The sequence below is a fragment of the Brachybacterium sp. B718/18 genome, from assembly GCF_055454375.1.
In genome coordinates, this window is sequence record NZ_JBVDDO010000007.1 from 5625 (window position 1) to 62778 (window position 57154).

Sequence of the window (57154 nt, forward strand, 5' to 3'; positions counted from 1 at the left end):
CTGTGGGGTGCTCCGCCCCCTTCGTCGTGCGGCACCCGAGCGCGAAGGGCTCAGGCGGCGCTGACCGCCGAACGGTCCTTGCGGGGACGCCCCCGGCCGCGCTTCACCGCGATGATGCGGCCCGACTCGAAGATGGAGCCGCCCCACACGCCCCACGGTTCCTCGCGCTCGAGGGCACCGCGACGGCAGTCCTCGATCAGCGGGCAGTCGGCGCACAGCATCTTGGCCTGCTCGAGGTCAGCGGGTCGTTCGGAGAAGAAGAGGTCCGCGGCCTCCGCGTCGTGGCAGGGCAGCAGATGCGCCGAGGCGGCGTCGGGGGACAGGAACGTGCTGAGGGAGGTGGTGATAGTCATCGTCTCGCTGCTTCGAAGATCGTCGGGGACGAGCCCTGTCAGGGGCGGGGTGCGGCGGCGGCGCCGCACCGGCAGCGAGGTGGACCTCGTCAGCTCAGGTGGGCACCTGCGGGGATACGACCCCGATACCGCTGCGGGAGAGCGGGCACTCCGAAGGAGTACGGCCCTGCTTCCGCGATATTCCTGATGATCATGAGGCCACCCCCTTTCTGTGCGCGCTCACCGGTGTCCCGGTTCGCGATGCGGACGATTGACGAGTTGAGTCTACACACCCGTCACAGATCGCACATCTATTTTTTGACCTGCGGCGATGCCTTCCGGGACGCGGTTCCTGCGACCTTCCGGCGATGGGCGCCGAGGAGCTCGAGCAGCTCCTCCCCCACGCGCTGCGCCGCGGCGGGGCCGAGCCCGGGGACGGCCAGCAGCTCCTCGGCCGTCGCGGGCATCCGCTCCGCGACGGCCTCGAGCGCGGCATCGGTCAGCACGGCGTAGGGAGGACTGCCCAGGGCCGCCGCGCGGTCCCTGCGCCAGCGGCGCAGGTCCTGCAGCAGGTCCCCGCTCGCGGGGGAGGGGCAGCCGGGGTGGCGGCCCAAACGCTGCTCGGCGGGGGCCACGAGGGCCTGCCCGCAGACCCGGCACTCGGTGTGCACGGTCGCGCTGCGACGCCCGGTGCGCCGCGCGGTCGGGCCGCCTCCCCCGGGCCGACGGTTCTCGGGATGGTCGAGGATCCCGTCGAGGAAGCGGGAGGGCTTGCGGCTGCCGCGTGCCCCGACGCTGCGGGCCGCGGCCCAGCTGACCGTGAGCAGGTCGCGGGCGCGCGTGAGGGCGACGTAGAAAAGGCGCCGCTCCTCCTCGACCTCGGCCGCCGAGGAGGCCATGGAGATCGGCAGCAGGCCGTCGCTCGCCCCGACCAGGAACACGACGGGCCATTCGAGGCCCTTCGCGGCATGGATGGAGGCGAGGGTGACGCCGTCCACGAGCGGGGCGGACTGCGCCTCGGCCCGCTCCTCGAGCTCGCGCACGAGGTCCGGGAGCGCGGCCCCGGGACGGGCGAGCACGGTGTCGGCGAGGCCGACGAGGGCCTGCAAGGAGTCCCAGCGATCGCGCACGGCTCCGGTCGACTCGGGTGCTTTCTCGGACCATCCCTGCTGGCCGAGGACGTCGCGCACGACCCGGGCGGGCTCCTCGTGCTCGAGCCGGGCCGCGGCGCGCAGCGCGACCATCGCCCGGCGGACCTCCTGACGCTCGAAGAACCGGTCCCCGCCGCGCACCAGATAGCCGATGCCGCGGCCCGTGAGCGCCTGCTCGAAGGCCTCGGACTGGCTGTTGGTGCGGAACAGGATCGCGATGTCGGCGGCGGGTCGGCCCTCGGCGACGAGGTCGGCGATTCGCTGGCCGACGCCCTCGGACTCGGCGACGTCGTCGGGATAGGACTCGATCGTCGGCGGTTCCCCCGCCTCCCGCTGCGCGACGAGCGTGAGGCGATGGTCGCGGGTGCGCCCCCGGGCGGCGTCCAGCGCCGTGTTCGCCAGGCGCACGATCTGCGGGGTCGAGCGGTAATTGCGTTCGAGCCGGATGGTGCGGGCGCGCTTGAACTCCTGGGAGAAGTCCAGCAGGTAGGAGGCGCGGGCGCCCGCGAAGGTGTAGATGGTCTGGGCCGCGTCCCCCACCACGCAGAGATCGTCGGAGCTGCCCAGCCACAGGCGCAGCAGCGCGTGCTGCAGCGCCGAGACGTCCTGGTACTCGTCCACCACGAAGTGCTTGTACTGGGAGCGCACCTCCCGGGCGACGTCGGCCCGCTCGGTGAGGAAGCCGACCATGTGCAGCAGCACGTCCTCGAAGTCGATGACGCCCTTCTCCTTCTTCACCTCCTCGTACTGGGTGAGGATGCGGGAGATGGTGCGGGCGTCGAAGCCGGCGGCCCCGGGCCGGCGTGCGGCCTCGGCCGCGGCGGGGTACGCCTCGGGGGTGAGCATCGAGACGCGGGACCACTCCACCTCGGCGACGATGTCGCGCAGCGCGGCGCGGTCCACCGAGAGGTGCAGGCGCTGGCAAGCCTCCCCCACGCCCGGGTACTTGCTCGCCATGATGTCCGGCATCGGCCCGCCCACCACCCGCGGCCAGAAATGCCGCAGCTGACGCAGCGCCGCCGAGTGGAAGGTGCGGGCCTGCACCGCCGGGACCCCCAGATCACGCAGGCGCGAGCGCATCTCCGCCGCGGCCTTCGCCGTGAAGGTGACGGCGAGGACGTGGCGCGGGTTGAGCTGACCGGTCGCGACGCCGTAGGCGATGCGGTGGGTGATCGCGCGGGTCTTGCCCGTCCCCGCGCCGGCGAGGACGCAGACGGGCGTGCCGAAACTGCGGGCGGCCTCGCGCTGCTCGGGGTCGAGCGCGGCGAGCAGCGCCTCGGGATCGGGGACGGGGAGCGGGGCGTCGGTCATCGCGGACCATCCTGCCAGCGGAGCCCGACGGACGAGCGGGCGGTGTGGACGCGGCGTCGCTCACGGCGCACGGATCACGCCGCGGGGATCAGCCCGCGAGGATCAGCCCGCCGGGCGCTCGCGGGACCAGTCGTCGATGAGGGCTCGGCCGAGGGAGGCGTTGGCGGGGATCTCGAGGCCCCCCGACTCGAGGGCCGCGTGGAACTCCTCCCGGGTGAACCAGCGGGCCTCGGCGATCTCCTCGTCCTGGAGGGTCAGCTCGGCGGAGCCCGAGATCCATGCGCGGTAGCCGAGCATGAGCGAGCGCGGGAAGGGCCAGGGCTGGCTGCCGACGTACTCGACCTCCGCGACGGTGAGGCCCACCTCCTCGGCCACCTCGCGGGCGACCGCGTTCTCGAGGCTCTCCCCCGGCTCGACGAATCCGGCGAGCACCGAGTGGAACCGACCGCGGAATCTCGCGTTGCGGGCCAGCAGCAGCCGGTCGCGGTCATCGCGCACGGCCATGATCACGGCCGGGTCGGTGCGGGGGAAGTGCTCGGAGCGGTCCTCGCGGCAGCGCAGCACCCAGCCGGCCATATCCGCCTCGAGCAGCTCGCCGCACAGCGGGCAGTGCTTCATCGAGCGGTGCCAGGCGCCCATCGCGACGGCGGTCAGGGCGAGATCGGCATCCTCCGGGGTGAGATCCCCCGCGATGCGGCGCAGGTCCCGCAGGTCCCGGCCGGGATCATCGATCTCGGGACTGGGCTCGGGCAGCTCCACGCCCAGGACCCGCACCCCGTCGCGGAACGAGAGCAGAACGAGGCTGTCGTGGCCGCCGCGCGGATCGGCCTCCTCGAGCAGCACGCGCAGGCCGGCGTCCGTCTCCTTCACGGCGACCGCCCCGGCGCGGGTCACGAGGTAGCGGGCGTCGGGACCGGGATCCAGCACGCCCTCCTCGCCGCGACGCAGGGCGTCACGATCGCTGCCGACGAGGGTCAGGGGGGTGTCCAGATGGGGTCCGCGCAACATCGCCATGGTCCTCAGCCTACGCGGGAGCGGAGGGGCGGCCGGGTACGGTGTGAGGGTGCATCGCAACTCCTACTCCCTGGCAGCCCTCGCCGCGGCGGCGGTCCCCGGTCTGGTTCCCGCGCAGACCACGCCGATCGCGACCCCGGTCGAGGACCTCGACGTCGCAGGAGTGGTGGGCGAGGACGGCCGCCGGGTCATGATCCTCTCCCCCGCCTCGGTGGCCGCCGGGGTGCACCTGGAGCGCGACCTGCGCGTCGCCGATGCGCTCACGGGCACGCCGTTGCGCGGCGTGATCCCTCCGGTGCTCGGAGTCGTCAAGCTCGCCGAGGGTGGCCGGGCCGCGGTGACCGAGGCGCCCGTCGGCCGCCCGCTGATGCTGCAGGACCTGCAGGACTCGCCCGCGCTCGCGCGCTCGCTGGGCCAGGTGCTCGCACGGATCCACACGGTGCCCCGCTACGCCGCCGAGGCCGCGGGGGTGGAGACCTTCACCCCCGCCGCACTGCTGGCGGAGCACCGGGACCGGGTCACCCGAGCGCAGGAGGGCGGGCATCTCCCCGCAGCGGTCGCCCAGCGCTGGGAGTCGCTGCTGGCCGACGAGGAGCTGTGGGACTTCACCCCGCAGTTCGTGCACGCGGACCTCTCCGAGGAGAGCCTCTTCGTCGCCGCCGACCAGATCAGCGCGATCCGCGACTGGTCCTCCTCCAAAGTCGCCGATCCCGCCGCCGATCTCGCCTGGCTGGTCTCGGCCCTCGACGCCGAGCGCTTCGACGAGCTGTACACGAGCTACCGGGAGGAACTGCCGACCTCGACGCATCCGCGGCTCATGGAGCGTGCGCAGGCGCTCGGCGAGTTCGCGGTGGTCGCCTGGCTGATCCACGGCCAGGACGCCGGCGACGCCGAGATCATCGCCGACGCCCGGGCGATGATCGCAGACCTCGACGCCGACCTCGCCAAGATCGCCCGCGAAGAGGCCGAGCGCGCCTACGAGGCGATGAGCGCGCAGCGGCCCGCGGAGGCCTGAGCCCCGCGCCCTCGCGACCGCCGAGCAACCCGGTCAGCCAGGTCACCCCGGCCACCCCGGTCAGCTCGGTCCGCCCGATCAGCTCGATCAGCTCGGTCAGCTTCCCAGGAGCATCGCCGCGATCCGTTCCCGGGAGGGATGGCGGCGCACCTCGTGCGTCGTGCCCTCGGCGACGAAGTGGAAGGCCGTACGGATCCTCGACAGCGGCATCCCGGTCTTCTCGTGCCAGGCCAGGCGGTACAGCGAGAGCTGGAGGGAGCGCTCGCGCAGCTGCGCGGGTCGCGGCATGCGCCCCGTCTTCCAGTCCACGATGATCACGCCCGCCGCATCGTCGGGACCGTCGGCGTCCCCGGCGTCCGGGTCGGGGAAGACGGCGTCGATCACGCCGCGCACCACCACCGCACCCACCCGGGTGTGGACCGGGGTCTCGACCGCGATCGGGGTGCGGCCGGACCACTCGGAGCGGGCGAAGGCCTCGCGGAGGGCGAGGTCGTCGAGGTGCGGCGCCTCGTCCTCGCCCAGATCCGGGAGGTCCTCGAGATCGAGCAGGGTCGCCCCGCCGAAGCGGTGCTCGAGCCACGCGTGGAAGGCGGTGCCCCGGGCCGCCGCGGCGGAGGGCCGCCGCGGCAGGGGCCGCACCAGGTCGAGGGCGGCGCCTTGCGGGTCGCGCGCCTGCTGCACGACCTGCGAGGCGGACAGCCGCGCCGGGGAGTGGACGGCGGGCGGCCCCTCCTGGCGCTCCAGGTCATCGAGCACCCGGCGCAGGGTCTCGGCGAGCTCGGGGTCCGCGGGCGGGAGGTCCTCGGCGGCGGCGAGCATCTCCTCGGCGAGATCCCGGCGGCGCTCGGGCTCTCCCTGTGCTGGCGGCCAGGTGGTGAACCGGCGCGCGGACTCGAGCGGGTTCTGCTCGGGCACGTCCTCCCGGCGGCGGAAGGGTTCGGGCACCAGCGGCTCCGCCTCGGCGAGATAGCGGGAGCGGGGCCGCGCGGTGGTCAGCCCCTGGCGCCAGGCGGCGGAGGTCAGCAGCAGGCGCCGACGGGCGCGGGTCACCGCGACGTACATCAGCCGACGGTCCTCGCGCAGGGATTCCTCCCCCTGAGCGAACCGGTACTCCTCGATCAGCGCCTCGGCGTCGACCTGGGTGTCCGCCTCCGCCCAGGCGAGCTCGGGCAGGGTGTCGGCGTCACCGCGCAGGGCGGTGGGGACGGAGGCCCCGGCGAGCTTCCCGAGCCACCCGTCGCCGGGCACCCGCACCCGCCCGGCCTCGTCGGTCTTCGCCCGGCGCAGGTCGTAGGAGGGCACCGATCCCTCGGTGAGGCCGGCGACGGCGACCAGGTCCCATTCGAGGCCCTTCGCGGAGTGCATGGTCACGATGGTGACCGCCTCCGGATCGCTCTCGGCCTCCGCCTCCCCCGCCGCGCCGACGGACAGCGCCGCCTCCTCGTCCTCGCTGATCTCGAGCAGGTCCAGGTATGCGGCGAGCCCGCCGCGCCGGGCGGTGCGGTCGAAGGCCGCGGCGTGCTCGCGCAGCGCCTCGAGATCGCCGAGGGCCCGCGTGGACGGATCCGCCTCGCGCAGCACCAGGTCCACCTCGAGCAGGCGCACGGCGGCCGTGACCAGATCGGGGAGCGGGAGCGGCAGCAGCCGCCGCATCTCGCGCAGCACCTGCTGGACGTGCTCGAGGCGCTCGCGACCGCGCTCGCTGAGGGAGCGCCCGGAGGGATCGGTCCAGCCCCTCGGCGGGAGGTCGTCCACGGCGTCGAGCAGCGACACCTCCTCGACCTCGTCGGGGGCGGCGGGCACGCCGTCGGTCGTCGTCGGACGTGCGGCCCGCAGACGCGACCCGAGCCGGTCCCGCCAGCGGCCGAGGACCGCGAGATCCCGCGCCCCGAGACGCACCCGGGGTCCGGTGAGGAGGCGCATGAGCGCATCACCCCGCCCCGGATCGTGGGAGGCCTCGAGGAGGGCGCGGACATCCGCCACCTCCGGCCGGTGCAGGAGCCCCCCGAGCCCCACCACGTGCACGGGCAGCCCCTCGGCCTCGAGGCCCTCGACGAGGGCGGGGATCTGACGCCGCGCGCGCACCAGGACCGCCGCCGACGGCACCTCCTCCTCGGGTGCCTCGGCGCGGCGGGCCCGGATCCAGCGGCCGATGGCACGGGCCTCGCCGGTCTCGTCGGCGGCCTCGTGGATCTCCGCGGCGCCCTCCCCCGCGCCGGGGCGGGGGTGGAGCTCGGGGATCTCCACCCCGGCCCCGGCCGCGCGCAGCGGTCCCGCGAGGCGGTTCGCGACGGCGAGGACCGCCTCGTCGTTCCGCCAGGAGGTGGACAGGGTGCGCTGCAGGACCGGCCGCTCCGGGGTCGCGAAGGCCTCCGCGAAGCCCGCGAGGGAGGCCGCCGAGGCACCGCGCCAGCCGTAGATCGCCTGCTGCGGATCGCCGACGGCGCACGCGGGGTGCCCGGGGCCGAAGAGGTCGGTGAGCATCCGCAGCTGGGCGACGGAGGTGTCCTGGAACTCGTCGAGCAGCACGACCCGGTGCAGGCGGCGGGCGAGGGCTCCGGCGGCGGGCACCTCGCGCGCGATGCGGGCGGCGAGGGAGACCTGATCGGCGAAGTCGAGAGCGGAGCTCTCGGCGCGGATCTCGGCGAAGCGCTCGACCAGCGGGATCAGGGCGAGGCGGTTCTCGAGGGCGGTGAGCACCCCGGCGACAGCCTTCGGGGTGGTGCGGCGCCGTCCCTCGACCTGCAGCGGGATCTGGGAGAGGTGCGTGTGGATCTCCCGCAGGTGCGCCTCGAGCCGCGCGGGATCCACCAGGTGGTCGGCGAGCGAGGACGTCAGCGAGAGCAGGGCGGCGGTGAGGGTCGCGGGGGACGCCTCGAGGTCGAGGCTGTCGTCCCAGGACTCCACGAGGGTGTGGGCGAGCTGCCAGGACGCCGAGGTGGACATCATCGTCAGCTCCGGATCGATGCCGACGGCGAGGGCGTGCTCGCGGACCAGGTCGAGGGCGAACCCGTTGTAGGTGCGGACCGCGGGGCGCTGGCCGACGAGCTCGTCCCCGCCCCGTTCGAGACCGGCCGGGAGGGGCAGGCCCTCGGCGCGCAGCGCGTGGGCGAGGGTCGCCAGACGCTGGGCGATGCGGGCGGAGAGCTCGTGCGCCGCCTTGCGGGTGAAGGTCAGACCCAGCACCTGCCGCGGCTCGACCACGGCGTTCGCGATCAGCCAGACCACGCGGGAGGCCATCGTCTCGGTCTTCCCGGAGCCGGCTCCGGCGACGACCAGCAGCGGCTGCAGCGGGGCCTCGATGACGGCGGTCTGCTCGGCGGTCGGCGGCGGCTGCTCGAGCAGGCCGGCGAGGCGGGCCGCGCTGAGCGTCGCGGCGGGGCGCTCGTCGTGCTCGTGGTGCTGGTGGTGCTCCAGGTGCTCGTCGTGCTCGTGGTGCTGGTCGTGCTGGTCGCGTGCAGGGCGGGTCACAGCTGCTCCCCCTCGGGTTGCAGGGCGCAGCTCGAGCGGACCGCACAGCGGCTGCAGTGGGAGGTGATCCGCGCGGCGACCTCGGCTCCGGAGACGTCCGCGGCGACGCGGCGCACGAGGTCGTCGAACCAGGCGGGATCCTCCGCGCGGGAGAGGGCGGTCTGGGTGCGGACGGCGGCGCTGCGCCCGCCGGTGCCGACGTAGACCAGCTGCGCGCCGTTGAGCCGCTCGGGGGCATCCTCCCCCAGCTGCTCGGCGAGCGCCCCGTCCCGCACCGCGGTCTGGTACGCGGCGAGCTGGAGGTCCTCCTCCGCGGCGGCCCGGGACTTCGCGGCGCGACCGGTCTTGAGGTCGACGACCCGCAGCCCGGTCTCGTCCCCCTCGAGGCGGTCGATCGAGCCACGCAGCCGCACCGGGCCCAGGAGCACCTCGAAGGGTGCCTCGACGGCGAGCGGCGGGGCCGCGGCGGCGAGGTGCTCGGCGAGCAGGCGAGCGGCGTCCTCCGCCCGGCGCACACGGCGCCTCCCCGACCAGGTGTCGGTGCCGGGGATGGTGCGGAGCTGGGCATGGAGGGCGTCGAGCAGGTCCTGGACGCCGTTCTCGGGTCCGCGCGGATGGGTCTGCGCGAGGTGGTGCAGGGCGGTGCCGATGCGCTGCGCCGGCCCTCCCGAGCGCGTGCCGCCGGAGCGCTCGAGCAGCCAGGCCTGCGGGCAGTCGGCGGCGCGCTCGAGGGCCGAGGGGGACAAGGGGATCTCCGTGCCCGGGTCGGCGAGCGGCGCGTCGCTGCTCGGGCGCTGGTGGTACCAGCGCTCCGGGGCGGTGCCGGGAGCTCCCGCCGCGGCGAGCGCGTGCAGGGCCCGGGCCGCGTCGGCCGCACGCGCCGGGTCCGGGTCGAGGAGCCGTCGTCGCAGGGCGGGGACCAGCTCGCGCACGTCAGGGGCGGGCCCCGGGTCCCGTCGGAGCGCGTCGAGATCGAGCCAGTCGGGCTCGTCCGGGGAGTCCGCGGCCGCGGCGGCGGCCCCCTGCTCGAGCGCCTCGAAGAGCGCGGAGGGGTCCGAGTCCGGGTCCTCGACGGCGGTGACGAGCACCCGTGAGCGGGCACGGGCGAGGGCGGAGACCGCGAGCCGCAGCTCATCGGCGAGGACCTGGGCGCGCTGGATCGCGCGGACGGACTCGGGGTCGGCGGGCAGCCCGCCGGGATCCCGGGAGTCGGTCAGCAGCGCCAGCTCCGCCGCACCGAAGAGGGTCGAGCGGAGGCGCAGGTCCGGCCAGGCACCCTCCTGCAGGCGGGCGAGGACCACGGTGTCCCGGTGCTCGCCGGCGATCTGCGCGGGGGTGAGCACGGCGACCCGGCCCCGGGGCGCGGCGGCCGGGGCGAGGGTGTCCTCGACGACGGCCTGGGCGCGGACCTGCTCGACGAGGTCGAGGGGCCCCGCGCCGGGACGCCGGTCGGTGAGCCGCTCGGCGGCCGCGAACAGCTCCAGCAGGGCGTCGAGCCGGGACCCGGCGAGCCGGGCGCGGGCGCCGTCCACGTCCCCCGGGGCGCCGAGGGCCGCCCGCCGCCAGCCCCCGGCGAGCCCCGCCGCGTCCCAGGCGTGCCACAGCACCTGCTGGGCGTCCTCCTCGCGGTGGGCGCGGACGGCGGCGATCATGTCCCGCAGCCGGTGCACGGGGGCCGCCGTGCGGTCCCGGTCCTCGGCGCCCGGCAGTCCGGGGGCCTCCTCCTCGAGCAGCGCCCGGGCGAGCAGCTGGTCGCTCGGGGTCTCGTCCTCGGGGCGGGCTCTGCGGTGGGCGGCGAGCAGGAGGCGGCGGATGCGGCGCAGTCGCAGCGAGTCGGCGTCCCCGTAGGGCCCCCGCAGCAGCGCGTCGGCGACCAGCGGGTCCACGGAGGAGCCCTCCGGTGCGAGAGCGATCTCGAGCACCGTCAGCAGGTCCGCGACCGCCGGCACCTCGCGCAGCGGCTGGGGCCGGTGCGGCACGCGCACCGGCAGCCCGGAGCGCGAGAGGAGGTCGGCGACGTCGGCCACCGCCGCCCCGGAGCGGCACACCACCGCCATGTCGTCGTACTCCACCTCCTCCCGATGATGGAGGTCGCGGAGCGCGCCGGCGATCAGCCGCGCCTCCTCGAGCGGGTCCCGGGCACGCACGGTCACGGGTCGCGGGCCGTCCGGGGTGTGCCGGGGACGACGCACCGCGGCCGGCGCCCCCGCGAGCGGGAGCCGGCCGCGGAGTTCGTCGAGCACGCGCAGCGCACCGCCCCGCGGCCCGTGGGCCCCGGGAAGGGCGATCTCCGACAGCGGCCGGCGGAGGAGCCCGCGGAGCCGGTCTGCCGCATCCGGCAGCGCCCCGCGGAAGGTGTCCACGGCCGCATCGGGGCAGGAGAGCACGAGCAGCCGCGCACCGGCCCCGGCGAGCGCCGCCACCAGGTCGACGCCGGCGCTGGTGAGGTCCTGGGCGTCGTCGACGACCACGAGGGAGTACGGCGCGGGCTGCGCGGTGTCCTCGAGCAGGCGCACCGCCCGTCGGACGAGGCCCCCCGAGTCCAGGCGCGGCCCCGCGTCGAGGGCGGCGGCCGCTTCGAGATCGAGCACGCCGAGGTAGTCGCGCAGCAGCGCGGCGGCATCGCGCCAAGCGGGACGGGCCCGCTCCTCCCCCAGCCGGTCGAGATCCGCCGGGGAGAGCCCCCGCTCCGTCGCCCGGGTGATCAGATCGCGCAGCTCCGCACGGAAGCCGGGCAGCGTGCGCGCCGCCGCGTCGACCTCGAGATGCCAGGTGCCGCGCTCGGCGATGAGCTCGGCGAGGAGGGCGTCCTGCTCGGCCCCGGTGACCAGCGTCGGCTCGCCGCGCCCCGCGCGGACCGACTCGGCGCGCACGATCGCGTGGCCGAGGGCGGGGGGCGTCATGGCGTGGACCCCGGCGGCGCCGTGCGCCGCGAGGGCGTCCCGCAGCCGCCCGGCAGCGGCGCGCCGGGGGGCGAGCAGCAGCGTCCCCTCGCCCGCCCGGGCGGCCGCCGCGAGCGCGAGCGCGGTGCGCCCGGCGCCCGGTCCGGCGTGGACCAGGACGTCCCCGCCGCCCTCGACGAGCTCGAGAGCGCGCCGCTGCTCGACGTCGAGACGCTCCGGGGGCAGGACCGCGGCGACGGCCGACGGGTCCGGCCCGAGCAGCCGGATGCGGCGGCGTGCGGAGCTCACGGTCGTCGTCATGCCCCCATTGCACCTCATCCCCCCGACCGATGACGCCGGGGGACGCGTCCCGTGGCGGTAGCATGATCCGGGTCACCCGGACAGGTCTATCCAGGATCGGAGGCGGCCGTCATGTCCTCGCCGTCCACCCCTCGCATGCCTCGTGCGCAGCGCCGCGCCCAGTTGCTCGAGCTGGCCACCCGGGTCTTCGGCGAGAAGGGGTACCAGCGCACCTCGATGGACGACATCGCCCACACGGCGGGGGTCACCAAGCCCGTGCTCTACCAGCACTTCACCTCCAAGGAGACGCTGTACGCGGAGGTCCTGGACATCATCGCCGAGCGCATGATGAGCGAGGTCCAGACCGTGCGGGAGGTCGAGGGCGGCTCGGTGGAGCGGGTCCGCTTCGGCCTCGAGCTCTTCTACCGCTTCGTCTCGCTGCAGAACGCGGTGCGCCTGTTCACCGGCTCGGAGCCGGTCCCCGCGACCGTGCAGGAGCGGGTCACACAGGTCCTGGACTCCCTGTCGATCGAGCTCGCGAGCCTGCTCATGGTCACCCGCGAGATCTCCGATGCGCGAGCGAGGATCCTGGGCCGCAGCATCCTCGCCGCCGCGCAGTCCACCGCCGTGATGCTCCACGCCGCCTCCGGCGAGCCCGAGCGGGAGGAGATCCTCGAGGTGATGACCTCCGCGATGCTGCACGGCCTGACGGGCTTCGCCCCGCTCGAGCATCCGCAGGTGGCCGGGACGGTGCTCGCCGCCGACGGCTCCTCCCGGGCGGGCGACGGCCCCGTCACCGCCCAGCCCTGACCGCTAGACTCCCGCACGCACAGCACCGGACGACCCCGCCCACGCGGCGGAGGGAAGGACCCACCATGGAGATTCGCCTCGGCATCCAGCACTCCGCCCGCGAGATCGTGATCGAGTCCGCGGAGGGCTCCGAGGAGCTCCTCGAGCGCCTCTCCGCCGCTCTGCGCGACGGCACCCCGGTCACCCTGGTGGACGACAAGGGCCGCACCGTGCTGGTCCCCGGCGCGAAGGTCGCTTACGTGGAGCTCTCCTCCGAGGAGCCCCGCCGCGTCGGCTTCCTCGGCTGACCCTGCCGTGACCGCTGCCGTCGACGACGAGGTCGCGGCGCTCCGCACGAGGCGCCGTCGGCGGCGCCGCCGTATGCTCCAGGGGACGACGACCACCCTCATCGCGGTGCTCGGCGCGATCGTCGGGATCCTGCTGGTCCCCGCGACGAAGGTCGAGGTGGGCCCGCTCACGGCGAGCGTGCACATGCGCCCCTCGCTGCACGCTGAGACCGTCCTGCTCCTGCCACCCGTGGGCGAGGTCGCCTTCGACACCCACCGCGCACCGGTGCGGGTCGAGGCACGTGTGCAGAGCGTCGACGTGGCGGCGGCCGAGGCCCTCTTCACCTCCGACGCCGGCCTCGCCGAGCTCAGCCGCACCGCCCCGGAGGCGATCACCTCCGCGGCCGCCGTGAACGCGGCGCTGAACGCCCTGTTCTGCGCCGCGGGCGCCGGTCTCGCCGTCGGCCTCACCTTCCGTCGGGTGCGCCGCGCCGTGGCCTCCGCCGGCGGCGCCGCCGCGGTCGTCGCCGCCTCGGCACTGACCACGAGCCTCACCTTCTCCCCGGAGTCCCTCAGCCAGCCCCGCTTCGAGGGGCTGCTCTCCCAGGCCGCTTATGTCGCGGACCTCGGCGAGGCGACCGCGGCGGACTACGCGAACTACCGGAACACGATCGCGGAGTTCGTCGGCCAGGTCTCGGCGCTGTACATCGCCGCGGACTCGCTGCCCGTCGGGCTCGACGCGGAGAACGTCACCACGGTGCTGCACGTCTCCGACATCCACGACAACCCGCAGGCGTACGACGTCATCGAGCAGCTCCACACCCAGTTCGCGATCGACCTGGTGATCGACACGGGCGACATCGTCTCCTGGGGCACACCCTGGGAGAACGAGCTGCTGCGCGAGATCGGCACCCTCGACGTGCCCTACCTGTACATCAGCGGCAACCACGACGGGCAGGCTGCGGCCGAAATGATCGCCGCCCAGCCCAATGCGACCGTCCTGGACAACCAGGTGGTCGAGATCGAGGGGCTGACCATCGCGGGCATCGGCGATCCGCGCTTCGCCGCGGACGACGACTCCGACGCCGGCGGCTGGCGCGAGGGCAAGGAAGCGGTCTCGGCGAGCGGCTTCCAGCTCGGCGAGACCATCACCGCCTACGACGCGGCGCATCCCGAGGACCCCGTGGACATCGCCCTGATCCACGATCCCACCGAGCCGGACGGCCTTCTGGGCCGCACGCCGCTGGTGCTCTCCGGGCACATGCACACCTCGAAGGTGGAGCTGAACCGCGAGGGCTCGGGCACCGACTGGTTCACCGTCGGCTCCACGGGCGGTGCGCTCGCCTCGGGCGGCGTGTCCCCCGTGCTGCAGGGCGAGGAGCCGCTCGAGCTGACCGCGCGGATGCTGTACTTCGACTCGACCACCGGCCGGCTCCTCGCGTACGACGACATCACCATGGGCGGCCTCGGCCTGGTGTCGGTCTCGATCGAGCGCACCCAGATGCCAGAGGAGACTCCCGCGCTCGAGGTCCCGGAGGGCGCGGAGACCCCCGCGGAGCCGATCCCGTCCGAGCAGGAGGTCGAACCGGGCCAGGGGCTCCCCGACGAGGAGCGCGTCACGCCGACGGACCCGGAGAGCCCCCTGCCCTCGGTCAGCGACGGCGGCGGGGGCTGATCACGGGGGCCCGTCAGGGGCCGGGGGCTACCATGGCAGGGCACATCCGATATCCAGAGAGTTGAACGGTGCCCGAAACCATCCCGCACACCGACGAGGCCGAGTCGGCCTCCCCCGCCGTCGAGCAGAGCTCCGGCACCCCCGTCGTCGAGGTCCCGCAGACCTTCTCCGACTTCGCGGTCCGCCCCGACATCGTCGAGGCCCTCGCCGCCAAGGGGATCATCCATCCCTTCCCGATCCAGTCGCTGACCCTCCCGGTCGCGCTGCGCGGCCGCGACATCATCGGCCAGGCCAAGACGGGCACGGGCAAGACGCTCGGCTTCGGCATCCCGGCCCTCCAGTCCGTGGTGGCGCCCGGGGAGGACAACCCCGAGAACCGTCGCATCGGTGCCCCGCAGGCCCTCATCGTGCTCCCCACCCGCGAGCTCGCGGTCCAGGTGGCCGAAGATCTGCAGGCTGCGTCCACGAAGCGCCCCGTCCGCATCCTCACCGTCTACGGCGGCCGCGCCTACGAGCCGCAGATCGAGGCCCTCGAGAAGGGTGTCGAGGTGGTGGTCGGCACCCCCGGTCGCCTGATCGACCTCATGCGCCAGAAGTACCTCGACCTCTCGCAGGTCAAGGTCGCGGTGCTCGACGAGGCCGACGAGATGCTCGACCTGGGCTTCCTCGAGGACATCGAGAAGCTGCTCCAGGCCGTGCCCACCACCCGCCAGACCATGCTGTTCTCGGCCACGATGCCGGGCCCGATCATGGCTCTCGCCCGCCGGTTCATGCGCCAGCCCACGCACATCCGGGCGCATGATCCCGGTGACGTCTCGCGCACCAAGGCGGACATCACCCAGGTCGTCTACCGGGCGCACCAGCTCGACAAGATCGAGGTGATGGCCCGGGTGCTGCAGGCGCGTGGCCGCGGCCTGACGATCATCTTCATGCGCACCAAGCGCCAGGCCGACCGCGTCGCCGCGGATCTCGCCGAGCGCGGCTTCGCGGCCGCCCCGCTGCACGGCGACCTCGGCCAGGGGGCGCGCGAGCAAGCTCTGCGCGCCTTCCGCAACGGCAAGGTGGACGTGCTGGTGGCGACCGATGTGGCCGCTCGCGGCATCGACGTCGACGACGTCACCCACGTCGTGAACTGGAACTGCCCCGACGACGACAAGACCTATCTGCACCGCACCGGCCGTACCGGTCGTGCGGGCCGCAAGGGCACCGCCATCACTTTCGTGGACTGGGAGGACCTGGCGCGCTGGGCGCTCATCGCGCGGCAGCTGGGGCTCGAGTCGACCGAGGCGGTCGAGACCTACTCCACCTCCGAGCATCTGTTCACCGATCTCGACATCCCCACCGAGGCCAAGGGCACACTGCCGAAGGACAAGCGCACGCGCGCGGGTCTGGAGGCGGAGGATCTCGAGGACCTCGGCGGTCCCGAGGCGCGGCGCGAGCGTTCCGGTCGCGGCGAGAGGTCCGGCGGCCGCGGCGGCCGGTCCGAGCGCTCGGAGTCCCGGGACTCCGCACGTCCCGCCGACGCCGATAACACGGAGGGCACCGCCTCGGCCGAGTCCACGGGTGAGGATCGTCCGCGGCGCAGCCGCTCCCGCTCCCGCACCCGCCGCGTGAACGGCGAGGTCGTGGAGCAGCAGGGCGACGCCACGAGCGAGAGCTCCTCGCGCGCCGCGGGCGCCGAGGGCTCCGGCCCCGAGTCCGACGGCGAGCGTCCCCGTCGGCGTCGGTCGCGCGGCGGCCGCGGTCGCAGCCGGAGCCGCGGCGGCGACGGGGCGACCGGAGGCGGCGAGCAGCAGTCCTCCTCCGAGGGCTGACCCCGCCTCCCGGCAGATCCACGAGGGCCCGGTCCGGGCCCTCGCTCGTCGGCGGGTGCCGTACCCTGCCCGATCGTTCAGCCGGGGACGACGCCCCAGCCGATGAGGAACGAGTGGATGGCGTCGAAGATCATCTGCGTCGAGATCGCGGCCAGCAGCACGCCCGCGATCCGGGTGACGAGGGTGACGCCGCCCTTGCCGAGCAGCCGCGCGATGATGCCGGAGAAGCGCATCACCGAGTACATGACCACGGCCATGAGCACGAGCGCGATCACGAGCGCCGCGATGCGGTCGGAGCGGCCGCCGGTCTGGTCGACGAAGAGCATCATCGCCACGATCGCGCCGGGACCGCCGAGCAGCGGCGTCCCCAGCGGCACGAGGGCGACGTTGACGCCATCGCTCGCGGCCATCTCCCCCTCCTTGCCGGCCAGCAGCTGCAGCGCGATGATCAGCAGCAGGAGACCGCCGGAGAACTGCAGCGCCGGCAGCGAGATGTGCATGTAGTCGAGGATGAAGCGGCCGAACAGCGCGAAGGTGCTGATGATCAGCATCGCGACGCCCACGGCGACCAGGGCGGCACGGGACCGCTGCTTTGCGGTCATGCTGCCGGTCAGCGACAGGAAGATCGGGATCGTCCCCGGAGGGTCGATGATGACGAAGAGGGTGACGAAGACTCCCGCGAGGAAGCTCAGGTCGACCAGGTCCATGGACGGATGACCTCGGTGCTGCTCGTGGCGCGAGTGATGATCGCGGCCAGGACGTCCGGCTGCGTGAGGTTCTCTCCGAGCCGGTTGGGTTTGCCCGCGCCATGGTAATCGCTGCCGCCGGTCACGAGGAGCCCATGAGACCGGGCGAACTCCCGCAGTCGCCGCCGCTCCGGCTCGTCGTGCTCCCGGTGATCGACCTCGATGCCCGCGAGCCCGGCGCCGATCATGTCCTCCAGCACCGACGCGGGCACCTCGGCGTCCCTTGTCCCCGACGCGGGATGCGCCGCGATCGCGACCCCGCCCGCCTCGCGGATGGCCCGCACCGCGGTCGCCGGGGAGGGTGCGTAGTAGGGCACGTAGTAGGGGCCGCTCGGATGGAGGATCTCGCGGAACGCCGCGGAGCGGTCCGGGAGCACGCCGTGGGCGACGAGGGCGTCGGCGATGTGGGGGCGACCGATCACCGTGTCCCCGTCGGCCGCCTGCGCGCGGACGTCCTCCCAGGCGATGGGGTGGTCGCGGCCGATCAGCTCGACCATCCGCTGCGCCCGCTCGACGCGGCTGCGGCGGGCGCAGGCCATCTCGTGCGCGAGCTCGGTGTCCGGCGAGGGGTCGACGAGCAGGGCGAGCACGTGCACGCTGAGCCCCTGGTGCTCGGCGGAGACCTCGATCCCGGGCACAACCGAGACGCCGCTCGCAGCGCTGGCCGCCGGGATCTCGCCCCAGCACCCGACGGTGTCGTGATCGGTCACCGCGATCGTCCCCAGACCCGCCTCCGCGGCCCGCGCGAGCAGCTCGGCGACGGTGCAGGTGCCGTCGGACCAGGAGGTGTGGGTGTGCAGGTCGATGCGCTCCGCGTCCTCGAGGGCTGACCTGTCTCTCATGCACCCAGCGTAGTGGGCCGCGTGAGACGATCGGGGGATGGACACCTCGACCCCGCAGGACACCCCGACCCCGCAGGACCCCTCGACCCCGGAGGCCTCCGGGAGCGCGGCCAAGGACCTCTCCTCCCGCGGTGACTCGCGCTCGCAGCGCCCCACCAACGAGGCGTTCCGCGAGTTCATCGCCTCCGGGTGGGACGAGACGGTCCCCGCGGCGGAGCCGCTGCCCGCGTCGGCGCACACCCCGGCACGTCGCGATGCGCTCGTGCGCCGCCTGCCGGCGACCCGCCTGGTGCTCCCCGCCGGGGTGCTGAAGGTGCGCTCGAACGACACCGACTACCCCTTCCGCCCCGACACCGCCTTCGCCTACTACAGCGGCCTCGGCACCGATGAGGAGCCCGACAGCGTGCTCGTGGTCGAGCCCTCGCCGGAGGATCCGGACACCGCCCGGGCGACCTATTTCTTCCGCCCCCGCGCGGGCTTCGACTCGAGCGAGTTCTACGCGGACTCCCGCTACGGGGAGATGTGGGTGGGACGCCGCCCCACCGTCGAGGAGGCCTCCGGTCGTCTCGGCGTCGAGGTGCGCCACATCGACGAGCTGCGCGATCACCTCGCGAAGGACGTCGGCGCCCAGCTCTCCCTCGCGGTGATGCCCGGTGTCGACGCGGCCGTCGAGGCGATGGTCGAGGAGATCCGCACCCAGAACGGACTGCCCGGCGGGGACGAGGCGCAGGCCGAGCACGCCGCGCTGAAGGAGGCCGCGAGCGAGCAGCGGCTGGTCAAGGACGCCTACGAGATCGAGCAGATGCGGGCCGCCGTCGACGCCACGATCCGCGGCTTCGAGCAGGTCGTCGCGCATCTCCCCGAGGCCGTCGCGCATGCGCGCGGCGAGCGGATCATCGAGGGCGTCTTCGCCCGCACCGCGCGGGCCGACGGCAACGGCGTCGGCTACGACACCATCGCCGCCGCGGGCGACCACGCCTGCACCCTGCACTGGATCCGCAACGACGGCCAGGTGCGCCCGGAGGACCTGGTCCTGGTCGATGCCGGCGTCGAGGTCGACTCGCTGTACACGGCCGACGTCACCCGCACCCTCCCGGTCTCCGGCACCTTCTCCCCCGCCCAGCGGAAGGTCTACGAGGCGGTGCTCGAGGCGGCCGACGCCGTCTTCGCCGTCGCCCGACCCGGCCTGCGGTTCCGCGACCTGCACGCGACCGCGATGGAGGTCGTGGCCCGCCACCTCGAGGAATGGGGCCTGCTGCCCGGCACCGCCGCGGAGTCCCTCGCCCCCGAGGGCCAGTGGCACCGCCGCTGGATGGTGCACGGCACGAGCCACCACCTGGGCATGGACGTGCATGACTGCGCGCAGGCGCGGCGGGAGATGTACCTGGACGCGGAGCTCGCCGAGGGCATGGTCTTCACCATCGAACCGGGCCTCTACTTCAAGGAGAACGACCTGCTCGTGCCCGAGGAGCTGCGCGGCATCGGCGTGCGCATCGAGGACGACGTGCTGGTGACCGCCGACGGAGTGGAGAACCTCTCGGCCGCGGCGCCCCGCCGCGCTGACGACGTCGAGGCCTGGATGGCTACCCTGGGCAGGTGAGCACCACCCAGACGCCGCGCTTCTACGCCGCCCGCCTCGCCGGCACCTCCGTCTTCGACCCGATCGGGGACGCGGTGGCGACCGTGCGCGACGTCGTCGTGGTGCCCCAGAACCGGGCCCCGGCGCGCGCGGTGGGATTCGTCGTCGAGGTCGCGGCCAAGCGCCGCGTGTTCCTCCCCATCACCCGTGTCACCTCCATCTCCCCCGGACAGGTGATCTCGACCGGGGTGCTCAACGTGCGCCGCTTCGAGAAGCGCGCCGGCGAGCTGCTCGTGATCGGCGACCTGCTGGACCGCGTGGTGACCCTCACCGACGGCAGCGGCGAGTCGACGGTGCTGGACATCGCGCTGGACCAGAACCGGCACCGCGACTGGGAGGTCTCGCGCCTGCACGTGCGCCGCCGCGCCAAGGGAGGCTCCCTGTCGCGGCTCGTCAGCCGCGGGGCGACCCTCACGGTCACGCCGGATCAGGTGACCGGGCTGTACGGCACGCAGGCCGAGCAGTCCGCGCACCTGCTCGCCGCGTCCTATCAGGAGCTGAACCCCGCCGACCTCGCCGAGATCATCCAGGAGCTCGAGGCGAAGCGGCGCATCGAACTCGCCGCGGAGCTGTCCGACGAGCGCCTCGCCGACGTGCTCGAGGAGCTGCCGGAGGACGTGCGCGTCGAGGTGGTCACCGGTCTGGACGCGACCCGTGCTGCCGACGTGCTCGACGTGATGGATCCCGACGACGCCGCGGACCTCGTCCAGGAGCTGCCCGAGCAGGTCGCCTCGGAGCTGCTGGACCTGATGGAGCCCGAGGAGGCGGAGGACGTCCGCCGCCTGCTGGCGTACGACGAGTACACCGCGGGCGGCATGATGACCACGGAGCCGCTGGTCGTCGCCCCCGAGACGCCCGTCGCGACGTGCCTGGCGATGATCAGCCGCGAGCAGCTGCACGCCGCGCTCGCCTCGACGGTGCACGTGTGTCGCTCCCCGCTCGAGACGCCGACGGGGAAGCTGCTGGGCATCGTCCACTTCCAGCAGTTGCTGCGCGAGCGACCCGACCGCGCGGTCGGCGACCTGCTCGACGCGGACAAGGTCGCGGTCGCCCCCTCCGCCCACCTCTCCGAGGTCACGCGCGAGATGGCGACCTACAACCTGGTCTCGATCCCCGTGATCGACGACGACGGGCGCCTGCTCGGCGCGGTGACGGTCGACGACGTGCTCGACCACGTCCTGCCCGAGGACTGGCGCGAGGAGGACGAGCCGCGCCCCATCACCGGGCAGATCGACCTGTCCGAGATCGCGCGGGCCACCGCCCGCGACAGCCGGGAGGGGGAGGGATGATGGCCGAGCACTCCTCGGGGAACCTCGACGACCCGGCGCCCCGCAACCGCCGTCTGCTGCCGCGCAATCCCCTCTCCGGGGACGCCTTCGGCCGCGGGGCGGAGGCCTTCGCCCGCGCGATGGGCACCCCCGCCTTCCTCGTCGCGATGACGGTCTTCTGCGCCGTCTGGCTCACCTGGAACTCGCTCGCGCCGGAGTCAGCGCAGTTCGATCCGCGGGCGCTGAACTTCACCCTGCTCACGCTGATCCTGTCCCTGCAGGCCTCCTACGCCGCACCGCTGCTGCTGCTCGCGCAGAACCGCCAGGACGACCGCGACCGCGTGCAGGCCGAGCAGGACCGGCAGTCCAACGAGCGCAATCACGCCACCACCGACTTCATCACCCGCGAGATCGCGGGCCTGCGCCTGGCCCTGAACGACGTCGCCACGCGCGACTTCGTGCGCGGCGAGCTGCGAGATCTGCTCGAGGAGCTCGAGCCCGAGGAGAAGCCCGGCGCCCGCAGCGGTGCCTCCGGCCGGGGCGCCGCGGCCGATCGCGCCGACCCGCGGACACCCGCCCTCGCCGCGCCCGACCTGGAACTGCTGCGCACCATGGTGCGCGAGGAGCTCGCCGCCGCGCTCGCAGGCGGTGGCCCCGCCTCCGCCGGGGCGGACGCCCCCGTCGGCCGGGGGGTCCTCGCAGCCGACCCGTCCCCCGTCGGCCCCGACACCACCCCGACCCCCGCCCCCGAGGAGCCCGAGACCCGATGACCAGCACGGAGCACGGGGGCGTCGACCCCCGAGTCGCGCAGATCCACGAGGCGCTCACCGGGGTGATCGACCCCGAGATCCACCGGCCCATCACCGAGCTGGGCATGGTCGACGAGGTGACGGTCGATGCCGAGGGCGTCGCGCGCGTCGAGGTGCTCGTGACCATCGAGGGCTGCCCCATGCGGGACCGCATCGAGCGGGACACCGCCGAGGCCACCGCGACCGTTCCCGGGCTGACCCGCGTCGAGGTCTCCACCTCGGCGATGACCGAGGAACAGCGACGCGCCCTGACCGAGCGGCTGCGCCAGGGCCGACGCCAGATCCCCTTCAACCAGCCCGGGAACCTCACCCGCATCTACGCCGTCTCCTCCGGCAAGGGCGGTGTCGGGAAGTCGACGGTGACCGCGAACCTCGCGGCGGCGATGGCCGCCGACGGTCTGCGCGTCGGCGTCATCGACGCCGACATCCACGGCTTCTCGATGCCGGGGATGTTCGGGATCACCGAGCAGCCGACGAAGGTCTCCGACCTGCTGATGCCGCCGCAGGCCCACGGCGTCGCGGTGATGAGCATCGGCATGTTCGTGCCGGAGGGTCAGGCCGTCGTCTGGCGCGGGCCGAAGATGCACCGGGCGATCGAGCAGTTCGCCTCCGACGTCTTCTGGGGCGATCTCGACGTGCTGCTGCTGGACCTGCCGCCCGGCACGGGCGATGTCGCGATCTCGGTCGCGCAGCTGCTGCCCGGGGCGAAGATGCTGGTGGTGACGACCCCGCAGCAGTCCGCGGCCTCGGTCGCCGAGCGCGTCGGCTCCCTCGCCACCTCGACCGAGCAGGAGGTCGCCGGCGTCGTGGAGAACATGGCCGGGCTCGCCCTGCCCGACGGCAGCGTGATGGACGTCTTCGGCACGGGCGGCGGGGACCGGGTCGCCGCGACCCTCGCCGGGGCCGTGGAGCATCCCGTGCCGGTGCTGGGACGGATCCCGCTCGAGCCCGCCCTGCGCGAGGGCGCGGACCAGGGCGTGCCCCTCGTGGTCTCGGATCCGGACTCCCCCGCGGCGACCGCGCTGCGGGAGGTCGCCCGCTCGCTCACCCGGGCTCCGCGCGGACTGGGCGGGATGAAGCTGCCGCTGTCGGTCACCCGGAGCTGACGAGCCCGACGGACGTACCCGACTGACTCTCCCGGGAGACCGTTCTCGTCGGCGCTCGACCGGCAACGGCCGGGAGCGACCCGGAGGTCCGGCGTCGCCGGCCGACTCGGGTGGCCTCGGGCTCAGGTGGCCTCGGGCTCAGGTGGCCTCGGGGTCGAAGGGGGCGCGCTGCGGCCCCTCGTCCTTCTTCTTGCCCTTCGCGGAGCTCTTGGACCGGGAGGCGGCCGCGCCCGCGGCGGCACCGCCGGCGGCGATGCTGAGCGCCTCCTTGCTGGGCATGATGTCCTCGAGGGAGGTGTCACCCCAGGCCTCGCGGATGATGCGCCGGGGATCGTACTGGCGCGGGTCGTACTTGCGCAGGTCGTCGATGGCGATGCCCATCTCGTCCTCGACCGTGGCGCGGGAGTCGTCGACCCAGCGACGGGCCTGGCGGACCCAGGTGACGAGCTGCCGCGTGACCTCGGGAAGTCGTTGCGGACCGACGAAGAGCAGGAACACGATCAGCAGGATGACGAGCTCCCACCCGCCCAGTCCCATGAATCCTGTGCCGCCCATGCTCCACCTGTTGATCCGGTCCGACGATTAGCGGTGCCATTATTGCACCGGGAGCAGTGGGCCGGTCCCAGGCTCTGTCGTACAGTTGGCCGGTCAGGAGCAGCGACGGAGAGGGAGCGCGGATGTCGTCCGGAAAGGTGGCCAGCTGGGCCCATGGCGAGGAGTTCCTCGACGAGGCGTCCCTGTTCGCCGACGATGGCGTGCTCGCTCGGGCGCGCGATCGCGGTAACGAGCTTGGCGCCGCCCCCGTCCTGCCCGGAGCGGGCGCGCTGATGCGCATGCTGGCCGCCGCGGTGCAGGCCCGCACCGCCGTGGAGATCGGCACCGGCAGCGGAGTCGGCTCGCTCTACCTGCTCTCCGGGATGCATCCCGACGGGGTGCTGACCACCATCGATCCCGAGGTCGAGAACCAGCGCGCCGCCCGGGAGGCCTTCTCCGAGGCGCGGGTGCGCACTCCCCGCGTGCGCACGATCGCGGGGCAGCCCCGGGAGGTGGTGGGCCGGCTGACCGACCACGCCTACGACCTGGTGTGCTTCCCCGCTCAGGCACCGCATTCCCTGGATCTGCTGCAGCATGCCCGTCGGCTGCTGCGCCCCGGCGGCGTGCTCGTCGTGCCGCACGCCCTCTTCCACGACCGGGTCGCGGATCCTGCGGCCCGCGACGCCTCGACGCGCGCGGTCCGCGAACTGCTCCGCGCGGTCTCGGAGTGCGAGGACCTCGTCAGCGTCCTGACCAGCAGCGGCGACGGCGTGCTCGCCGCCGTGCTCCGCCCCTGAGGGCCCCCTGCCCCGAGGCCCCGCTCCCCTCGCGTCCCTCACGCCCCCGAGGTCACCCTCCCCCACGCCCCCGAGGTCACCCTCCCCCACGCCCCCGAGGTCGCCGTCCCCTCACGCCCGCGCAAACCCCGCAGACTGGGGCTTATTCGGCGCCGATAAGCCCAAGTCTGTGGGGTTTCCCGTGGCCGGGCGGGAGTTGAGGGCCGGTGGGGGTTCCCCGGCGGCCGGGCGGGAGTTGAGCATGTCCCTCGCCGGGCCCGCCGCACACCCCGCCTCCGCACAGCAACGGGGCCTCGCACCGTGCGGTGCGAGGCCCCGAGAGCGGCTGATGCCGTGGATCAGGCCTTGATGACGCCGCCGAGGGCGTCACGCAGCTCCTCGGCCTCCGCTGCCGAGATCTCGACGACCAGACGGCCGCCCCCCTCGAGCGGGACGCGCATGATGATGCTGCGACCTTCCTCGACGACCTCGAGCGGACCGTCTCCGGTGCGCGGCTTCATAGCGGCCATGGCGTGCCTCCTTGATGTGTCGCTGCCCCGAGGTGCTCCCCCGGACGGGGCCTCGGACAGCGCGGGTACGGTGTCCATTATCTCAGGTCCTCGGACCTGCTGGAGCGCCGTGCCCGGTGACGCCTCCGCGGGAGCTCGATCCCGCCCCCGATCCGGCCGAGCGCGACCAGCACCAGGACCACGCCGACGACCACTGCGACGAGCAGCAGCAGGAGCACCATCGGGCTCGCGGCGGTCACCGCTGCGCCGCCTCCCGCAGCACCGCGAGGGCTTCCTCCGCGGTGTCCACCACGCGCAGCAGGTCGATGTCCTCGGGGTTGATGGTGGCCTCGTCCAGCACGGCGCTGCGCAGCCAGTCGAGCAGCCCCTGCCAGTAGGCGCGGCCGACGAGCACCACGGGGAACATCTCGACCTTGTGGGTCTGCATGAGGCACAGGGCCTCGAAGAGCTCGTCGAAGGTGCCGTAACCGCCGGGCATGACGACGAAGCCGCTGGAGTACTTCACGAACATGGTCTTGCGGGCGAAGAAGTAGCGGAAGTCGACGCCGAGGTCGACGTACTGGTTCATCCCCTGCTCGTGCGGCAGCTCGATGCCGAGGCCGACGGAGACGCCGCCCGCTTCCTTGGCGCCGCGGTTGCCGGCCTCCATGATGCCGGGGCCGCCGCCGGTGATCACCGCGTAGCCCATCTCCACGATGCCGGCGGCAATCTCCCGGGCCAGCTCGTAGTGCGGGTGCCCGGCGGGGAGACGCGCGGAGCCGAAGATGGACACGGCCGGGCCCAGCTCGGCGAGAGCCCCGAAGCCCTCGACGAACTCGGACTGGATGCGCAGCACCCGCCAGGGGTCGGAATGGACCCAGTCGCCGGGGCCGTCCTCCTCGAGCAGGCGCTGGTCGGTGGTGCGGGTGGGGCGCTGGGCCCCGCGCAGGGTGACCGGCCCCTTGCGATGCTCGCGGTCGCGCAGCGCGGCGCTGTCCGGGGTCGGAGCGGCGCTGTCGGGGGTCGAGGACTTCTCGGTGCTCATGCGTCGAGCGTAGTCGCCGGGGACGACGGCGCGAGGAACCTCCGCAATCCTGCGAGGGCCGCCTCGAGGTCCGCGACCGGGACGTGCTCGTCGTCGGTGTGGGCGAGCAGCGGGTCCCCGGGGCCGAAGTTGACCGCGGGCGTGCCGAGGGCGGCGAAGCGGGAGACGTCGGTCCAGCCCTGCTTCGCGGCGATCGGGACGTCCGCGCCGAGGGCGGCGAGGAAGGCGCGGGCCGGGGCGGTGTCGAGACCGGGCAGGGCGCCGGGCGCGGCGTCGGTCACCTCGATGTCGAGGTCGAGGCCGGCGAGGACCTCGCGCACGTGCGCCTCGGCCTGCTCGACGGAGGTGTCCGGGGCGAAGCGGTAGTTCAGGGTGGCGCTCGCCCGGTCCGGGATGACGTTCCCGGCGATGCCGCCGCTGATCGCGACGGCGTTCAGGCACTCGCGGTACTCGAGCCCGTCGATCACGGCGCGGCGCGCCTCGTAGGCGGCGAGCCGCTCGAGGACGGGGGCGAGATGGTGGATCGCGTTGTCCCCCACCCAGTCCCGGGCGGAGTGGGCGGCGATCCCACGAGCCGTGACCTCGAGCTTCATGGTGCCCTTGCAGCCGCCCTCGACGCCGGCGGAGGTCGGCTCGCCGAGGATCGCGAAGTCGGCCGCGAGCAGCTCGGGCCGCTCGGCCGCGAGGCGGGTGAGGGAGTTGTCGGCCGCGGCGACCTCCTCGTGGTCGTAGAAGATCCAGGTGAGGTCCATGGGGGCGGCGTCGGCCTCGACGGCCAGGGCCAGCAGCACGGCGACCCCGCCCTTCATGTCGCAGCTGCCGCGCCCCCACAGCTCCTCGCGGCCCTCCCGCACCCGGCGACGGGAGGGGAGGTTGCCGGCGAGGGGGACGGTGTCGAGGTGCCCGGCGAGCAGCACCCGCTGCGGGAGGCCGCGGTCCGTGCGGGCGATCACGGTGTCGCCGTCGCGGAGCACCTCGAGGTGCGGGGCGCGACGGCGGAGGGTCTGCTCGACGGCGTCGGCGAGAGCGCGCTCGTTCCCGGAGACCGACTCGATGTCGACGATCGCGGCGGTGAGATCCGCGATCGGGGCGGAGGGGTCCAGGGCGGGGGCGTCGCTCGTGCTCATGGCGGCCATCGTGCCACGGCCGACGGGCGCCGCGGCGGGCGGGCCGGTGCCTCGCCCGCGCTCGTCGGACTCCCGCCGGAACGGTTCGCTCACTCCGCGGTCCAGGCACCTCCGGCCCGGGCGAGGCGCAGCGCGACCGCCTCGGCGTGGCGCAGCAGCTGGGCGGAGGTCCCCGGCTCGGCGGTGATCGCGGATCCGGGCTGCGCGGTGGAGACGGGCACGCCCACCATGAGGCGCCGTTCGTAGACCGTGCCGTCGGTGCCGACGGGGGTGTACAGGCCGTCGACGGCGATCGAGCCGGTGAGCATACGGGTGCGGCTGCCGCGGGACGCCCAGGAGTCCTTCTGCGCCTCGCCCCGCTCGCGCCAGGCGCCGAGCAGGGGGCTGCGGTAGGCGGGGAGGTCCACGGGCGGCAGGTGCGCCTCGAGCACGCCGTCGCAGAGCAGGCTCGCACCCTCTGCGCCGCGCACGGCGTAGCGTCCCGCGGCCTCGTCGATGTCGAGGTGCATCCGCGGGCCGACGAAGCGGACCAGTCCCGCCTCCTCGAGGGCGAGCACCTGGCGGGCGCGGAGCACGGGTGGTCCCGAGGCCCAGGAGGCGAAGGCGTTGCGGAGGTGGCCGTCGATGTCGCGGCGCACCGACTCGGTCGTATAGGCACCGAGATCGATCAGCCGGTTGACCTGCACGCGCGTCGCGATCAGCACGCGATACACGAGCACCCACGCGGGGTCGGGGGCGGTTGCGGCGTGCAGCGCCTCCCGCAGCACGTCGCGGGTGCGGCGGTGCGCGTCCTCGGCGGCCCGGACGTCCCCGCCACGTCGGCCGAAGGGGAACAGCAGCGGCAGCAGCGCCTCGTCGCGGGCGAGCTCGGCAAAACCCGCCCCGGCGAGCGCGCGGCGCAGCTCGGCGAGGATCAGCGGCATGACCTCCCGTTCGTGGTCCACGCCGGCGGGGCGCACCGCAAGCTCGAGCACCCGCTCGGGGGTGAGGACCTCGGGCGTGTAGGGGGCAGGCAGCTCGCTGCCGAGGTCGGGCTTCGGGCGGTAGACCATCCCCGAGCGGGAGCCGACGACGAGCAGCGGCTCGCCGCCGCCGGGCAGGTAACGGAGGCCCGAGGGAGCCTCGTCGTCCGGCACGAAACGGCCACCCGCCACGGAGGTGAGCATGCCGATCGCGTCGTAGAAGTTCAGCCCCATGCCCTGCACGGCCACGGCCTCGCGACCGAGCATCGCGGCGTAGTCGACCTCGAGCGGGTTGGCGGGGCCGAGGTGCAGCAGGCCGTGGCGCTCAGCGGCGTCGGCGAGCTGCTGGGAGCGGGGTCCGAGGGCGGTGGCGAGGTGGCCGAGCGCCAGGGCGACGGCGTCGACGCGCAGCACCCTCCCGTCATCGAGCCGCACCCGCTGGGGACCGTCGGCGGGCCCGGTGACGTCGACCGCCTCGGCGGCGTGCGGGACGATCCGCAGCCGCTGCGGGTCGGCGTCGGCGATCGCGCGCTCGAGGACGGCGGCGAGGTAGCGCCCGTGGGCGGCGCGGGAGGCGAAGTCGGTGGGGGCGTATCCCTCGGCGGCGAGGTGGTCGGCGAGGGTGTCCCGGTGCGCGGCGGGGAGCTGGGGATGGCAGCTCGCATCGGGGTAGAGAGTGGTCTGGCAGGTGGTGGTGTTCATGAGCAGCACCTCGGGCTGGTCATGACGCCACACCGCTCCCCCGCGCCCCACGAGCGGATCGATCACGTGGACGGTGAGCGGCCCCTGCCAGGTCTCGGTGCGGGAGGCGGCGACGAGCCGTTCGACGATCGCCGTGCCGCGGGGACCGGCGCCGACGACGGCGAGGGTGCGCAGGGGCTCGGAGCGATCGGTCATCCTCCCAGTATGCGATGCCCTGTGCGGTGGTCCGACTCGTGTCGGGCACCGTCGGCCGACGGGTTCTGGGACCATGGACGCATGTCGACCGCGCCGCCGCCCCGTCATCTGCCCCGTGCCGTCTCCTCGGAGATGCCGCGGCTGATGGGCGGCCGTCAGCTCGCGCGGATCCGGGCGATCGCCGAGTCGACGCCGCTGCCGGAGGAGCGGGCGCTGGCCGATGCCGCCGTGCTCACGGCCTGGCTGACCCCGGCGCAGCGCGCTCGCTACGCCCGCTCCCTGCGCAGCGGACCGGGTCCCGAGGAGTTCGCGGAGCGCCTGGCCGATGAGCGTCGGGTCGCGCTCGAGGAGGACCATGAGGCGCTGGTCGAGGAGCTGGAGTCGGCCGCCGCGGCGCAGCGTGCCGCGCGGCAGACCCCCTGGCGGGTCCTCGAAGGTCTGCTCCTGCTCACCGCGCTCGGCCTCCTGGCGGCCGTCGCCGTCCTCGATGCGTGGCCCCGCGACCGGGCGTCGGCGCTCACCCTCTCCGCGTACCCGGAGGAGCTGGCGTGGCTCGTCGGCGGGGCGGCGCTGTCGCTGCTGGGGGCCGCGGTCGTCGGGTCGGTGGCGACCCGCCGCCGGGACCGGGCGCTGCTGGACTGGGCCGTGGACCGTCCGGGCCAGCTGGGCCGCGGCCTGCCGATGGCGATCGGGCCGCAGCGCGAATCGGCCGGCCCGGCGATCCTGCGTGCCGTGGGCCCCGCGCTGCTGCTCGCGGCCGGGGTGCTGGCCCTCGTCGCGGGGGCGGCGGTGCTGCTGATCGCGCTGCTCGACGTCGGCGAGAGCGACCTGCTGACCTCCTCCCTCGCCGCTCTCGTCGGCGGAGCACTGTTCATCGCCGCCGCGGCGCTGTGGAGCCATCTGAACGGCCGACGGCTCGAGCGGGTCGTGCGCCGGGCCCGCGCGATCGAGTGGGTCGGCTCCGCGACCTCGGGCGGGGTGACGCCGGCGGTGTGAGCGGCGCGGCGGTGCCGACCTCCGGCACGTCGCGGTGCAGGACGTCCCCGGTCCTCGTGTGTCCTTCGCCCCGCCCGTCGGACTCCCCCGGCTCCTTCTCGGGACCGCTCCGTAGACTCGCCCCATGACTTCTTCGACGACGGACACCTCCGCTCCGACGACCGCTCCCGCCACCCACGCGTGGGGCATCGGCCTGGCCACGCTGGCCGCCGACGGCTCGACCCTGGACGCCTGGTACCCGGCTCCGCAGCTCGGCGAGGCGCCCGCGGATCCCGCGGCCCACCCCCTCCACGCGCAGCTCGCCGCCGCCGCGACCCAGGACGAGGTGCGTGCCACCGCCCAGGAGGTCGTGGTCCGCGCGATCGACCTCACCGCCGCCCCGGCCGATGCGGCCGACGCCTATCTGCGCCTGCACCTGCTGTCCCACCGGCTCGTGCAGCCCAACGCCCAGAACCTCGACGGCCTGTTCGGAGCGCTCACCAACGTGGTGTGGACCTCCGAGGGTCCCTGCGCGGTGACCGGCTTCGAGGAGACCCGCCTGCGCCTGATCGCGGCGGGACGCACCCCGACGGTGTTCTCGGTCGACAAGTTCCCGCGCATGGTCGATTACGTGCTGCCCGCCGGTGTGCGCATCGGCGACGCGGACCGCGTGCGCCTGGGCGCCCACCTCGCCGAGGGCACCACGGTGATGCACGAGGGATTCGTGAACTTCAACGCCGGCACCCTCGGCACCTCGATGATCGAGGGCCGCATCTCCCAGGGCGTCATCGTCGAGGACGGCTCCGACGTGGGTGGAGGCGCTTCCACGATGGGCACCCTCTCCGGCGGCGGCACCGAGCGGGTCCGCATCGGCCGCCGCTCGCTGATCGGCGCGGAGGCCGGGATCGGCATCGCCCTCGGCGACGACTGCGTGGTCGAGGCGGGGCTGTACGTCACCGCCGGCACCAAGGTCACGGTGGTCGGCGAGGCCGGCGTCGAGCCGCACGTGGTCAAGGCCCGTGAGCTCTCCGGCGTGCCGAACCTGCTCTTCCGCCGCAACTCGCTGACCGGTGCGGTCGAGGTCGTCGCCCGCGCCGGGCAGACCGTCGCCCTCAACGAGGCGCTGCACGCCAACTGACAGTTCCCGCCCCCACCACCCGAAGGGATCCGAGGTGACGCATCGCGCCCGCCCCGCGCGCTCCGCGACGCGTCGCCTCGCGATCCCCCTGGTGATGGTGCTGCTGCTGGGCGGGATCGCCGGCGGCTCCTATCTCGCGCTCGAGCGCTACGGCTCCCCCGCCCACGCCGGGACCTGCGTCGCCTCCGGCCTCGGGACCAGCCACCGCTACACCACCGACCGCGTCGCGAACGCCGCGCTGATCAGCGCGATCGCCGTGGACCGGGGCATGCCGCCGCGCGCGGCGTCGATCGCGCTCGCGACGGCCTATCAGGAGTCGCGCCTGCAGAACATCGACCACGGCGACCGCGACTCGCTGGGGCTGTTCCAGCAACGGCCCTCGCAGGGGTGGGGCTCGGAGGAGGAGATCATGGATCCGATCTACTCCACCAACGCCTTCTACGACGCGCTCGAGCAGGTCGAGGGCTATACGCAGGGCGACATCAACGACGTGGCCCAGGAGGTGCAGCGCAGCGGCTTCCCGGAGGCGTACCGGGACCACGAGACCGAGGGGCGGCTGTACGCCTCCGCGCTCACCGGGCAGTCGGGGGCGAACCTGGTCTGCTCCCTCGAGGATGTCGGGGCGACCGTCTCCCCCGAGCAGGTCCGCGCCGAGATCGCCCGGCAGTTCCCGCGCCTGACCGACGCGGGCCGGATCACGACGGCTCTCGCGGGCGCGGCCGAGTCGGCGCCGCAGGTGCCCGGCGGGGCGGGGGCCACCGCCCTGGTGATCGACGTCGGCGGCGACGAGGCGCTCGGCTGGGCGCTCGCGAACTGGGCCGTGGCCCGCGCGGCCGACGACGCCGTGGTGCAGGTCAGCTATCAGGGTCGGGTCTGGGATCGCGCGGTGCGGGGCGAGCAGGCTGCGCGCTGGGCGGACGCCGACGGCGGCGACACCGAGCGAGTGGTGGTGCTGGTCGCCGGCGGCTGAGGCGTCCGGAGCAGTCCGGGGCGCCCCCGGCCTCAGAAGACCGTGAGCCCACGGTCACGGAACTGCTCGCGGACCCGCTCGACCACCTCTGCGGACGGCGGGGCGACATCCCGGAGCCGGTACTCCATGCCGAGGCTGTCCCACTTGTCCTGGCCCATGTTGTGGAAGGGCAGCACCTCGACGCGGTCCACGACCGCGGACCAGCGCTCGACGATGTCCGCGACCCGCTCGACGTTCTCGACGTCGTCGGTCCATCCGGGGACGACCACGAAGCGGATCCACACCCGGGCGGTGCCGCGGGCGGCGAGCCGGTCACCGAAGTCGATCGTCGGCTGCAGGGAGCGGCCGGTCAGCGCCCGGTACGCCTCCTCGCTGCCGGACTTGACGTCCAGCAGCACCAGGTCGACGTCCTCGAGCATCGCGTCGGAGGCGGCGGCGCCGAGATAGCCGGAGGTGTCGATCGCGGTGTGCACCCCCATCTCGCGGGCCGCGTGCAGCACCCGCGCCGCGGCGGCGGGCTGCATCAGCACCTCCCCGCCGGAGAGGGTGATCCCCCCGCCGGTGGAGCGGAACACGGGCCGGTAGCGGCGGACCTTGCGGATCAGCTCGGCGACCTCGACCTCCTCGCCGCGGCGCCGCTCCATGGTGTCGGGGTTGTGGCAGTAGACGCAGCGCAGCGGGCAGCCTGCGAAGAACACCGTCAGCCGGGTGCCGGGGCCGTCGACGGCGGTGACCAATTCCCAGGAGTGGACCGAGGCGACCTCTCCCGCGCGGATCGCCCGGAGGCGCTCGGCGCGGTCGAGGTCTGCGGCGGCCACCCCGTCGAGCCCGGCCCCGTGGCGCCGGGGCACGGCCGGAGCGGGCACCGCGGGGAGAGCGATGTCGGTCATGGCGGGGTCAGGCCCCCTGGTGGAAGGTGCGGTCCAGGACGTCGAGCTGCTGCTCGCGGGTGAGCTTCACGAAGTTCACCGCGTAGCCGGAGACGCGGACGGTCAGGTTCGGGTAGTTCTCCGGGTGCTCCATCGCGTCGATCAGCGTGTCCTTGTTCAGCACGTTGATGTTGGCGTGGAACAGGCCGGACTCGGCGTTGTTCCGGGCGCGGTTCGCCTTCATGGAGGCCAGGCGGCTGTCGAAGGTGGGGGTGCTCATCGGTGTCTCCTCGGGGTGTGCGGGGTGGTGGGTGCGGTCGGCCGACGGGGAGGTCCCGCCGGTCCGGGTGGATCCGTCAGTCCTGGTCGATGAGGAAGCCGGCGTCGAGGATGCCGACGAGGTTGGCGACCTGCTCGTCCTTGGTGCGGCCGAGCCCCTGCGGGGTGATGGTGTTGGTCAGCGAGATGCCGTCGAGGGCGTCCTGGTAGTCGAGCTTGCCGACCGACAGCATCGAGGCGACCATCCCGTGGGTGTCGGCGCCGTTCTCCGGGTTCGCCCCCGGGGAGAAGGGCGTCCCCGCCCGGTGCCCCGAGGGGAAGGACCCGGTGGCCTTCCCGTAGACGACGTTCGAGGTGATCGTCAGCACCGACTGCGTGGGGATCGCGTCGCGGTACATAGGGATCGCGCTGATCTTCTGCATCACGGTGTGCACGATCGTCGCCGCGATGTCGTCGGCGCGGTCGTCGTCGTTGCCGTAGCGGGGGAACTCGCCCTCGGTCACGTAGTCGACGATCAGTCCGGTCTCGTCCCGCACCGGGGTGACCTGCGCGTAGCGGATCGCGGAGAGGGAGTCCGCGACGATCGACAGGCCCGCGATGCCGCAGCCCATGGTGCGCACGATCTCGCTGTCGTGCAGCGCCATCTCGATCGCCTCGTAGGCGTAGCGGTCATGGCTGTAGTGGATGATGTTCAGCGCCTCGACGTAGGTGCCGACCACCCAGTCGAGCATCTCCTCGTAGCGCTGCCAGACCTCGTCGAAGTCCAGCGGTCCCTCGCCCGTGATCGGGGTGTGCAGCCCGGGCTCGGTGATCTGCTTGCCGGAGACCTCGTCGCGGCCGCCGTTCAGGGCGTACAGCAGGGCCTTGCCGGCGTTGACGCGGGCGCCGAAGAACTGCATCTGCTTGCCGACCCGCATCGGGGAGACGCAGCAGGCGATCGCGGCGTCGTCACCCCAGCGCTCCCGGATCTGCGCGTCGGACTCGTACTGGATCGAGGAGGTCTCGATGGAGATCGCGGAGCAGAACTCCTTGTACCCCTCGGGCAGGGCAGGGTCCCAGAAGATGGTGATGTTGGGCTCCGGGGCAGGGCCGAGGTTGCGCAGGGTCTGCAGCAGCCGGAACGAGGTCTTCGTGACCAGCGGTCGACCGTCCTCGGCGAAGCCGGCGTCGGACCAGGTCGCCCAGTAGGGGTCGCCGGAGAAGATCTGGTCGTAGTCGATGGTGCGCAGGAAGCGGACGATGCGCAGCTTGATCACGAGCGCGTCGATGATCTCCTGCGCCGCGGACTCGGTGAGGGTGCCCGCTGCGAGATCCCGCTGGAAGTACACGTCGAGGAAGCCGGAGAGGCGACCGATGGACATCGCGGCGCCGTCCTGGCTCTTCACCGAGGCGAGGTACGCCATGTAGGTCCACTGCACGGCCTCCTGGGCGGTCGCCGCGGGGCGACGCAGGTCCAGACCGTAGATCTCGCCGAGGCGGATCAGCTTCTGCAGCGCCTTGATCTGCTCGGAGTGCTCCTCCCGGTAGCGGGCCCAGTGCTCGGAGAAGCCCTGGTCCGCGACGGCGTCCTTCGCGGTCTTCTTCTCCGCGATCAAGGCGTCCGCGCCGTACAGGGCGAGGCGGCGGTAGTCGCCGATGATGCGGCCGCGGCCGTAGGCGTCCGGCAGGCCGGTGATGATGTGGCTCGAGCGGGCGGCGCGGATCCGCGGGGTGTAGATGTCGAAGACGCCGTCGTTGTGGGTCTTGCGGTGCTTGGTGAAGATCTCCCGGATGCGCGGATCGGGTTCCTTGCCCGCCTCCCGGATCGCGGTCTCGACCATGCGCCAGCCGCCGCTGGGCATCATGGCGCGCTTCAGCGGCACGTCGGTCTGCAGGCCGACGATCACGTCGTCGTCCTCGCTGATGTACCCGGCGGGGAAGGCGTCGATGTCCGCGGGGGTCCCGGTGTCGACGTCGTAGACGCGGCGCCGCCGCTCCTCCGAGAGATAGGTCCGCTCGAGGTGGTCCCAGAGCCGGAGGGTCTTCTCGGTGGGGCCGGCGAGGAACGAGGCATCGCCCTCGTAGGGCGTGTAGTTGCGCTGGATGAAGTCGCGCACGTCGATGCCGTCCTGCCACGGGCCGGGGGTGAATCCCGCCCAGGCATCACCTCCGGCGGCCTCGGCGGCGACGCGATCGGTGGTGGCTGACGTCATGGCGATCCTCCTCGGGAGCGGGGAGGGCCGGTCGGGACGATGCCCTCCGCGATGTCTCCACCGTAGGCCCGCGGGAGAGGCTCGCCCCGGGCAGTTGGTCCCGTGGAGGACCTGCGGCGATGTCGCGCCCGTCACGTCCTCGCGGGACATGCGAGAGGCCCGTCGGCGCTCCGGGCGGAGCGGCCGACGGGCCCGTCGGGTCAGCGGATCAGTGGTCCAGGCGACGCTCGCGCGCGAGCTTCTCCTGGTACGCGCGGCGCTCGGCCTCGACCTCGGAGGCGAGCTGCTCGAGACGCAGCTCGGTGGTGCCGGTGCGGGACTCCATCGGCACGTAGTCGCGCTCGGACTCGCCGATGTAGATCTGGCGGGGGCGCCCGATCTTCGTCTCGGGATCGTGGATCATCTCCTGCCACTGCGCGATCCAGCCGGGCAGGCGGCCGATCGCGAACAGGACCGTGAACATGTGGGTGGGGAACCCGATGGCCTTGTAGATGATGCCCGTGTAGAAGTCGACGTTCGGGTAGAGCTTGCGCTCGACGAAGTAGTCGTCCTCCAGCGCGATCTCCTCGAGCTTCATCGCCAGCTCGAGCCGCTCGTCGTGGACCCCGAGCCGCTCGAGGACGTCGTCGGCGATCTTCTTGACGAACTTCGCGCGCGGGTCGTAGTTCTTGTAGACCCGGTGGCCGAAGCCCATCAGACGGATGCCGTCCTCCTTGTTCTTCACCTTCTCCATGAAGTCGCGGGGGTCCATGCCCTCGTCGCGGATGGTGTTCAGCATCTCCATCACGGCGGCGTTCGCCCCGCCGTGGGCGGGACCGGAGAGGGCGCCGATGCCGGCGGAGATCGAGGTGAACAGGTTCGCCTGCGCGGAACCGACCAGGCGCACCGCCGAGGTGGAGCAGTTCTGCTCGTGATCGGCGTGGAGGATCAGCAGCTGCTCCATGGCCCGCACCACGACCGGATCCGCGATGTACTCCTCGACGGGGAAGCCGAACGTCAGGCGCAGGAAGTTCTCGATCAGGGAGAGCCGGTTGTCCGGGTAGAGGAGGGCGTGGCCCTGGGCGATGCGGTGCGCGTAGGCGGCCATGGTGGGCACCTTGGCGAGCAGCCGCACGGAGGACAGGCGCACCTGCTCCTCGTCGAAGGGGTTCAGCGAGTCCTGGTAGAAGGTCGACAGGCCCGAGACGCCCGCCTGCAGCACCGCCATCGGGTGGGCATCGCGGGGGAAGCCGTCGAACATGCGCCGGAAGCGCTCGTCGAGCAGGGTGCGCCGCTCGACCTGGGCCACGAAGTTCTCGAGCTGGCCCTGCGTGGGCAGCTCGCCGTGGATCAGGAGGTAGGACACCTCGAGGAAGGTCGAGCTCTCGGCCAGCTGCTCGATTGGGTAGCCGCGGTAGCGCAGGATCCCCTCGTCGCCGTCGATGTAGGTGATCGCCGACTTGGCGTTGGCGGTGTTCATGAAACCGGGGTCGTAGGTGACGTCCCCGGTCTCCTTGCGCAGCGGGCCGATCCCGACGCCGGAGTTGCCCTCCACCGACGGGACGACCGGCAGGTCCAGGGACTTCTCCCCGAGGGTGAGGCGGGCGGTCGACGTGGGCTGATCCATGGGCTCTCCGTTGTGCGTGGTCGGATCGTTCAGAGGCGCGCGAGGCGCTGTGCGGCGGCGGCGATGCGCTCGTCGGTGGCGGTGAGGGCGATGCGGACGAAGGTCCCTCCCCCCTCACCATAGAACATGCCGGGGGCGACCAGCACACCGGCCGAGGAGAGGCGTTCGACGCTCGCCACCGACTCCTCGCCGAAGGTCGTCCACAGGTACAGACCGGCCTGGGAGCCGTGGATCCGGCCCCCCGCCGCCTCGACCGCGGGGGCGAGGAGGGCGCGGCGGGCGCGATAGACCTCGTGCTGGGCGGCGGCGGCCGCGTCATCGCTGAGAGCGGCGGTCATCGCGATCTGCATCGGTCCGGGCAGCATCATCCCGGCCTGCTTGCGCACCGCGATGAGCTCGGCGACGAGAGCGGGATCACCCGCGACGAAGGCGGCCCGGTAGCCGGCGAGATTGCACTGCTTGGACAGCGAGTACACGCAGAGCAGCCCGTCGAGAGAGCCGCCGTTGACCCGCGGATCGAGCACCGAGGGCACCTCGTCGACGGTCCAGGGCAGCAAGGCGTAGCACTCGTCGGAGGCGACGATGATCCCGCGCTCCCGCGCCCAGGTGACCACCGCGGCGAGCTGCGCGGCCGAGAGCACCTCTCCCGTCGGGTTCGAGGGGCTGTTCAGCCAGAGCAGACGGATCCGGTCGACGGCCGCGGCATCCGGCAGCGCCGCATCGCCGTGCGCGGCGAGGGCGGCCACGTCCACGGGCAGCGGCTCGGCGCCGACGAACCGGGCGCCGATGTCGTAGGTGGGATAGGCGATGTGCGGGAACGCCACCGCATCGCCCGCCCCGAGACCGAGCTGGAAGGGCAGGTGCGCGACCAGTTCCTTGGAGCCGACGGTGGGCAGCACCGCGTCGACGGTGAGGTCCTCCCCCGCCCCGCGGCGGCGGCGCAGGAAGTCGACGAGCGCCTCGCGCAGTGCGGGGGTGCCGATGGTCTGCGGGTAGCCGGGGCTGTCCGCGGCGGCCGCGAGCGCGGCCTGCACGGAGGCCGGCGTCGGGTCGACGGGGGTGCCGACCGAGAGGTCCACGAGGCCCTCCGGATGGGCGGCGGCCCGCTGCTTCGCACCGGTGAGGGCGTCCCAGGGGAAGGCGGGCAGGCGCCCGGCGAGCGACCGCCGGGCGGCTCCGACGGGGCGGGTCTCCTCGGTCATGGCGGCTCGGCTCAGTTCTGGGGCGGCAGCGCCGCGATGAGGGGGTGGTCCTTGTCGATGACGCCCATCTTCGCCGCGCCGCCGGGGGCGCCGAGGTCGTCGAAGAAGTGGACGTTCGCGTCGTAGTACTCGGCCCACTGGTCGGGGACGTCGTCCTCGTAGTAGATCGCCTCGACCGGGCACACCGGCTCGCAGGCGCCGCAGTCCACGCACTCGTCGGGCTGGATGTACAGCGACCGGGTGCCCTCGTAGATGCAGTCCACCGGGCACTCGTCCACGCAGGCGCGATCCTTCACGTCCACGCAGGGCAGGGCGATCACATAGGTCATGGGCGGCGTCCTTCCGGTCTCGAGCCGGGTCCATTCTGTCACTTCCCCGCCTCGCGGCCGCGCTCCGTCCCCGGCCGCTCGCGGCGGACGTGATGCGAGGAACACCCGGCGACCGCAGGCCCCGGACCGCTAGCCTCGGGGCATGGACGAGCAGAGCCGGGATCGGGTCCGCGCCGGGTGGGCGCCCTTCCTCCAGGAGGGGCGACGCGTCGTGATCCGCTCCGCGATCGACCGCTCCCGTTCCCCGCACGGGGAGTCGATGACCGATGCGCTGGGCACCGTGATCGCGACCGATACGGAGTCGGTGACGGTGATGACGCGCCGCGGCGAGGTGAGGGTGCCGCGGGCGCTGATCATCGCGACGAAGGAGGTCCCGCCGCCGCCGGTGCGTCGGGTGCGGGACGCCGCGCCCTGAGGATGTAGTCCGCCGCGGAGACGACGTGCAGGACCACGCCGATCCACACCAGCACCTGCACCGCGCCGATCAGGCCGGGGGCCCACGCGGCCGCCGCGACCAGCAGGAACACGGAGGACATAAGCACGAAGGTGCGGACCTTCCCGAGCCGGGAGACGGCGATGCGACCGCCCAGCGCGGCGCGGGTGGCGAGCACCGCCATCGCCACGTCCATCAGCAGGATCAGCACCAGCGCCGCCCAGGGCAGCAGGCCCGCGAGGGCGAGGGTGAGGACGATCGCGGCGAGTCCCAGCCGGTCCGCGATCGGGTCGATGATCTCGCCGACGCGGCTGGTCTGGTTCAGGGTGCGGGCCAGGAGCCCGTCGACCCAGTCGGTGCTCGCCCAGACCAGCAGCAGCACCACGGCGAGGGTGTCCGGGCCGTCCAGCAGCAGGCGGCACACCGGGAGCAGCAGCACGAAGCGCAGCAGGGTGACCAGGTTGGGCAGGGTCGCCCAGTCGCGCCGCGGTGAGCTCATCGCCGCCTCCGTCGCAGGGTCACCACGAGCGCCGCCGCGAAGGGGACCAGGATCCCGATGCCCTGCACGATCCAGCCCGCGTACTGGGTCTGCTCGGCGACGACGGCGGGAACCAGCACCCCGCCGCCCGCTCCCCTGCCGAGGAACGGGCCGGCGATCAGCCCCCACAGCGAACCGAGGAGCAGCAGCGGCAGCCGGGCCCCGGTCGAGGCGACCAGGAACACGCAGGCCGTGACCTGGAACAGCAGCCCCAGCAGCAGACCCGTCGGCACCTGCACCAGCCCGAGATCGAGCCGCATCCGATGCGTGGTGATCAGGAACAGCACCGAGATCACGGCGATCACCACCGCCATCACCGCCTGGGAGACCCGGGCCGTGACGGAGGTGGTGTCGACCGTTCTCGGGCCGTTCGGGGGCGTCACCGGATCACTGGACCGAACGCGCCCGGGAGACGGCGCGACGACGCTCGGTGGGATCGAGGATCACCTTGCGGATGCGGACGATCTCGGGGGTGACCTCGACGCACTCGTCCTCGCCTGCGAACTCGAGGGACTCCTCGAGGGTGAGCCTGCGCGGCGGCACCAGGTTCTCGAAGCTGTCCGCGCTCGCGGCGCGCATGTTGGTCAGCTTCTTCTCCTTGGTGATGTTCACGTCCATGTCCTCGTTGCGGGAGTTCTCCCCGACGATCTGGCCGGCGTACACCTCGGAGGTGGGCTCGACGAAGAAGCTGCCGCGCTCCTGGAGGTTGATCATCGCGTACGGCGTCACGGCGCCGGGGCGGTCCGCGACGAGGGACCCGGTGTTGCGGAACTCGATGTCGCCCATCCACGGCTCGAAGCCGTCGGCGTAGGACGAGGCGATGCCGTTGCCGCGGGTCTCGGTCATGAAGCGGGTGCGGAAGCCGATCAGGCCGCGGGAGGGCACGGTGAACTCCATGCGCACCCAGCCGGAGCCGTGGTTGCTCATGGTCTCCATGCGGCCCTTGCGCGAGGCCATCAGCTGGGTGACGGTGCCGAGGTACTCCTCGGGCACGTCGATGGTCATCCGCTCGACGGGCTCGTGGGTCTTCCCGTCGATGGTGCGGGTGAGCACCTTGGGCTTGCCGACGGTGAGCTCGAAGCCCTCGCGGCGCATCTGCTCGACGAGGATCGACAGGGCCAGCTCACCGCGGCCCTGAACCTCCCAGGCGTCGGGGCGCTCGGTCGGGAGCACCTTGAGGGACACGTTGCCCACCAGCTCGGAATCGAGGCGATCCTTCACCTGGCGAGCGGTGAGCTTGTGGCCCTTGCCGTTCTTGCCGGCGATCGGCGAGGTGTTGATGCCGATGGTCATGGAGATCGCCGGGTCGTCGATCGCGATGAGCGGCAGCGGACGCGGGTCGGAGACGTCGGTGAGGGTCTCGCCGATCATGATCTCCGGGATGCCGGCGACCGCGACGATGTCGCCCGGGCGGGCGGAGCGGGTCATCGGCTCGCGCGAGAGGCCCTTGGTCTCGAGCAGCTCGGTGATCTTGACGGTCTTCGTGGCGCCGTCCTGGGTGCACCAGGCGACCTGCTGGCCCTTGGTGAGCTCGCCGTTCTTGATGCGCAGCAGCGCGAGGCGGCCCAGGAACGGGGAGGCGTCGAGGTTGGTGACGTGGGCCTGGAGCGGCATCTCGTCATCGAAGGCCGGCGCGGGGATCTTCTCGAGGATGGTCCTGAACAGCGCCTCGACCGTCTCCTCCTCCGGCAGGGTGCCGTCGGCGGGCTTGTCGAGGGAGGCGCGACCGGCCTTGCCGGAGGCATAGACGACGGGCACGTCGAGGACGGCGTCGAGGTCGATGTCCTCGACCTCGTCGGCGAGATCCGAAGCGAGGCCCAGCAGCAGGTCGGTGGCCTCGCCGACGACCTCGTCGATGCGCGCGTCGGGGCGGTCGACCTTGTTGACCACGAGGATCACGGGCAGCTTCGCGGCGAGCGCCTTGCGCAGCACGAAGCGGGTCTGCGGGAGCGGGCCCTCCGAGGAGTCGACCAGCAGCACGACCCCGTCGACCATGGACAGGCCGCGCTCGACCTCGCCGCCGAAGTCGGCGTGGCCGGGGGTGTCGATCACGTTGATGGTGATGCCGTCGGGCTCCCCGATCGCCGCGGCGGAGGGGCCCGTGTACCGGATCGCCGTGTTCTTGGCGAGGATCGTGATGCCCTTCTCGCGCTCGAGCTCACCGGAGTCCATCGCCCGCTCGTCGTGCTTGTCGCGCTCCCCGAAGGCGCCGCCCTGGGTGAGCATGGCGTCCACGAGGGTGGTCTTGCCGTGGTCGACGTGGGCGACGATGGCGACGTTTCGCAGGTCGTTGCGGTGCTGGATGGTCATACGCAGGTGCTCGTTTCAGATAGCGCGGCGGGGCGTGGACCGAGCAGCGCCCGGTCGCACGGTGGTGCGACCCGCTCCAGGGCCGCGCCGAGTCTATCGGCCCGCGCCGCCTGCGCACCGGCGGGCGGATGAGAGGTTCGACGCGGTGCGCGCCGATCCGCCGCCCGCTCCGACGGGCGGCCGACGGGTCGGCCCGGGGTCCGACGGGGCGGCGAGACGCTGGAGGCCGGGGAGGCCGCCGCATGCGGCGCCCTCCCCGGCCTCACCTCGGCCCCCGCCGTGCGGCGGGGCTGGCGATCACCCGGGATCGACGATCAGACGTGACCGGCCTGCGCGAAGGGATCGATGACGTCGTCGGGCCCGTCGCCGCCGGTCGCATCGCCCTCGTCGACCGGTGCCGCCCCGGCCTCGACGTCGATGGTCTCCGCGCCCGCGAGCGGGATCGACCCGCCGGGAATCGCGGCGAGGAGGCGCTTGGTGTACTCCTGCTGCGGCGAGTGGAACACCTCGTCGGTGGTGCCCTGCTCGACGACCCGGCCCTTCTCCATCACCAGGGTGCGGTCGGCGATCTGCCGCACCACGGCGAGGTCGTGGGTGATGAACAGGTAGCTGAGACCCAGCTCGGCCTGCAGGTCGTTGAGCAGCTCGAGGACCTGGGCCTGCACGAGCACGTCGAGGGCCGAGACGGCCTCGTCGCAGATGACGACCTCGGGGTCCAGGGCCAGAGCGCGCGCGATCGCGATGCGCTGGCGCTGGCCGCCGGAGAGCTCGTTGGGATAGCGCTGCATCATCGCGGCGGGCAGCGAGACCTTGTCCAGCAGGTCGCGGACCTTCGCCTCCCGGGACTTCGCGTTCCCGATGCCGTGCAGGCGCAGCGGCTCCTCGATCGTGCGGTAGATCGAGTACATCGGGTCGAGGGTGCCGTACGGGTTCTGGAAGATCGGCTGCACCCGACGGCGCAGCGTCTTCTGGGCCCGACCCTTGATGGTGGTGATGTCCTGGCCCTCGAAGAGGACTCGGCCCGAGGTGGGCTCGAGCAGCTTCAGCACCATCTGGGCGACGGTCGACTTGCCCGAGCCGGACTCGCCGACGATCGCGGTGGTGGTGCCGCGCTCGAGGGCGAAGGAGACGTCGTCCACCGCGCGGAAGGGCGTGGTCTTCCACGGCACGCTGCCGCGGATCGGGAACTCCTTGGTGAGCTTCTGGACCTCGATGACCGCCGTCGGGTCCGGCTCGGAGTACCCGAACTCGGGCGAGAACTCGCCCGCGCCGCCGGTCGCGGCGGGCACGCCATCGAGGGGAGTGCCCTCGTGGGCGAGCTCCTGGGCGTGCTCCTGGGCGGCCTCGCGCACCTCGAGCCGCTTGGCCGCGGAGACCAGCCGGCGCGAGGCCAGCGAGGGCGCCGAGGCGATGAGCCGCTTCGTGTACGGGTGCTGCGGGGACTGCAGCAGCTCGAGCGCCGGACCGGACTCGACGACCTGTCCCTTGTACATCACCACGAGGTGCTGGGCGCGCTCGGCGGCGAGGCCCAGGTCGTGCGTGATCAGCAGCACCGCGACCCCGAGCTCCCCGGTGAGGTGGTCGAGGTGGTCGAGGATCTGCTGCTGGACGGTGACGTCCAGGGCGCTGGTCGGCTCGTCGGCGATGAGCAGCTTGGGTCGGGCGGCGAGGCCCATCGCGATCAGCGCACGCTGCTTCATGCCGCCGGAGAACTCGTGGGGGTACTGACCGGAGCGGCGCTCCGCATCCGGCAGCCCCGCCTCCTCCAGCAGCTCCACGGTGCGCCGCTTCGCCTCGGCCCCGGAGGCCACGCCGTTGGCGGCGAGGGCCTCCTGGATCTGGGTGCCGACCTTCCACATGGGGTTGAGGTTGCTCATCGGGTCCTGCGGGACCAGGCCCACCTGGTCACCGCGGAGCGCCCGGATCTCCTTCTCGGAGGCGTGCGTGATGTCGCGCCCCTCGAAGATCACCTGGCCGCCGGTGATGCGGCCGTTCTTGGGCAGCAGGTGGGCGATGCTCATGGCGGTGGTGGACTTGCCCGATCCGGACTCGCCGACGATCGCGACGGTCTCCCCGGGATACACCTCGAGGTTCGCCATGCGCACACCCATCACCGGTCCGGTGGAGGTGGTGAAGGTGATCTCGAGATCGCGGATCTCGAGCAGGGGCTGGTTCGCGGTCGCGGTCATCGCTTCCTCGCCTTCGGGTCCAGGGCGTCGCGCACGGCGTCGCCGAGCATGATGAAGCTCAGCACGGTGATCGCGAGCGCCATGGACGGGTAGAACAGCATCATCGGCTGGGTGCGCAGCGCGTTCTGCGCGGAGGAGATGTCACGACCCCAGGACACCGAGCTCGAGGGCAGGCCCACGCCGAGGAAGGACAGCGTCGCTTCGGCGACGATGAAGACGCCGAGGTTCACCGTGGCGGTGACGATCACCGGCGCGATCGCGTTGGGGATGACGTGCTTGAGCAGCACCGTCCCCTTCGAGGCGCCGAGCGCGGTGGAGGCGGTGACGAAGTCCTGCGCCTTGGTGGAGATCACCGAGCCGCGCATGATGCGGGCCACGTTGGTCCAGCCGAAGATGCTCAGCACCAGCACCACGGTCCACATGTTCATCTCCCCCAGTCGGGTGGCGATGACGATCGCGCCGAGGATCATCGGGATCGCGAAGAAGACGTCGGTGACGCGGGAGATGACCTCGTCGAACCAGCCGCCGAGGTAGCCGGCCAGCGCTCCGATGGTGCCGCCGATCAGGGTCGAGCCGATCATGGTGAAGAAGCCGATCAGCACCGAGGTGCGCGTGCCCCAGACGGTGCGGGCGAGGATGTCGTAGCCCTGCACGGTGGTGCCGAAGACGTGCTCGCCGCTCGGCGGCTTCGAGCCCTGGCTGATGTCGCCGTAGCGCGGGTCCTGGGAGGTGAAGACCCCGGGGAACAGTGCCACGAAGAGCACGAACAGGATCAGCAGCGCGGAGAGCACGAACACGGGGTTGCGGACCAGGTTGTGCCCGGCCTCGGCCCACAGCGAGCGGGGCGAGCTGCTGGTGTCGGCGGCGTCGACGGCCTGCAGCGGGGTCTCGTCGATCGGGGCGACCCAGTGCTCGGCACGGGGGCGACGGGGGGTCTGAGCATCACTTCGCATAGCGGATCCTCGGGTCGAGCACGGCGTAGAGCAGGTCCACGATGAGGTTGGACAGCAGGAAGATGATCACCAGCAGCGTCACGAGCGCCACGATCATCGGCGCCTCGCCGTCGTTGATCGAGCGGAACAGCAGGGTCCCCACTCCGGGGATGTTGAAGATTCGCTCGGTGACGATGGCCCCGCCCATGAGCGCGCCGAGGTCCGCACCGATGAAGGTCACCACCGGGATGAGCGAGTTGCGCAGGATGTGCTTGGAGACGACGCCGCCGCGGGAGAGGCCCTTCGCGGTGGCGGTGCGCACGTGGTCCGCGGTGGCGGTCTCGGCGATCGAGGTGCGGGTCAGCCGCAGCACGTAGGCGAAGGAGACCGCGCCCAGCACGGCGCCGGGCAGCAGCAGGTTCTGGAAGCTGGGGTCGCGGCCCACGTTGATCTCGGCGACGCCGAGCTGCACGCCGAGCACGAACTGCGCGACGAAGCCGATCACGAAGGTCGGCACCGCGATCAGGGTCAGCGAGACCAGCAGCAGCGTCGTGTCGATCCAGGTGCCCTTGCGGAGACCGGAGATGACGCCCGCGACGATGCCGAAAGCCGCCTCGATGACCACGGCGATCAGCGCGAGCTTGATCGTGGTCGGGAAGGCGGCGGCGATCTGGTCGATCAGCGGGCGGCCGTTGAAGCCGATGCCGAGGTCGAAGGTGAGCACGTTGCCCAGGAAGATCAGCCACTGCACGATCACCGGCTTGTCGAGGTTGTACTGCTCGCGCAGCTGCTGCTCGACCGCCGGGGAGATGGGCTTGTCACCGGCGAGGGTGAGGATCGGATCGCCGGACGCCGCGAAGGCGAGCAGGTACACGATCAGTGTGGCGCCGAGGAAGACGGGGATCATCTGCAGCAGGCGCCGCCCGATGTACCAGAGCACGTCGTTCCCTTTCGATGGAGGAGAGGGGCCCGTGGGCCCGCGGGGCGGTCCCGGCCGGAGCCGGGCACGGAACAGCGGGAACCGGAGTGCTCCGGTTCCCGCTGTTCCGTGGGGAAGGTCAGCGGATCACTTGGTGATCTCGTGGTACAGCGGGACGGTGTCCCAGCCGTACTCGACGTTCGACACCAGGGTCGAGTATCCGCCGATCGTGTTCTGGTACCACAGCGGCACGACGGGGAGGTCGCGCATCAGCAGGGCCTCCGCCTCCTTCCACAGGGCGATCGCCTCGTCCTCGGTGGCGGCGGCGAGGCCGTCGCTCAGCAGCTGGTCGAACTCGGTGTTCTTGTAGTCGCCGTCGTTGCTGCCGTTGCCGTCCGCCGCGGCGGTGCCGTACAGCGGGCCGAGGAAGTTGTAGGCCGACGGGTAGTCCGCCTGCCAGCCCGAGCGCCAGGTGCCGCGCAGCTCACGGGCGCGGATCTGCTCGCGCATCTCGCCGAAGGCCGGGAACGGGGTGGGGTTCGCCTCGATGCCCAGGGTGTTGGCCAGCGAGTTGCACACCGCCTCGACCCACTCGGCGTGGGGGCCGTCCGCGTTGTAGGCGAGGGTCAGGGGGCCCGCGAAGGGGGTGATCGCCTCGGCCTCGTCCCAGAGGCGCTTGGCCTCCGCGGCGTCGAACTGCAGCACCTCGGACCCGGGGATGTCGGTCGCGCCGCCGCCGGGGATGACCGGGGAGACGAAGTCCGTCGCGGGGGTGCGGGTGGTGTAGAAGAGGCTGTCGCAGATGGCCTGCCGGTCGATCGCGCGGGAGATCGCCTGGCGGCGCAGCAGCCCGGCCTCGCCCTCGAAGTTCGGGTCGTAACCCGGGAGGGTGATCGACTGGAAGACGGCGCCCGGATCGTTCACGGCGCGGTCGCCGAGCTCGTCGGCGAAGGTGGCCAGCGCCGAGTTCGGCAGCTGGTCGACCACGTCGACGTTGTCGGAGAGCAGGTCGTTGTACATGGTCTCGGGGTCCGCGTACACGGTGAAGGTGATGCCGGCGTTCTGCGGGGCGCGGGGACCGTCGTAGGCCGGGTTCGGCACCAGCACGAGCTCCTGGTCGTGGCTCCACGACTCGAGCATGTACGGGCCGTTGGCCAGCGGGGCCTCGCCGTACGCCTCGATGTCGTCGAACGCCACGGGAGGCAGCGGCATGTAGGCCGAGTAGCCCAGGCGGGTCGGGAAGTCCGACTGCGCCGAGACGAGGCGCACCGTGAAGGTGGTGTCGTCGACGACCTCGAGGCCGGAGAGAGTGGCATCGGCCGCGACGCCCTCGGCGGAGAGATCGGCGTAGCCCTCGATGGGCTCGAAGAAGTACTGGCCGAGCTGGGCGTTGGCGGCGTTGGCGCCGAAGTTCCAGGCGCTCACGAAGTCCTGCGCGGTGACCGGGGTGGAGCCGTCGGAGTAGGTCAGGCCGGACCGGATCTTGATGGTCCAGTTCTGGTTGTCCTCGGACTCGATCGACTCGGCGAGGTCGTTCTCGGCGGTGCCGTCGGCGGTGTAGTACACCAGGCCGGCGAAGATGGTGGTGATGATGCGCCCGCCGCCGACCTCACCGGTGTTGGTGGGGATGAGCGGGTTCTCGGGCTCGGTGGTGTTCGCGTAGATCGGCTCGCCGGTGCCGCCGCCGGCACCGCCGTCGCTGCCGGAACCGGAACCGGACCCGCCGTCACCGTCGCCGCAGGCGGCGAGGGTGACCGCGGCGGCGCCGCCGATGGCGCTGCCGAGCAGGATGTTACGTCGCGAAATGGCCATGGGGTCTCCTGGATGGCTCGTTCTGTTCTCGTCGCGCCTCTGGGTGCGCGGCGCACCCCCCAGTGTGCACCAGGTCATGTCAACCGCAGTCCACCTGTCGGTAACGCTTCGGTCTCGTACCGTTCGAGGTCAGGACGGGCGGGAACCCCTTTCCCCCGCCCCACGGTGTTCAATGGCGGCATGACCGAGTCGAGCACCGCTTCCTCCCCCTCCACCCCCTCAGCCCCCTCCGTCGAGCCCGTGGACCCCACGACCACCGCCGCCTGGGACGCCCTCGAGGCCCACGACCTCGAGCGCTCCGGGTCGCTGCGGGAGATGTTCGCCGCCGATCCGCAGCGCGCGGAGCGCCTGAGCTTCTCCGCGGCGGACCTGCACGTGGACCTGTCCAAGAACGTGATCACCGACCGCACCATCGAGCTCCTGCTCCAGCTCTCCCGCGAGGTCGGCGTCGAGGAGCGTCGCGACGCCATGTTCGCCGGCGCTCACATCAACACCACAGAGGACCGTGCCGTGCTGCACACGGCGCTGCGCCGCCCCGAGGACGCCTCCCCCGCTCTCGAGGTCGACGGACAGCAGATCGACGCGGATGTCCACGAGACCCTCCGCCGCGTCTACGAGTTCGCGGACTCGGTGCGCTCGGGCGAGTGGACCGGCGTGACCGGCAAGCGCATCGAGACCGTCGTCAACATCGGCATCGGCGGCAGCGACCTCGGCCCGGTGATGATCTACGAGGCGCTGAAGCCGCTCGCGCAGGACGGCCTCACCGCCCGCTTCCTCTCGAACATCGACCCCACCGACGCCTACGAGACGACGCGGGATCTCGACCCCGAGACCACCCTGGTCATCGTCGCGAGCAAGACCTTCACGACCCTCGAGACCCTCACCAACGCGCGCCTCGTGCGCGACTGGCTGCTGACGGGCCTGCGCGAGGGTGCGGGCCTGACCGCCGAGCAGGAGGCGGAAGCCGTCGCGAAGCACTTCGTGGCCGTCTCCACCGCGCTCGACAAGGTGGCCGAGTTCGGCATCGACCCCGAGAACGCCTTCGGCTTCTGGAACTGGGTGGGCGGCCGCTACAGCGTCGACTCGGCGATCGGCACCGTGCTCGCGACCGTGCTCGGGCCGGACGTCTTCGAAGAGCTGCTGGCCGGCTTCCATGCGATGGACGAGCACTTCGCGACCGCCCCGGCGGCATCCAACGTGCCGCTGCTCATGGGCCTGCTGAACGTGTGGAACGTGAACTTCCAGGAGGCGGAGACCCACGCGGTCCTCCCCTACTCCCAGTACCTCCACCGCTTCCCCGCCTACCTGCAGCAGCTGACCATGGAGTCCAACGGCAAGTCGGTGCGCTGGGACGGCTCCCTCGCCACGACGGAGACCGGCGAGGTGTTCTGGGGCGAGCCCGGCACCAACGGCCAGCACGCCTTCTACCAGCTGATCCACCAGGGCACCCGCACCATCCCCGCGGACTTCATCGCCTTCGCCACCCCCAACCACGCCCTGCGCGACGGCGACCAGGACGTCCACGAGCTGTTCCTGGCGAACTTCTTCGCGCAGACCAAGGCGCTGGCCTTCGGCAAGACCGCCGAGGAGGTCCGCGCGGAGGGCACCGAGGGCTCCCTCGTCCCCGCCCGCGAGTTCTCGGGCGACCGCCCGACCACCTCGATCATGGCGCCGCAGCTGACCCCGTCGGTGCTGGGTCAGCTGATCGCGCTGTACGAGCACATCACCTTCGTGCAGGGCGCCGTGTGGGGCATCAACTCCTTCGACCAGTGGGGCGTCGAGCTCGGCAAGCAGCTGGCCAAGGATCTCGCCGGCGCCGTCGCGGGCGATGAGGCGGCGATCGCCGCGGAGGACTCCTCGACCTCGGCGCTGATCCGCTACTACCGCGCGCACCGCGAGGGCTGACGGGCCCCTCCCCCGGGAGTCCCCGGGTCGCGTCCGCCACGGACACGACCCGGGGGCGCCCCCGTCGGGTCAGATCACGCCAGGTAGTCCACGTCCCGGGTCTCGCCGCCGGCGACGAGAGCGAGGATCGTGATCACCGCGGCGAGCGCGAGGTAGCCGCCGACCAGGAGCAGCGACCCGCCCTGCGCCTGCCACAGCGCGATCATGGCGTAGGGGGCGGGGGCCGCGCCGATCACCGAGGCCAAGTTGTAGCTGACGGCGCTGCCGGTGTACCGCACGTCGGCCCGGAACATCTCGGGCAGGAACGCCGCCATCGGCCCGAAGGTGAGTCCCATGAGGGTGAAGCCGAGGATCAGCGCGGCCATCACCCCGACCGTCCCGGCGTGCACGAGCGGGTCGAGCAGCAGCCCGAACACGCCGATCCCGGCGGTCACGGCGAGCAGCAGCCGCTTGCGGCCCAGGCGATCCGCGAGCGGACCGGAGACCACGGTGAAGATCCCGAAGAAGACCACCCCGATGATCAGCATCGTGAGGAAGTCGGTGCGCTCGTAGCCGAGGCCCGGGGCGAAGCTCGCCGGGTCGAAGGCCTTGCCCGCCGCCTCCGCAGCCGCCCGGGCGGAGGCCTCGTCGGAGGCGGTGGTGCCGACCACCATCAGGAAGGCGGTCATGAGGTAGAAGAGCACGTAGGTCGCGACCATGGCGAGGGTCGCGAGCACCAGCGGCTTGGCCGCGGTGCGGAACACACGGGCGATCGGCACGGTCGCGACCCGCTCCTCGTCCAGCACCTTCTGGAAGGCCGGGGACTCCATGAGCTTCAGCCGCACCCACAGGCCCACGATCACGAGCACCGCGGAGAGCAGGAAGGGCACGCGCCAGCCCCAGGCCGTGAACTGCTCGGGGGTGAGCTGCACGCTCAGCAGCACGAACAGCAGGTTCGAGAGGATGAAGCCGAGCGGGGCGCCGAGCTGGGGGAAGGTGCCGTACAGGGCCCGCTTGCCGGGAGGGGCGTTCTCGGTGGCCAGCAGCGCCGCGCCGGACCATTCGCCGCCCAGGCCGATGCCCTGGCAGAAGCGCAGCAGCACCAGGATCGCGGGGGCGATCACGGCGAAGCCGGGCGTGGAGGCGGTGGGGAGCACGCCGATGAGGAAGGTCGCGATGCCCATCACCAGCAGGCTCGCGACGAGGGTGGTCTTGCGGCCCACCCGGTCTCCGTAGTGCCCGAAGATCAGCGAGCCGAGCGGTCGGGCCACGAAGGCGACGCCGAAGACGGCGAAGGAGCTCAGCAGCTGGTTCGCCGGGGTCTGCGTCGGGAAGAACAGGGCCGGAAAGACGAGCGAGGCGGCGGTCGCGTAGGCGTAGAAGTCGAAGAACTCGATCGTGGTGCCCACCATTGAGGCCGTGATGACGCGGCCGCGAGTGTTCGCGGGGGCGGTCGGCGGCGGGCCGGACGGATCGGTGGGGTCGGCGGGTTCGGGGGCATGCGGGTGGTTCACGACGGGCGACACTAGACCTCGATCCCACCATGCGGACCGCCAGGCCGCATCGCGAGACGTGAGCGCCGGAGATTCCGGACGCTCCCCGCCACCTCGGTGTCCTCACCGGCCACGACGACGTCTCCACCTCCGGAACGACCTCCCGCTCGGGGCCCCGTGATGGGACACTGGTCGCCGACGTGCGTGAGGGGCATGCACGAGCTCACCGAGGGGAACCCATGGAAGCCTTGATCCCAGTCGTCGGCGGGGCGGCGGTCATCCTGATCGTCCTGCTGATCCTGCTGTTCGTGCTGCTGCGCAGCTACCGCATCGCGGCGCCGAACGAGGCCCTGATCATCACCGGCCGCAGCGCCAAGACCAGCCCCACCGGGGACATCGACCTCGAGTCCGGCGGCGCCCGCGTGGTCATCGGCGGAAGGGCGATCGTCCGCCCCATCGTGGACCGCGCCTTCGTGCTCAGCCTCTCCTCGCGCCAGATCCCGGTCGAGGTCGAGGGCTACTCGATGAACGGCATCTTCCTGCGCCTGCGCGGCGTCGCCCAGGTGAAGGTGGGCGGCAACGTCGACGACGTCCGCAAGGCCTCGCAGCGCTTCCTCGACCAGCAGCAGCAGATCGACCACTACACCCAGGAGATCCTCTCGGGCACCCTGCGCGCGGTGGTCGGCACGCTGACCGTCGAGCAGATCATCCGCGACCGCGCCTCGTTCGCGAGCCAGGTGCAGGCCGAGGCCGAGCACTCGATGAACAACCAGGGTCTGGTCATCGACACCTTCCAGATCTCCGCGGTCGAGGACGACGGCTCCTACCTGCGGGACTGGGGTCGCCCGGAGGCGGCGCTCGTCGCCAAGCGCGCCGCGATCGCCGAGTCCGACGCGAACCGCGAGTCGACCCAGGCGAAGAACCTCAACCTCCAGCAGGAGGCCGAGTCGAAGCAGGCCTTCGACATCCGCAACGCCGAGATCAAGGAGGAGACGGACGCCCGTCAGGCCGTGGCCGACGCCGCCGGCCCCCTCGCCCGCGCCGCGCAGCAGCAGAAGATCATCGAGCAGGAAGAGCTCATCGCGGTCCGCAACAACGACCTGCGCGAGAAGCAGCTCATCGCCGAGGTCCACAAGCCGGCCGAGGCCAAGCGCTACGCCGAGCAGCAGGACGCGGACTCGAAGAAGTACGCCCGCGTCGCCGACTCGGAGGCGCAGCTGACCGACGAGCGCAACCGCGCCGAGGCCCGCAAGGTCTCCGCGGATGCCGAGGCGCACGCGATCGAGGCCCGCGGTCGGGCCGAGGCCGAGGTCGAGCTGCAGCGCCGCTCGAAGGACGCCGAGGCCGTGCGCCTCGAGGGTCAGGCCGAGGCCGACTCGCTGCGCGCCAAGGGCGAGGCCGAGGGTGCGGCGATCCGCGCCAAGGGCGATGCCGAGGCGGAGACCACCCGGGCCCGCGCCGAGGCGTACAAGCAGTTCAACGATGCCGCGGTGCTCGCCCAGGTGCTCGACGTGCTGCCGGCGGTCGCGAACGAGCTCGCCTCCCCCTACTCGAACATCTCCAACCTCTCGGTGTTCTCCACCGACGGCGAGGCGAAGATCGGGCAGAACATCTCGGTGGGTCTCGCCCAGGTCCTCGACATGGTCAAGTCCACGACCGGTGTCGACTTCCAGGACACCCTGCAGCGGGCCGCCGAGGGCGGTCGCTCCGTGCGCGCCCAGGCCGAGCAAGCCCAGCAGGCCGGGTCCGCGGCGGGCTCCGCCCCGGTGATCCCCACCGCACCCTCGACCGACGCCGACGACGCCCCGGAGTGACCCTCTCCCGTCGGACCGGATGACCGGAGCCGACGGACCCGACCGGCGCCCCGTCCCCGCATCGCGGGGGCTGGGCGCCGTTCTGCGTCGGCGGTCGAAAGATGCCGTTCACCTGCACGTCATGTGCTGTCCGTAGCGGGACCGAGGGCTTGGCGACGGGGCGCGGGGTGGTCCTAGAGTGGGTCGCAGCACCCCTGGTCCCGGCGAGAGAAGCGAGTCCTCCCCCATGAAGATCGGCATCCTGACCTCCGGGGGCGACTGCCCCGGGCTGAACGCCGTCATCCGCGGCATCGTGATCAAGGGGGACAAGCTGTTCGAGGACGAGTTCATCGGCTATCGCGACGGCTGGCGCGGGGTGATCGAGAACGACTGGATGACGCTCCCCCGGCGCAAGGTGCGCGGCATCGGCCGGATCGGCGGCACGATCCTCGGCACCTCCCGCGCGAACCCCTTCCACGACGGGGCCGACGGGGCGGAGGTCGTGCTGCGGCAGATGGACGAGAACGACATCGACGCGATCGTCGCGATCGGCGGGGACGGCACCCTGTTCACGGCGAACCGTCTGCACGAGGCGGGCGTGCCGGTGGTCGGTGTGCCGAAGACGGTGGACAACGACCTCGACGCGACCGACTACACCTTCGGTTTCAACACCGCGGTGGAGATCGCGACGGAGTCCCTGGACCGGCTGCGGATGACCGGCGATTCGCACCACCGCTGCATGGTCGCCGAGGTGATGGGCCGCTCGGTGGGCTGGATCGCGCTGCACTCCGGCATGGCGGCGGGCGCCCACGTGATCTGCCTGCCCGAGTTCCCGCTGACGATCGACGAGATCTGCGGCTACGTGAAGTCCGCCTTCGACCGTGGCCGGGCACCGCTCGTGGTGGTCGCCGAGGGCTTCATCCCGCAGGACGCCCCGGACGGCTTCATGGACTACGACCTCGACGAGTTCGGCCGTCCCCGCTTCGGCGGGGTCGCCGCGGCCCTCGCCCCGCTGATCGAGGAACGCCTCGGCGTGGAGGCCCGCGCGACCGTGCTCGGCCACATCCAGCGCGGCGGCGAGCCGACGGGCTACGACCGGGTGCTGGCCACCCGACTCGGCACCGCCGCCGTCGATCTCGTGCACCGCGGCGGCTTCGGGCGCATGGTGTCCCTGCGGGGCACCGCGATCGTCGACGTGCCGCTGAGCGACGCGATCGACTCCACGAAGAGGGTCCCCCAGTCCCGCTGGGACGAGGTGCAGATCCTCTTCGGCTGAGGGACTCAGCGGGCGGACCCCACCTCGCCCAGCAGGACCTTCGCGTAGGAGGCATGCACGGACTCCTCGTCGGAGGGGTGGTAGAGGCCCGCGCGGACGTCGCGCGAGAGCCGCTCGAGCTCGCTGCGGCGGAAGAAGTGGGAGCCGCCGCTGGCCCGCAGCACCTGGTCGACCGCGGCGATCGCCGCCTCGGTGGCGCGGGACTTGACGCCGGAGAAGTGCAGGAACCAGCGGGCGCCGTGGTCGACGGTGCCGGGGCCGGACTCGCCCGTGCCGAGCGCATCGAGATCGGCGGTGACCTTCTCGATCTGCAGGATCGCCCCGTCGATCCCGATCGCGGCGGCGGCGAGGCGGCGGCGGATGTCGGGGTCGTCGGCGTGGACGATGTCGCGGGTGACGGAGCGGCGGGTGGTCGCGACCTGCACGCCCACGGCGAGCGCCCGCTCCGCGATGCCGGTGTAGACCGAGGCGATGAGCAGCTCGAAGGCACCGAAGATCCCGCGTACGAGCGGATCGGGGTTCGGTCCGACGGGGGTGAGGGTGAGGACGTCCTGGGCGGCGATCGGCGCGGCGTGCAGGCGGGTGGTGCGGGACTGGGTGCCGCGCATGCCGTGGGTGTCCCAGTCGTCGAGGACCTCGACCGCGTCGGAGCGCTCGAGCAGTCCGAACACGAGGCGGGGGTCGACCTCGGTGGCATCGGCGAGGCGTCCGTGGACCACGAGCCGGTCCCACACCGGCGCGAGGGAGGTGAAGATCTTGGTCCCCGTGACGGTGTACCCGCCGTCCTCGCGGGCATCCGCGCGGGTCGAGGCGTCGAAGAGCATCGCCTCGTTGCCGGCCTCGGAGATGCCGAAGGCGAACAGGAGGTCCTCCGCGGCGCCGGCGAGGACCCGCTCCCCCGCGTCGGCGCCGACGAGATGCGCGTGCAGCGCCGCGCCGGTGACCACGAGGTGCATGTTCAGGGCGAGGGCGGTGGCCGGGGCGGCCTGGGCGAGGCGCCGCTGCACCCGGGAGGCGTCCAGCAGGCTCGCCCCGAGCCCGCCGAGCGCGGTCGGCACGAGCAACCGCAGGTAGCCGCGCTCGCGCAGGTCGGCCAGGTCCAGCTCGGGGAAGGTGTTCTCCCGGTCGTGGACCGCCGCGCGCTCGCGGAAGGTCTCGAGGAGGTCATCGGGCAGCAGGTCCTCGGCGAAGCTCATGGGCTCAACGCTAGTCCACGTCCGCCGACGTGAGCTGGGGGCGAGAGCGGGGTCTCAGCGTCGCGGGGCGAGGAGGGCGAGCACCGGGCGATGGTCGGAGGATCCGCGCGGGCCGACCCGCACCGCACGGACCTCGATTGGTCCGCGCACCCACATCGAGTCGAGGCGGCGCAGGGGCAGACGGGACGGATGGGTGGGGGCGTCCGGGGCGGGGGGACGGCCGGTCCGGGCGCCGGGGAGGCCGCCGCGGAGGACCAGCCCGATACGACGCGCCAGCGACCGGGCGACCCGGGCAGCGCGCCCGGTCCGGGTACGGCGGGCGACGCGGCCGCGCCGACGCGAGGCGGGCGGGCGGGGCTCGTCGGCCGCGCGCACGGAGGCGGCGGCCTCCTGCCAGCCGGTCGCGGCGAGGGCGGCGAGCTCGGGCGCGGCGGGGTCGGCGTTCAGGTCCCCCAACAGCACGGCGGGCACCTCGGGATCGAGCTCGTCGGTGCGTCGCACGAGCCCCTGCACCTGTGCTGTGCGGTGCCGCGGATCGGCAGGATCCAGGTGGGTGACCAGCACGTCGAGCGCGGTCCCGTCCGCTCGCCGGACCCGCGCGACGAGCACCGCGCGGGGCTCTCCCGGGGCCGCGGCGGGATGGTCGGGCAGCGGATGGTGCTGCGCCGTCTCGAGGTGATGCCGGGTCAGCAGGGCCACGCCGTAGCGGCGCGGCGGTGCGCCCACCGTCGTCGGCGGATGCTCGAGCGCGGCACCGAAGGCGACCTCCAGACCGAGCTGCGCGGCGAGCCGCGCCGCCTGGTCCTCCCCGTGGGACCGCTCGCCGAAGGCGACGTCGACCTCCTGCAGACCGATCACGTCAGCCCCGAGCGCGGCGATCTCCCGTGCCGTGCGCACGAGGTCCACGCGCCCGTCGGCCCCCAGCCCATGGCGGATGTTCCAGGTCGCGACCCTCCAGGGGGCCGCCACCGGGCCGGGTGCCGGGGACGTCACTGCAGACAGCCCGGCCCGAGCAGTGCCTTGAGGGAGGCGTACAGGGCGGCGGACGGGGTGACCGAGAGCCGCTTGTCCAGCTGCATCAGGGTGGTGCGGCCCGGCTCCTGCAGACGCAGCCGCACCTCGCTCGAGCCGGGGTTGTCCTCGAGGACGCCGCGGAGCTGCTCGGCCACCTTGTTCGTGGCGCGCAGGGCGGGCAGGGCGATGACGACGGGCCCGTCGGCCCCGCCCCCGGTCTCGGGGATCGACATCTCCATGACCCGCAGCTCGGGCATGCCCTTGGAGGTGTCGACCCGTCCCTTCATGGAGACGACCAGGTCCTCGGCGAGCTCGCCGGCGACCGTGAGATAGGTGGAGGGGAAGAGCAGGCAGTCGATCGAGCCCTCGAGGTCCTCGACCGTGGCGATCGCCCACATGTCGCCCTTCTTGGTGGTCTTGCGCTGCAGCGTCGTGACCAGGCCCGCGATCGTCACCATCTGGCCGTCCTCGACCGCGCCCTCGTCGGCGAGCGCGCTGATCGAGGTGGTCGAGTTCTGGGCGATGACGTGCTCGAGCCCGTAGAGCGGGTGGTCCGAGACGTACAGGCCCAGCATGTTCCGCTCGAAGGCGAGCTTCTGCTTGCGGTCCCACTCGGGCAGGTCCGGGATCGTGATCGTCGCGGCGGAGCCCGAGGCCATGGTCTCGCCGTCCTCCCCCACCCCGGCGAAGACGTCGGCGAAGAGGTCGTACTGGCCCTGGGCCTCCTTGCGCTTGACGTCCACGACGGAGTCGACGGCGTCCTCGTGGATCAGCACCAGGGAGCGCCGGTTGGCGCCGAGGGAGTCGAAGGCGCCACCCTTGATGAGCGACTCGATGGTGCGCTTGTTGCAGACGCTCAGCGGGACCTTGTCGAGGAAGTCGGTGAAGGAGGTGAAGGCGCCCTTCTCCTCGCGCGCCGCGATGATCTCCTCGACGACGTTCGCGCCGACGTTGCGGATCGCGGAGAGGCCGAAGCGGATGTCCTCGCCGACGGCGGAGAAGTAGAGGTCCGACTCGTTGACGTCGGGCGGGAGGACGGTGATGCCGCGGTGGCGGCAGTCGCCGAGGTAGAGACCGAGCCGGTCGCGGTTCTCCTGGGTGGAGGTCAGCAGCGCGGCCATGTACTCGGTGGGATGGTTGGCCTTGAGATAGGCGGTCCAGTAGGAGACCACGCCGTAGGCGGCCGAGTGCGACTTGTTGAACGCGTAATCGGCGAACGGCAGCAGCGTCTCCCAGAGGGCGGCGACCGCGGCGTCGGAGTAGCCGTTGGCCTTCATGCCCGCCTCGAAGGAGACGTACTGCTTGTCCAGCTCCGCCTTCTTCTTCTTGCCCATGGCGCGGCGGAGGATGTCCGCCTCGCCGAGCGAGTAGCCCGCGACCTTCTGCGCGGTCTGCATGACCTGCTCCTGGTAGACGAGCACGCCGTACGTCTCACCGAGGATCTCGGAGAGCGGCTCCTCGAGCTCCGGGTGGATCGGCGTGATCGGCTGCAGGCCGTTCTTGC

Annotated in this window: 46 protein-coding genes and 1 pseudogene (1 of these 47 running past the window's edge); 17 read left to right on the plus strand and 30 right to left on the minus strand. The window is 72.6% G+C overall.

Annotated features, from left to right (window positions below; translation table 11 throughout):
• Window positions 1–50: 50 nt before the first annotated feature.
• The 3 genes from ACZCAH_RS11505 to nudC all read right to left on the minus strand — a co-directional run bounded on the left by ACZCAH_RS11505 (window position 51) and on the right by nudC (window position 3808).
• Window positions 51–353 (minus strand): WhiB family transcriptional regulator, encoded by a 303-nt coding sequence (locus tag ACZCAH_RS11505; protein WP_329744861.1) that lies wholly within the window; start codon window positions 351–353, stop codon window positions 51–53.
• A gap of 290 nt (window positions 354–643) precedes the next feature.
• Window positions 644–2794 carry an ATP-dependent DNA helicase UvrD2 gene (locus ACZCAH_RS11510; RefSeq protein WP_464341210.1) on the minus strand — a complete coding sequence of 717 codons (2151 nt, stop codon included), beginning with the start codon at window positions 2792–2794 and terminating at the stop codon, window positions 644–646.
• Between the two features lie 102 nt (window positions 2795–2896).
• Complete coding sequence (nudC, locus tag ACZCAH_RS11515) at window positions 2897–3808, minus strand: NAD(+) diphosphatase (protein ID WP_464341211.1); 912 nt, start codon at window positions 3806–3808, stop codon at window positions 2897–2899.
• Between the two features lie 49 nt (window positions 3809–3857).
• On the opposite strand from nudC, the gene ACZCAH_RS11520 reads away from it, so the two are divergent.
• The gene (locus ACZCAH_RS11520; protein ID WP_464341212.1) at window positions 3858–4823 is read left to right on the plus strand and encodes a phosphotransferase; all 966 of its coding nucleotides are present in this window, start codon (window positions 3858–3860) and stop codon (window positions 4821–4823) included.
• A 96-nt stretch (window positions 4824–4919) separates the two neighbouring features.
• Here the strand turns inward: ACZCAH_RS11520 and ACZCAH_RS11525 are convergent, their stop codons facing one another.
• On the minus strand, window positions 4920–8294 hold the full coding sequence (locus tag ACZCAH_RS11525) for a UvrD-helicase domain-containing protein (RefSeq protein WP_464341213.1): 3375 nt from the start codon (window positions 8292–8294) through the stop codon (window positions 4920–4922).
• Window positions 8291–11497 (minus strand): PD-(D/E)XK nuclease family protein, encoded by a 3207-nt coding sequence (locus ACZCAH_RS11530; RefSeq protein ID WP_464341214.1) that lies wholly within the window; start codon window positions 11495–11497, stop codon window positions 8291–8293. The genes ACZCAH_RS11525 and ACZCAH_RS11530 overlap by 4 nt, the downstream gene beginning before the upstream one ends.
• A gap of 135 nt (window positions 11498–11632) precedes the next feature.
• On the opposite strand from ACZCAH_RS11530, the gene ACZCAH_RS11535 reads away from it, so the two are divergent.
• The 4 genes from ACZCAH_RS11535 to ACZCAH_RS11550 all read left to right on the plus strand — a co-directional run bounded on the left by ACZCAH_RS11535 (window position 11633) and on the right by ACZCAH_RS11550 (window position 16041).
• A complete protein-coding gene (locus ACZCAH_RS11535) occupies window positions 11633–12286 on the plus strand; it encodes a TetR/AcrR family transcriptional regulator (protein ID WP_464341215.1) in 654 nt (217 codons plus the stop codon).
• 65 nt (window positions 12287–12351) lie between these two features.
• Entirely contained in the window at window positions 12352–12573 is a 222-nt protein-coding gene (locus ACZCAH_RS11540; RefSeq protein WP_329744854.1) for a DUF3107 domain-containing protein, read from the plus strand.
• Window positions 12574–12580: 7 nt separating this feature from the next.
• Complete coding sequence (locus tag ACZCAH_RS11545) at window positions 12581–14227, plus strand: metallophosphoesterase family protein (protein ID WP_464341216.1); 1647 nt, start codon at window positions 12581–12583, stop codon at window positions 14225–14227.
• 68 nt (window positions 14228–14295) lie between these two features.
• Window positions 14296–16041, plus strand: a complete 1746-nt coding sequence (locus tag ACZCAH_RS11550; RefSeq protein WP_464341217.1) for a DEAD/DEAH box helicase — start codon at window positions 14296–14298, stop codon at window positions 16039–16041.
• 77 nt (window positions 16042–16118) lie between these two features.
• On the opposite strand, the gene ACZCAH_RS11555 is transcribed toward ACZCAH_RS11550, so the two are convergent.
• Window positions 16119–16748, minus strand: a complete 630-nt coding sequence (locus tag ACZCAH_RS11555; RefSeq protein ID WP_329749515.1) for a MarC family protein — start codon at window positions 16746–16748, stop codon at window positions 16119–16121.
• Window positions 16730–17629: a PHP domain-containing protein gene (locus ACZCAH_RS11560; RefSeq protein WP_464341218.1), complete on the minus strand. Its 900-nt coding sequence runs from the start codon at window positions 17627–17629 to the stop codon at window positions 16730–16732. Before ACZCAH_RS11560 ends, ACZCAH_RS11555 begins: the two co-directional genes overlap by 19 nt.
• Before the next feature lie 37 nt (window positions 17630–17666).
• Between ACZCAH_RS11560 and ACZCAH_RS11565 the strand changes: the two genes are divergently transcribed.
• From ACZCAH_RS11565 to ACZCAH_RS11580, 4 genes are read left to right on the plus strand one after another with little or no spacing between them, the layout of a single operon-like run.
• A complete protein-coding gene (locus ACZCAH_RS11565; protein ID WP_464341219.1) occupies window positions 17667–19229 on the plus strand; it encodes an aminopeptidase P family protein in 1563 nt (520 codons plus the stop codon).
• A complete protein-coding gene (locus ACZCAH_RS11570) occupies window positions 19226–20557 on the plus strand; it encodes a magnesium transporter MgtE N-terminal domain-containing protein (protein WP_464341220.1) in 1332 nt (443 codons plus the stop codon). The genes ACZCAH_RS11565 and ACZCAH_RS11570 overlap by 4 nt, the downstream gene beginning before the upstream one ends.
• Window positions 20557–21306 carry a DUF1003 domain-containing protein gene (locus tag ACZCAH_RS11575; protein ID WP_464341221.1) on the plus strand — a complete coding sequence of 250 codons (750 nt, stop codon included), beginning with the start codon at window positions 20557–20559 and terminating at the stop codon, window positions 21304–21306. The genes ACZCAH_RS11570 and ACZCAH_RS11575 overlap by 1 nt, the downstream gene beginning before the upstream one ends.
• Window positions 21303–22451, plus strand: coding sequence for an Mrp/NBP35 family ATP-binding protein (locus ACZCAH_RS11580; RefSeq protein ID WP_464341222.1), 1149 nt, complete (start codon window positions 21303–21305; stop codon window positions 22449–22451). Before ACZCAH_RS11575 ends, ACZCAH_RS11580 begins: the two co-directional genes overlap by 4 nt.
• 138 nt (window positions 22452–22589) lie before the next feature.
• On the opposite strand, the gene ACZCAH_RS11585 is transcribed toward ACZCAH_RS11580, so the two are convergent.
• Entirely contained in the window at window positions 22590–23006 is a 417-nt protein-coding gene (locus ACZCAH_RS11585) for a twin-arginine translocase TatA/TatE family subunit (RefSeq protein ID WP_464341223.1), read from the minus strand.
• Window positions 23007–23128: 122 nt separating this feature from the next.
• Between ACZCAH_RS11585 and ACZCAH_RS11590 the strand changes: the two genes are divergently transcribed.
• Complete coding sequence (locus ACZCAH_RS11590; RefSeq protein WP_464341224.1) at window positions 23129–23782, plus strand: O-methyltransferase; 654 nt, start codon at window positions 23129–23131, stop codon at window positions 23780–23782.
• Between the two features lie 338 nt (window positions 23783–24120).
• Here ACZCAH_RS11590 and ACZCAH_RS11595 read toward each other — a convergent pair whose 3' ends face one another.
• From ACZCAH_RS11595 to ACZCAH_RS11615, 5 genes are all read right to left on the minus strand, one after another.
• Window positions 24121–24291, minus strand: coding sequence for a DUF3117 domain-containing protein (locus ACZCAH_RS11595; protein ID WP_329744843.1), 171 nt, complete (start codon window positions 24289–24291; stop codon window positions 24121–24123).
• A 77-nt stretch (window positions 24292–24368) separates the two neighbouring features.
• Window positions 24369–24530, minus strand: a complete 162-nt coding sequence (locus tag ACZCAH_RS11600) for a hypothetical protein (protein WP_329749523.1) — start codon at window positions 24528–24530, stop codon at window positions 24369–24371.
• Window positions 24527–25315, minus strand: a complete 789-nt coding sequence (locus ACZCAH_RS11605; protein WP_464341225.1) for an LOG family protein — start codon at window positions 25313–25315, stop codon at window positions 24527–24529. Before ACZCAH_RS11605 ends, ACZCAH_RS11600 begins: the two co-directional genes overlap by 4 nt.
• Window positions 25312–26442, minus strand: a complete 1131-nt coding sequence (gene dapE, locus ACZCAH_RS11610) for a succinyl-diaminopimelate desuccinylase (RefSeq protein WP_464341226.1) — start codon at window positions 26440–26442, stop codon at window positions 25312–25314. The genes ACZCAH_RS11605 and dapE overlap by 4 nt, the downstream gene beginning before the upstream one ends.
• 89 nt (window positions 26443–26531) lie before the next feature.
• Window positions 26532–28301, minus strand: a complete 1770-nt coding sequence (locus ACZCAH_RS11615) for an FAD/NAD(P)-binding protein (protein ID WP_464341227.1) — start codon at window positions 28299–28301, stop codon at window positions 26532–26534.
• Window positions 28302–28382: 81 nt separating this feature from the next.
• Between ACZCAH_RS11615 and ACZCAH_RS11620 the strand changes: the two genes are divergently transcribed.
• From ACZCAH_RS11620 to ACZCAH_RS11630, 3 genes are all read left to right on the plus strand, one after another.
• Window positions 28383–29297, plus strand: coding sequence for a hypothetical protein (locus tag ACZCAH_RS11620; RefSeq protein WP_464341228.1), 915 nt, complete (start codon window positions 28383–28385; stop codon window positions 29295–29297).
• 124 nt (window positions 29298–29421) lie between these two features.
• Window positions 29422–30414, plus strand: coding sequence for a 2,3,4,5-tetrahydropyridine-2,6-dicarboxylate N-succinyltransferase (dapD, locus tag ACZCAH_RS11625; protein WP_464341229.1), 993 nt, complete (start codon window positions 29422–29424; stop codon window positions 30412–30414).
• Between the two features lie 94 nt (window positions 30415–30508).
• Window positions 30509–31384, plus strand: a complete 876-nt coding sequence (locus tag ACZCAH_RS11630) for a hypothetical protein (protein WP_464341318.1) — start codon at window positions 30509–30511, stop codon at window positions 31382–31384.
• 32 nt (window positions 31385–31416) lie between these two features.
• Here ACZCAH_RS11630 and pflA read toward each other — a convergent pair whose 3' ends face one another.
• The 6 genes and pseudogenes from pflA to fdxA form a co-directional block, all read right to left on the minus strand.
• On the minus strand, window positions 31417–32274 hold the full coding sequence (gene pflA / locus ACZCAH_RS11635) for a pyruvate formate-lyase-activating protein (RefSeq protein ID WP_464341230.1): 858 nt from the start codon (window positions 32272–32274) through the stop codon (window positions 31417–31419).
• Between the two features lie 7 nt (window positions 32275–32281).
• A pseudogene (locus tag ACZCAH_RS11640) lies at window positions 32282–32464 on the minus strand (glycine radical domain-containing protein); the annotation flags it as partial.
• A 145-nt stretch (window positions 32465–32609) separates the two neighbouring features.
• Entirely contained in the window at window positions 32610–34724 is a 2115-nt protein-coding gene (locus ACZCAH_RS11645; protein WP_464341231.1) for a pyruvate formate lyase family protein, read from the minus strand.
• 208 nt (window positions 34725–34932) lie between these two features.
• Window positions 34933–36330 (minus strand): citrate synthase, encoded by a 1398-nt coding sequence (locus ACZCAH_RS11650; protein WP_464341232.1) that lies wholly within the window; start codon window positions 36328–36330, stop codon window positions 34933–34935.
• 29 nt (window positions 36331–36359) lie between these two features.
• Window positions 36360–37532, minus strand: coding sequence for a succinyldiaminopimelate transaminase (dapC, locus tag ACZCAH_RS11655; RefSeq protein ID WP_464341233.1), 1173 nt, complete (start codon window positions 37530–37532; stop codon window positions 36360–36362).
• An 11-nt stretch (window positions 37533–37543) separates the two neighbouring features.
• The gene (fdxA, locus tag ACZCAH_RS11660; protein ID WP_329744830.1) at window positions 37544–37861 is read right to left on the minus strand and encodes a ferredoxin; all 318 of its coding nucleotides are present in this window, start codon (window positions 37859–37861) and stop codon (window positions 37544–37546) included.
• A 142-nt stretch (window positions 37862–38003) separates the two neighbouring features.
• Between fdxA and ACZCAH_RS11665 the strand changes: the two genes are divergently transcribed.
• Entirely contained in the window at window positions 38004–38276 is a 273-nt protein-coding gene (locus ACZCAH_RS11665) for an acetyltransferase (RefSeq protein ID WP_464341234.1), read from the plus strand.
• Here the strand turns inward: ACZCAH_RS11665 and ACZCAH_RS11670 are convergent.
• The 7 genes from ACZCAH_RS11670 to ACZCAH_RS11700 form a co-directional block, all read right to left on the minus strand.
• On the minus strand, window positions 38215–38793 hold the full coding sequence (locus ACZCAH_RS11670) for a CDP-alcohol phosphatidyltransferase family protein (protein WP_464341235.1): 579 nt from the start codon (window positions 38791–38793) through the stop codon (window positions 38215–38217). The genes ACZCAH_RS11665 and ACZCAH_RS11670 overlap by 62 nt on opposite strands.
• Complete coding sequence (locus ACZCAH_RS11675) at window positions 38790–39215, minus strand: hypothetical protein (protein ID WP_464341236.1); 426 nt, start codon at window positions 39213–39215, stop codon at window positions 38790–38792. Before ACZCAH_RS11675 ends, ACZCAH_RS11670 begins: the two co-directional genes overlap by 4 nt.
• 4 nt (window positions 39216–39219) lie before the next feature.
• Complete coding sequence (gene typA / locus ACZCAH_RS11680) at window positions 39220–41142, minus strand: translational GTPase TypA (protein ID WP_464341237.1); 1923 nt, start codon at window positions 41140–41142, stop codon at window positions 39220–39222.
• Between the two features lie 314 nt (window positions 41143–41456).
• A complete protein-coding gene (locus tag ACZCAH_RS11685; protein WP_464341238.1) occupies window positions 41457–43331 on the minus strand; it encodes an ABC transporter ATP-binding protein in 1875 nt (624 codons plus the stop codon).
• The gene (locus ACZCAH_RS11690; protein WP_464341239.1) at window positions 43328–44284 is read right to left on the minus strand and encodes an ABC transporter permease; all 957 of its coding nucleotides are present in this window, start codon (window positions 44282–44284) and stop codon (window positions 43328–43330) included. The genes ACZCAH_RS11685 and ACZCAH_RS11690 overlap by 4 nt, the downstream gene beginning before the upstream one ends.
• Complete coding sequence (locus ACZCAH_RS11695; protein ID WP_464341240.1) at window positions 44274–45203, minus strand: ABC transporter permease; 930 nt, start codon at window positions 45201–45203, stop codon at window positions 44274–44276. Before ACZCAH_RS11695 ends, ACZCAH_RS11690 begins: the two co-directional genes overlap by 11 nt.
• Window positions 45204–45329: 126 nt before the next feature.
• Entirely contained in the window at window positions 45330–46994 is a 1665-nt protein-coding gene (locus ACZCAH_RS11700) for a peptide ABC transporter substrate-binding protein (protein ID WP_464341241.1), read from the minus strand.
• A gap of 180 nt (window positions 46995–47174) precedes the next feature.
• Here ACZCAH_RS11700 and pgi point away from each other — a divergent pair, with 180 nt between their 5' ends.
• A complete protein-coding gene (gene pgi / locus ACZCAH_RS11705) occupies window positions 47175–48899 on the plus strand; it encodes a glucose-6-phosphate isomerase (RefSeq protein ID WP_464341242.1) in 1725 nt (574 codons plus the stop codon).
• A 74-nt stretch (window positions 48900–48973) separates the two neighbouring features.
• Here pgi and ACZCAH_RS11710 read toward each other — a convergent pair whose 3' ends face one another.
• Window positions 48974–50392, minus strand: coding sequence for an MFS transporter (locus ACZCAH_RS11710; protein WP_464341243.1), 1419 nt, complete (start codon window positions 50390–50392; stop codon window positions 48974–48976).
• A 218-nt stretch (window positions 50393–50610) separates the two neighbouring features.
• Here ACZCAH_RS11710 and ACZCAH_RS11715 point away from each other — a divergent pair, with 218 nt between their 5' ends.
• A complete protein-coding gene (locus ACZCAH_RS11715; RefSeq protein WP_464341244.1) occupies window positions 50611–52185 on the plus strand; it encodes a flotillin family protein in 1575 nt (524 codons plus the stop codon).
• Between the two features lie 226 nt (window positions 52186–52411).
• Window positions 52412–53440, plus strand: coding sequence for an ATP-dependent 6-phosphofructokinase (locus tag ACZCAH_RS11720; protein WP_464341245.1), 1029 nt, complete (start codon window positions 52412–52414; stop codon window positions 53438–53440).
• Window positions 53441–53445: 5 nt separating this feature from the next.
• On the opposite strand, the gene ACZCAH_RS11725 is transcribed toward ACZCAH_RS11720, so the two are convergent.
• The 3 genes in view from ACZCAH_RS11725 to dnaE are tightly spaced (at most 54 nt apart) and all read right to left on the minus strand, a layout consistent with a single transcriptional unit that may run on beyond the window.
• Entirely contained in the window at window positions 53446–54636 is a 1191-nt protein-coding gene (locus tag ACZCAH_RS11725) for an acyl-CoA dehydrogenase family protein (RefSeq protein WP_464341246.1), read from the minus strand.
• 54 nt (window positions 54637–54690) lie between these two features.
• A complete protein-coding gene (locus tag ACZCAH_RS11730) occupies window positions 54691–55605 on the minus strand; it encodes an endonuclease/exonuclease/phosphatase family protein (protein WP_464341247.1) in 915 nt (304 codons plus the stop codon).
• A 20-nt stretch (window positions 55606–55625) separates the two neighbouring features.
• Window positions 55626–57154 carry the 3' end of a DNA polymerase III subunit alpha gene (gene dnaE / locus ACZCAH_RS11735; protein WP_464341248.1) on the minus strand. 2044 nt of this gene lie beyond the right edge of the window, so only the last 1529 of its 3573 coding nucleotides appear in the window; its start codon lies beyond the right edge, outside the window; the stop codon is at window positions 55626–55628.

Coding starts and splice junctions, on each gene's coding strand:
- ACZCAH_RS11605 (WP_464341225.1), bottom strand. CDS start 25,315: ATGAGCACCGAGAAGTCCTCGACCCCCGACAGCGCCGCTCCGACCCCG.
- ACZCAH_RS11645 (WP_464341231.1), bottom strand. CDS start 34,724: ATGACGTCAGCCACCACCGATCGCGTCGCCGCCGAGGCCGCCGGAGGT.
- ACZCAH_RS11530 (WP_464341214.1), bottom strand. CDS start 11,497: ATGACGACGACCGTGAGCTCCGCACGCCGCCGCATCCGGCTGCTCGGG.
- ACZCAH_RS11510 (WP_464341210.1), bottom strand. CDS start 2,794: ATGACCGACGCCCCGCTCCCCGTCCCCGATCCCGAGGCGCTGCTCGCC.
- pflA (WP_464341230.1), bottom strand. CDS start 32,274: ATGACCGACATCGCTCTCCCCGCGGTGCCCGCTCCGGCCGTGCCCCGG.
- dapC (WP_464341233.1), bottom strand. CDS start 37,532: ATGACCGAGGAGACCCGCCCCGTCGGAGCCGCCCGGCGGTCGCTCGCC.
- dapE (WP_464341226.1), bottom strand. CDS start 26,442: ATGAGCACGAGCGACGCCCCCGCCCTGGACCCCTCCGCCCCGATCGCG.
- ACZCAH_RS11540 (WP_329744854.1), top strand. CDS start 12,352: ATGGAGATTCGCCTCGGCATCCAGCACTCCGCCCGCGAGATCGTGATC.
- ACZCAH_RS11560 (WP_464341218.1), bottom strand. CDS start 17,629: ATGAGAGACAGGTCAGCCCTCGAGGACGCGGAGCGCATCGACCTGCAC.
- nudC (WP_464341211.1), bottom strand. CDS start 3,808: ATGGCGATGTTGCGCGGACCCCATCTGGACACCCCCCTGACCCTCGTC.
- ACZCAH_RS11590 (WP_464341224.1), top strand. CDS start 23,129: ATGTCGTCCGGAAAGGTGGCCAGCTGGGCCCATGGCGAGGAGTTCCTC.
- ACZCAH_RS11565 (WP_464341219.1), top strand. CDS start 17,667: ATGGACACCTCGACCCCGCAGGACACCCCGACCCCGCAGGACCCCTCG.
- fdxA (WP_329744830.1), bottom strand. CDS start 37,861: ATGACCTATGTGATCGCCCTGCCCTGCGTGGACGTGAAGGATCGCGCC.
- ACZCAH_RS11700 (WP_464341241.1), bottom strand. CDS start 46,994: ATGGCCATTTCGCGACGTAACATCCTGCTCGGCAGCGCCATCGGCGGC.
- ACZCAH_RS11615 (WP_464341227.1), bottom strand. CDS start 28,301: ATGACCGATCGCTCCGAGCCCCTGCGCACCCTCGCCGTCGTCGGCGCC.
- ACZCAH_RS11665 (WP_464341234.1), top strand. CDS start 38,004: ATGGACGAGCAGAGCCGGGATCGGGTCCGCGCCGGGTGGGCGCCCTTC.
- ACZCAH_RS11575 (WP_464341221.1), top strand. CDS start 20,557: ATGGCCGAGCACTCCTCGGGGAACCTCGACGACCCGGCGCCCCGCAAC.
- ACZCAH_RS11620 (WP_464341228.1), top strand. CDS start 28,383: ATGTCGACCGCGCCGCCGCCCCGTCATCTGCCCCGTGCCGTCTCCTCG.
- typA (WP_464341237.1), bottom strand. CDS start 41,142: ATGACCATCCAGCACCGCAACGACCTGCGAAACGTCGCCATCGTCGCC.
- pgi (WP_464341242.1), top strand. CDS start 47,175: ATGACCGAGTCGAGCACCGCTTCCTCCCCCTCCACCCCCTCAGCCCCC.
- dapD (WP_464341229.1), top strand. CDS start 29,422: ATGACTTCTTCGACGACGGACACCTCCGCTCCGACGACCGCTCCCGCC.
- ACZCAH_RS11505 (WP_329744861.1), bottom strand. CDS start 353: ATGACTATCACCACCTCCCTCAGCACGTTCCTGTCCCCCGACGCCGCC.
- ACZCAH_RS11715 (WP_464341244.1), top strand. CDS start 50,611: ATGGAAGCCTTGATCCCAGTCGTCGGCGGGGCGGCGGTCATCCTGATC.
- ACZCAH_RS11555 (WP_329749515.1), bottom strand. CDS start 16,748: ATGGACCTGGTCGACCTGAGCTTCCTCGCGGGAGTCTTCGTCACCCTC.
- ACZCAH_RS11595 (WP_329744843.1), bottom strand. CDS start 24,291: ATGGCCGCTATGAAGCCGCGCACCGGAGACGGTCCGCTCGAGGTCGTC.
- ACZCAH_RS11690 (WP_464341239.1), bottom strand. CDS start 44,284: ATGCGAAGTGATGCTCAGACCCCCCGTCGCCCCCGTGCCGAGCACTGG.
- ACZCAH_RS11670 (WP_464341235.1), bottom strand. CDS start 38,793: ATGAGCTCACCGCGGCGCGACTGGGCGACCCTGCCCAACCTGGTCACC.
- ACZCAH_RS11685 (WP_464341238.1), bottom strand. CDS start 43,331: ATGACCGCGACCGCGAACCAGCCCCTGCTCGAGATCCGCGATCTCGAG.
- ACZCAH_RS11580 (WP_464341222.1), top strand. CDS start 21,303: ATGACCAGCACGGAGCACGGGGGCGTCGACCCCCGAGTCGCGCAGATC.
- ACZCAH_RS11535 (WP_464341215.1), top strand. CDS start 11,633: ATGCCTCGTGCGCAGCGCCGCGCCCAGTTGCTCGAGCTGGCCACCCGG.
- ACZCAH_RS11650 (WP_464341232.1), bottom strand. CDS start 36,330: ATGGATCAGCCCACGTCGACCGCCCGCCTCACCCTCGGGGAGAAGTCC.
- ACZCAH_RS11720 (WP_464341245.1), top strand. CDS start 52,412: ATGAAGATCGGCATCCTGACCTCCGGGGGCGACTGCCCCGGGCTGAAC.
- ACZCAH_RS11630 (WP_464341318.1), top strand. CDS start 30,509: ATGGTGCTGCTGCTGGGCGGGATCGCCGGCGGCTCCTATCTCGCGCTC.
- ACZCAH_RS11585 (WP_464341223.1), bottom strand. CDS start 23,006: ATGGGCGGCACAGGATTCATGGGACTGGGCGGGTGGGAGCTCGTCATC.
- ACZCAH_RS11725 (WP_464341246.1), bottom strand. CDS start 54,636: ATGAGCTTCGCCGAGGACCTGCTGCCCGATGACCTCCTCGAGACCTTC.